This is a genomic window from Aquibacillus kalidii, from assembly GCF_014280935.1.
Lineage (GTDB): Bacteria > Bacillota > Bacilli > Bacillales > Amphibacillaceae > Aquibacillus_D > Aquibacillus_D kalidii.
In genome coordinates, this window is record NZ_JACLZI010000016.1 from 1 (window position 1) to 57,671 (window position 57,671).

51 protein-coding genes, 2 tRNA genes and 2 other annotated features (1 of these 55 running past the window's edge) are annotated in these 57,671 nt (G+C 36.7%); of the genes, 46 read left to right on the forward strand and 7 right to left on the reverse strand.

Annotated features, from left to right (window positions below):
- Nucleotides 1-484 precede the first annotated feature (484 nt).
- Entirely contained in the window at nucleotides 485-1,570 is a 1,086-nt protein-coding gene (locus H7K77_RS02830; RefSeq protein ID WP_186576203.1) for a M42 family metallopeptidase, read from the forward strand.
- A gap of 34 nt (nucleotides 1,571-1,604) precedes the next feature.
- On the opposite strand, the gene H7K77_RS02835 is transcribed toward H7K77_RS02830, so the two are convergent.
- Both H7K77_RS02835 and sspI read right to left on the reverse strand, forming a co-directional pair.
- Nucleotides 1,605-2,228, reverse strand: coding sequence for a lytic transglycosylase domain-containing protein (locus H7K77_RS02835; RefSeq protein ID WP_186576204.1), 624 nt, complete (start codon nucleotides 2,226-2,228; stop codon nucleotides 1,605-1,607).
- Between the two features lie 129 nt (nucleotides 2,229-2,357).
- The gene (sspI, locus tag H7K77_RS02840) at nucleotides 2,358-2,573 is read right to left on the reverse strand and encodes a small acid-soluble spore protein SspI (RefSeq protein ID WP_186576205.1); all 216 of its coding nucleotides are present in this window, start codon (nucleotides 2,571-2,573) and stop codon (nucleotides 2,358-2,360) included.
- Between the two features lie 128 nt (nucleotides 2,574-2,701).
- Here sspI and H7K77_RS02845 point away from each other — a divergent pair, with 128 nt between their 5' ends.
- The 5 genes from H7K77_RS02845 (at nucleotide 2,702) to H7K77_RS02865 (ending at nucleotide 9,463) form a co-directional block, all read left to right on the forward strand.
- Nucleotides 2,702-3,451: a TrmH family RNA methyltransferase gene (locus tag H7K77_RS02845; RefSeq protein ID WP_186576206.1), complete on the forward strand. Its 750-nt coding sequence runs from the start codon at nucleotides 2,702-2,704 to the stop codon at nucleotides 3,449-3,451.
- A 78-nt stretch (nucleotides 3,452-3,529) separates the two neighbouring features.
- Nucleotides 3,530-3,767 (forward strand) — a binding site (T-box leader).
- Nucleotides 3,768-3,839: 72 nt separating this feature from the next.
- Nucleotides 3,840-4,874: a phenylalanine--tRNA ligase subunit alpha gene (pheS, locus tag H7K77_RS02850; protein WP_186576207.1), complete on the forward strand. Its 1,035-nt coding sequence runs from the start codon at nucleotides 3,840-3,842 to the stop codon at nucleotides 4,872-4,874.
- 15 nt (nucleotides 4,875-4,889) lie between these two features.
- Nucleotides 4,890-7,316: a phenylalanine--tRNA ligase subunit beta gene (gene pheT, locus H7K77_RS02855; RefSeq protein WP_186576208.1), complete on the forward strand. Its 2,427-nt coding sequence runs from the start codon at nucleotides 4,890-4,892 to the stop codon at nucleotides 7,314-7,316.
- Nucleotides 7,317-7,614: 298 nt separating this feature from the next.
- Entirely contained in the window at nucleotides 7,615-8,880 is a 1,266-nt protein-coding gene (locus H7K77_RS02860) for an MFS transporter (RefSeq protein WP_186576209.1), read from the forward strand.
- The gene (locus H7K77_RS02865) at nucleotides 8,834-9,463 is read left to right on the forward strand and encodes a TetR/AcrR family transcriptional regulator (RefSeq protein WP_186576210.1); all 630 of its coding nucleotides are present in this window, start codon (nucleotides 8,834-8,836) and stop codon (nucleotides 9,461-9,463) included. Before H7K77_RS02860 ends, H7K77_RS02865 begins: the two co-directional genes overlap by 47 nt.
- Before the next feature lie 320 nt (nucleotides 9,464-9,783).
- On the opposite strand, the gene rnhC is transcribed toward H7K77_RS02865, so the two are convergent.
- Nucleotides 9,784-10,734: a ribonuclease HIII gene (gene rnhC, locus H7K77_RS02870; protein ID WP_186576211.1), complete on the reverse strand. Its 951-nt coding sequence runs from the start codon at nucleotides 10,732-10,734 to the stop codon at nucleotides 9,784-9,786.
- A 126-nt stretch (nucleotides 10,735-10,860) separates the two neighbouring features.
- Between rnhC and zapA the strand changes: the two genes are divergently transcribed.
- The 11 genes from zapA (at nucleotide 10,861) to uvrC (ending at nucleotide 23,543) form a co-directional block, all read left to right on the forward strand.
- Nucleotides 10,861-11,136 carry a cell division protein ZapA gene (gene zapA / locus H7K77_RS02875; RefSeq protein ID WP_186576212.1) on the forward strand — a complete coding sequence of 92 codons (276 nt, stop codon included), beginning with the start codon at nucleotides 10,861-10,863 and terminating at the stop codon, nucleotides 11,134-11,136.
- Nucleotides 11,129-11,671, forward strand: a complete 543-nt coding sequence (locus tag H7K77_RS02880) for a CvpA family protein (RefSeq protein WP_186576213.1) — start codon at nucleotides 11,129-11,131, stop codon at nucleotides 11,669-11,671. The genes zapA and H7K77_RS02880 overlap by 8 nt, the downstream gene beginning before the upstream one ends.
- Before the next feature lie 127 nt (nucleotides 11,672-11,798).
- Complete coding sequence (gene polX / locus H7K77_RS02885) at nucleotides 11,799-13,526, forward strand: DNA polymerase/3'-5' exonuclease PolX (protein ID WP_186576214.1); 1,728 nt, start codon at nucleotides 11,799-11,801, stop codon at nucleotides 13,524-13,526.
- Between the two features lie 5 nt (nucleotides 13,527-13,531).
- Nucleotides 13,532-15,874: an endonuclease MutS2 gene (locus H7K77_RS02890; protein WP_186576215.1), complete on the forward strand. Its 2,343-nt coding sequence runs from the start codon at nucleotides 13,532-13,534 to the stop codon at nucleotides 15,872-15,874.
- A 72-nt stretch (nucleotides 15,875-15,946) separates the two neighbouring features.
- The gene (locus H7K77_RS02895) at nucleotides 15,947-16,357 is read left to right on the forward strand and encodes a DUF350 domain-containing protein (protein ID WP_186576216.1); all 411 of its coding nucleotides are present in this window, start codon (nucleotides 15,947-15,949) and stop codon (nucleotides 16,355-16,357) included.
- A 254-nt stretch (nucleotides 16,358-16,611) separates the two neighbouring features.
- On the forward strand, nucleotides 16,612-18,318 hold the full coding sequence (locus tag H7K77_RS02900; RefSeq protein WP_186576217.1) for an AMP-binding protein: 1,707 nt from the start codon (nucleotides 16,612-16,614) through the stop codon (nucleotides 18,316-18,318).
- 111 nt (nucleotides 18,319-18,429) lie between these two features.
- Nucleotides 18,430-19,014, forward strand: coding sequence for a TetR/AcrR family transcriptional regulator (locus H7K77_RS02905; RefSeq protein ID WP_186576218.1), 585 nt, complete (start codon nucleotides 18,430-18,432; stop codon nucleotides 19,012-19,014).
- Nucleotides 19,015-19,102: 88 nt separating this feature from the next.
- Nucleotides 19,103-19,876 (forward strand): electron transfer flavoprotein subunit beta/FixA family protein, encoded by a 774-nt coding sequence (locus H7K77_RS02910; protein WP_186576219.1) that lies wholly within the window; start codon nucleotides 19,103-19,105, stop codon nucleotides 19,874-19,876.
- A gap of 14 nt (nucleotides 19,877-19,890) precedes the next feature.
- A complete protein-coding gene (locus tag H7K77_RS02915; protein ID WP_186576220.1) occupies nucleotides 19,891-20,871 on the forward strand; it encodes an electron transfer flavoprotein subunit alpha/FixB family protein in 981 nt (326 codons plus the stop codon).
- A gap of 164 nt (nucleotides 20,872-21,035) precedes the next feature.
- Nucleotides 21,036-21,350: a thioredoxin gene (trxA, locus tag H7K77_RS02920; protein ID WP_186576221.1), complete on the forward strand. Its 315-nt coding sequence runs from the start codon at nucleotides 21,036-21,038 to the stop codon at nucleotides 21,348-21,350.
- Between the two features lie 378 nt (nucleotides 21,351-21,728).
- Nucleotides 21,729-23,543, forward strand: a complete 1,815-nt coding sequence (gene uvrC / locus H7K77_RS02925) for an excinuclease ABC subunit UvrC (protein WP_186576222.1) — start codon at nucleotides 21,729-21,731, stop codon at nucleotides 23,541-23,543.
- Between the two features lie 31 nt (nucleotides 23,544-23,574).
- On the opposite strand, the gene H7K77_RS02930 is transcribed toward uvrC, so the two are convergent.
- Entirely contained in the window at nucleotides 23,575-24,012 is a 438-nt protein-coding gene (locus tag H7K77_RS02930; RefSeq protein WP_186576223.1) for a YslB family protein, read from the reverse strand.
- 318 nt (nucleotides 24,013-24,330) lie between these two features.
- Between H7K77_RS02930 and H7K77_RS02935 the strand changes: the two genes are divergently transcribed.
- From H7K77_RS02935 to yihA, 19 genes are all read left to right on the forward strand, one after another.
- The gene (locus H7K77_RS02935; RefSeq protein ID WP_186576224.1) at nucleotides 24,331-24,951 is read left to right on the forward strand and encodes a succinate dehydrogenase cytochrome b558 subunit; all 621 of its coding nucleotides are present in this window, start codon (nucleotides 24,331-24,333) and stop codon (nucleotides 24,949-24,951) included.
- 53 nt (nucleotides 24,952-25,004) lie between these two features.
- A complete protein-coding gene (gene sdhA, locus H7K77_RS02940; protein ID WP_186576225.1) occupies nucleotides 25,005-26,756 on the forward strand; it encodes a succinate dehydrogenase flavoprotein subunit in 1,752 nt (583 codons plus the stop codon).
- A gap of 18 nt (nucleotides 26,757-26,774) precedes the next feature.
- Entirely contained in the window at nucleotides 26,775-27,536 is a 762-nt protein-coding gene (gene sdhB, locus H7K77_RS02945; protein WP_186576226.1) for a succinate dehydrogenase iron-sulfur subunit, read from the forward strand.
- 110 nt (nucleotides 27,537-27,646) lie between these two features.
- Complete coding sequence (locus H7K77_RS02950; protein WP_186576227.1) at nucleotides 27,647-28,111, forward strand: acyl-CoA thioesterase; 465 nt, start codon at nucleotides 27,647-27,649, stop codon at nucleotides 28,109-28,111.
- Between the two features lie 188 nt (nucleotides 28,112-28,299).
- Nucleotides 28,300-28,524 (forward strand): helix-turn-helix domain-containing protein, encoded by a 225-nt coding sequence (locus tag H7K77_RS02955; RefSeq protein ID WP_077621319.1) that lies wholly within the window; start codon nucleotides 28,300-28,302, stop codon nucleotides 28,522-28,524.
- Nucleotides 28,525-28,818: 294 nt separating this feature from the next.
- Entirely contained in the window at nucleotides 28,819-29,271 is a 453-nt protein-coding gene (locus H7K77_RS02960) for a MarR family winged helix-turn-helix transcriptional regulator (RefSeq protein ID WP_186576228.1), read from the forward strand.
- A gap of 26 nt (nucleotides 29,272-29,297) precedes the next feature.
- On the forward strand, nucleotides 29,298-30,110 hold the full coding sequence (gene racE / locus H7K77_RS02965) for a glutamate racemase (RefSeq protein ID WP_186576229.1): 813 nt from the start codon (nucleotides 29,298-29,300) through the stop codon (nucleotides 30,108-30,110).
- Between the two features lie 607 nt (nucleotides 30,111-30,717).
- Complete coding sequence (locus tag H7K77_RS02970; RefSeq protein ID WP_186576230.1) at nucleotides 30,718-31,836, forward strand: GerMN domain-containing protein; 1,119 nt, start codon at nucleotides 30,718-30,720, stop codon at nucleotides 31,834-31,836.
- Between the two features lie 174 nt (nucleotides 31,837-32,010).
- The gene (gene rph, locus H7K77_RS02975) at nucleotides 32,011-32,751 is read left to right on the forward strand and encodes a ribonuclease PH (RefSeq protein WP_186576231.1); all 741 of its coding nucleotides are present in this window, start codon (nucleotides 32,011-32,013) and stop codon (nucleotides 32,749-32,751) included.
- A 20-nt stretch (nucleotides 32,752-32,771) separates the two neighbouring features.
- Nucleotides 32,772-33,368 (forward strand): XTP/dITP diphosphatase, encoded by a 597-nt coding sequence (locus H7K77_RS02980; protein WP_186576232.1) that lies wholly within the window; start codon nucleotides 32,772-32,774, stop codon nucleotides 33,366-33,368.
- Nucleotides 33,369-33,386: 18 nt separating this feature from the next.
- Nucleotides 33,387-33,902: a metallophosphoesterase gene (locus tag H7K77_RS02985; protein WP_186576233.1), complete on the forward strand. Its 516-nt coding sequence runs from the start codon at nucleotides 33,387-33,389 to the stop codon at nucleotides 33,900-33,902.
- 129 nt (nucleotides 33,903-34,031) lie between these two features.
- Nucleotides 34,032-34,105, forward strand: a tRNA-Gly gene (locus tag H7K77_RS02990).
- A gap of 1 nt (nucleotide 34,106) precedes the next feature.
- Nucleotides 34,107-34,180 (forward strand) — tRNA-Arg (locus tag H7K77_RS02995).
- Nucleotides 34,181-34,362: 182 nt separating this feature from the next.
- Nucleotides 34,363-35,349, forward strand: a complete 987-nt coding sequence (locus H7K77_RS03000; protein WP_186576234.1) for a DUF3196 family protein — start codon at nucleotides 34,363-34,365, stop codon at nucleotides 35,347-35,349.
- Nucleotides 35,350-35,505: 156 nt separating this feature from the next.
- On the forward strand, nucleotides 35,506-36,792 hold the full coding sequence (gene tig / locus H7K77_RS03005) for a trigger factor (protein WP_186576235.1): 1,287 nt from the start codon (nucleotides 35,506-35,508) through the stop codon (nucleotides 36,790-36,792).
- Between the two features lie 369 nt (nucleotides 36,793-37,161).
- The gene (clpX, locus tag H7K77_RS03010; protein WP_186576236.1) at nucleotides 37,162-38,439 is read left to right on the forward strand and encodes an ATP-dependent protease ATP-binding subunit ClpX; all 1,278 of its coding nucleotides are present in this window, start codon (nucleotides 37,162-37,164) and stop codon (nucleotides 38,437-38,439) included.
- Between the two features lie 169 nt (nucleotides 38,440-38,608).
- On the forward strand, nucleotides 38,609-40,285 hold the full coding sequence (lonB, locus tag H7K77_RS03015; protein ID WP_186576237.1) for an ATP-dependent protease LonB: 1,677 nt from the start codon (nucleotides 38,609-38,611) through the stop codon (nucleotides 40,283-40,285).
- Between the two features lie 128 nt (nucleotides 40,286-40,413).
- Entirely contained in the window at nucleotides 40,414-42,747 is a 2,334-nt protein-coding gene (gene lon / locus H7K77_RS03020; RefSeq protein ID WP_186576238.1) for an endopeptidase La, read from the forward strand.
- Complete coding sequence (yihA, locus tag H7K77_RS03025; protein WP_186576239.1) at nucleotides 42,734-43,318, forward strand: ribosome biogenesis GTP-binding protein YihA/YsxC; 585 nt, start codon at nucleotides 42,734-42,736, stop codon at nucleotides 43,316-43,318. Before lon ends, yihA begins: the two co-directional genes overlap by 14 nt.
- Before the next feature lie 95 nt (nucleotides 43,319-43,413).
- On the opposite strand, the gene H7K77_RS03030 is transcribed toward yihA, so the two are convergent.
- Nucleotides 43,414-43,896 (reverse strand): LiaI-LiaF-like domain-containing protein, encoded by a 483-nt coding sequence (locus H7K77_RS03030; protein WP_186576240.1) that lies wholly within the window; start codon nucleotides 43,894-43,896, stop codon nucleotides 43,414-43,416.
- 287 nt (nucleotides 43,897-44,183) lie between these two features.
- On the opposite strand from H7K77_RS03030, the gene hemA reads away from it, so the two are divergent.
- The 8 genes from hemA (at nucleotide 44,184) to H7K77_RS03070 (ending at nucleotide 53,059) form a co-directional block, all read left to right on the forward strand.
- Nucleotides 44,184-45,551, forward strand: a complete 1,368-nt coding sequence (gene hemA / locus H7K77_RS03035) for a glutamyl-tRNA reductase (protein WP_186576241.1) — start codon at nucleotides 44,184-44,186, stop codon at nucleotides 45,549-45,551.
- An 18-nt stretch (nucleotides 45,552-45,569) separates the two neighbouring features.
- Nucleotides 45,570-46,388, forward strand: coding sequence for a cytochrome C assembly family protein (locus tag H7K77_RS03040; RefSeq protein ID WP_186576242.1), 819 nt, complete (start codon nucleotides 45,570-45,572; stop codon nucleotides 46,386-46,388).
- A gap of 24 nt (nucleotides 46,389-46,412) precedes the next feature.
- Nucleotides 46,413-47,342: a hydroxymethylbilane synthase gene (hemC, locus tag H7K77_RS03045; protein WP_186576243.1), complete on the forward strand. Its 930-nt coding sequence runs from the start codon at nucleotides 46,413-46,415 to the stop codon at nucleotides 47,340-47,342.
- A complete protein-coding gene (locus tag H7K77_RS03050) occupies nucleotides 47,342-48,121 on the forward strand; it encodes a uroporphyrinogen-III synthase (RefSeq protein WP_186576244.1) in 780 nt (259 codons plus the stop codon). Before hemC ends, H7K77_RS03050 begins: the two co-directional genes overlap by 1 nt.
- 19 nt (nucleotides 48,122-48,140) lie before the next feature.
- Complete coding sequence (gene hemB / locus H7K77_RS03055) at nucleotides 48,141-49,118, forward strand: porphobilinogen synthase (RefSeq protein WP_186576245.1); 978 nt, start codon at nucleotides 48,141-48,143, stop codon at nucleotides 49,116-49,118.
- 19 nt (nucleotides 49,119-49,137) lie between these two features.
- Nucleotides 49,138-50,427, forward strand: a complete 1,290-nt coding sequence (gene hemL, locus H7K77_RS03060; RefSeq protein WP_186576246.1) for a glutamate-1-semialdehyde 2,1-aminomutase — start codon at nucleotides 49,138-49,140, stop codon at nucleotides 50,425-50,427.
- 266 nt (nucleotides 50,428-50,693) lie between these two features.
- Complete coding sequence (spoVID, locus tag H7K77_RS03065; RefSeq protein ID WP_186576247.1) at nucleotides 50,694-51,890, forward strand: stage VI sporulation protein D; 1,197 nt, start codon at nucleotides 50,694-50,696, stop codon at nucleotides 51,888-51,890.
- A gap of 134 nt (nucleotides 51,891-52,024) precedes the next feature.
- Complete coding sequence (locus tag H7K77_RS03070) at nucleotides 52,025-53,059, forward strand: protein kinase family protein (protein ID WP_186576248.1); 1,035 nt, start codon at nucleotides 52,025-52,027, stop codon at nucleotides 53,057-53,059.
- Nucleotides 53,060-53,077: 18 nt separating this feature from the next.
- Here H7K77_RS03070 and H7K77_RS03075 read toward each other — a convergent pair whose 3' ends face one another.
- Complete coding sequence (locus H7K77_RS03075) at nucleotides 53,078-53,266, reverse strand: hypothetical protein (protein ID WP_186576249.1); 189 nt, start codon at nucleotides 53,264-53,266, stop codon at nucleotides 53,078-53,080.
- A 174-nt stretch (nucleotides 53,267-53,440) separates the two neighbouring features.
- Nucleotides 53,441-53,687 (forward strand) — a binding site (T-box leader).
- Nucleotides 53,688-53,742: 55 nt separating this feature from the next.
- Between H7K77_RS03075 and H7K77_RS03080 the strand changes: the two genes are divergently transcribed.
- Nucleotides 53,743-56,394 (forward strand): valine--tRNA ligase, encoded by a 2,652-nt coding sequence (locus H7K77_RS03080; protein ID WP_186576250.1) that lies wholly within the window; start codon nucleotides 53,743-53,745, stop codon nucleotides 56,392-56,394.
- A 113-nt stretch (nucleotides 56,395-56,507) separates the two neighbouring features.
- Here H7K77_RS03080 and H7K77_RS03085 read toward each other — a convergent pair whose 3' ends face one another.
- Nucleotides 56,508-57,392: an ATP-grasp domain-containing protein gene (locus H7K77_RS03085; RefSeq protein ID WP_186576251.1), complete on the reverse strand. Its 885-nt coding sequence runs from the start codon at nucleotides 57,390-57,392 to the stop codon at nucleotides 56,508-56,510.
- Between the two features lie 124 nt (nucleotides 57,393-57,516).
- Between H7K77_RS03085 and H7K77_RS03090 the strand changes: the two genes are divergently transcribed.
- Nucleotides 57,517-57,671, forward strand: the 5' end (the start) of a protein-coding gene (locus H7K77_RS03090; RefSeq protein WP_186576252.1) for a bifunctional folylpolyglutamate synthase/dihydrofolate synthase. 1,144 nt of this gene lie beyond the right edge of the window; 155 of the gene's 1,299 nt are visible here — the first part of the coding sequence; it begins with the start codon at nucleotides 57,517-57,519; its stop codon lies beyond the right edge, outside the window.

Consider the following 57,671-nt stretch of genomic DNA (forward strand, 5'->3'; position numbering starts at 1 on the left):
GTTAGGAGCCCTCTAACATAGCGAATTCTTTTGGGTTCTCTAATTTCGCGACGTTAGGAGCCCTCTAACATAGCGAATTCTTTTGGGTTCTCTAATTTCGCGACGTTAGAATCCCTCTAACATAGCGAATTCTTTTGAGTTCTCTAACTTCGCAACTTAAGAAGCTCTTTAACATAGCGAATTCTTATCGCTTCTCTAACTTCGCAACGTAAGAAGCTCTTTAACATAGCGAATTCTTATCGCTTCTCTAATTTCACGACGTTTAGAATCATTAATCCCCAGCGGCTCACTTAATGCCTTATAAGTTACTGCAGATTTTATCTCAAAGCTGTCATTTGGAAAGTGATAAGAGTTTGTGAAAAATACTAAATAAAAGCTACTAATGAAACGAACAGTTCTTTGGCTATATTATCTCAAACTTTTGTGAAAAGTTTATAAAAGAGATATAATTTTAGTTGAAGTAACTATTGGGAGGTTCATACATATGGCAAAGACAGATGAGACATTGACAATGCTTAAAGAATTAACAGATGCTCGAGCAATCTCAGGAAATGAGAAAGAAGCAAGAGATGTCATGAGCAAGTATATTACGCCTTATTCAGACGAAGTATACACTGATAACTTAGGTAGCTTAATAGCAAAAAAAGTAGGAAATGAAAACGGACCTAAGATTATGGTGGCTGGTCACTTAGATGAAGTAGGTTTTATGGTTACACGTATTGATGATAAAGGATTTGTATATTTTCAAACAATTGGCGGTTGGTGGAGTCAAGTAATGCTTGCTCAACGAGTGACTATATTAACAAGTAAGGGCGACGTAACAGGTGTAATTGGATCAAAACCACCACATATCTTACCTCCAGAAGCTCGAAAAAAACCTGTAGAGATTAAAGATATGTTTGTAGATATTGGTGCTTCTAGTAAAGAAGAGGCAGCTGAATTTGGTGTACGTCCTGGTGATTCAATTGTTCCTTACTTTGAATTTACCCAGTTAAAGAATGAGAAATTATTACTAGCAAAAGCTTGGGATAATAGAATAGGGTGTGCCATTGCGATCGAGGTTTTAAAGCAATTACAAGGTGAAAGTCATCCAAACGTTGTGTATGGTGTTGGTACAGTGCAAGAAGAAGTTGGATTAAGAGGTGCGAAAACGTCTACTAACGCGATTGAACCAGATATTGGATTTGGAGTAGATGTTGGGATAGCTGGGGATACGCCAGGAATTTCTGACAAAGACGCAGATAGTAAACTTGGTGAAGGTCCTCAAATTGTTCTTTATGATGCGTCCATGATCTCTCACAAAGGTTTACGTGACTTTGTACTTGATACGGCAGATAAACATGATCTACCTTATCAATATACATCTATGCCTGGTGGCGGAACAGATTCAGGGTCCATCCATTTAACTGCTAATGGTGTACCAGCATTGTCGATTACGATTGCGACACGTTATATCCATACACATGCTGCCATTTTACACCGTGATGATTTTGAGAATACAGTTAAGTTAATTGTAGAAGTAATCAAGGGACTAGATGCAGATACAGTAAAAGAAATTACGTATAGCTAAAAAAAATCAGCTTCCAAATTGGGAGCTGGTTTTTTTAAGCTAGATAAGAACCCATTACTTTTTGTACATAATTTTGTGTTTCACGGAATGGTGGGATTCCATTGTATTTGTCCACATTACCTGGACCAGCATTATAAGCAGCAAGTGCCAGTGACTTATTTCCATCGTATTTATTAAGCATTTGCTTTAAATAACTTGTTCCGCCAAATATATTTTGCTTTGCATCAAATGAGTCGGTTACACCTAAACTTCGAGCAGTACCAGGCATTAATTGCATCAGACCTTGTGCACCAGCGTGACTTTGTGCAGTTACATTAAAATTGGATTCCGTTTTTATTACAGATCTAATTAAATTTGCGTCAACTCCATATTTGACTGATGCTTCATTGATAATGGAATCAATCTCTCCACTTGATTGTAAAGCAGTAGTGGATTTAATTGGTGATTGAATGGATGGTACATAGTTATTGAAATAACTGGATAATCTATTAGGACTAATGGTTGTAGAATTTGTAGTTGATAGTTCAGAAAGTTTATTATCTAGAATAGTTTGAAAAGCCTGCTCAACTAGTGGACTACTAGATGACATGGAAGAACTATTGCTGAATAAAGACATGGCTTGGACTTGCATTAAACTCTGTAAATATTTAATATCCATAGAAGCTTCCCCTTTTTAATGCATAGTATAAATACATTTTACAGGATTTGTCGAATAATGCGCAACGTTTTTTTAAAAACAAAAAAAGGTTGCTCTGGAAAGAACAACCTTTTTAATCTTAGCTAGCTCTTAATGTACGTTTCTTACACCTTTTTCTAAATTCGCGAGCATCTCTTGTTTTACGGATTGATCAGATTCTTTCCAGATCATTTCGAATAAAACACCCAAGCCTGGAAGCATTTTCTCTTCCCCACTTTGAATGGCATCAACGATAGTAGACTGTAATTGATCCGTATTGTTGTCTGATACATTTTCTAGAATTGCTTTTCTTAAATTAAGATCCATGTTTTCACCTCATTGTAAAAGTAGTAAATTAAAGAAACCTGAAATTTGTCATCTTTTCCTAATTTAGTTTGACCACAACGATTGGAAATATGTATGATAGTAAGGAAATTAGCTAAGAGGATGATTAAATGATTACATCTGTACAAAATGCAAAAGTTAAGCATTGGAACAAACTAAAGAAACGTAAGGAAAGAGAAGCGAGTCAACAATTTTTTATAGAAGGGCATCATTTAGTGCAAGAGGCTTTCCAAAGCGATTGGCATGTTCAAGAAGTTATCTTAGAAGAAGGTACCGATAGACCTGATTGGTTGCATTCATCGGCGACCATTACTTATGTATCAGATAACGTTTTTAAATCGATTACAGATACTAGAACTCCTCAAGGAATCGCCGCTATTGTGGGAATGCAAAAGCCAACGTGGGTAGACTTTAAGAAAATCTTGTTGATTGATGCAATTCAGGACCCAGGGAATCTAGGAACCATAATCCGGACAGCAGATGCAGCGGGATTTGAAGGTGTTGTTTTAGGTGAAGGTACGGTTGATTTATATAATGATAAAGTGATTCGAGCAACACAAGGCTCTATTTTTCACATTGCTATTTTCCATAACAATTTGTTAGACTTTGTGCCAACTTTGAAGACAGAAGGGTATCAAGTTTGGGCATCAACATTAGAAGGGGCAGTTCCATTTCATCAGGTTGCGATTCCAGAAAAAGTTGCACTTATTTTAGGGAATGAAGGTTCTGGAATAGAGGAGTCTTTAGTCGAGTATTCATCCGAACGTGTAAACATCCCTATTTATGGACAAGCTGAGTCATTAAATGTAAGTGTTGCTGCTGGAGTTCTAATTTATTATGTAGCAAATGGGTCTAGGTAAGCGACCATTTTCCATTAATAGAAATTTGAAGGTTGCAACTTATCGTTAGTTTTTCTATAATAAGTAAATAATGAATATCGACAGGCAACGAAAGAGTTAGTAAATATAACAGTTTCGATTTTAGGGATGAAGTGCCATGGACTGCGAGCATTTCAATCGAAGTTATGTTGAACCTTCACTCTGGAGCCGACACCAGGACCTTATCAATAAAGTAAAGGTGTTCCGGAATTGTTCCGTTATCAAGCTCAAGGTGGGCAGTGTACATAGTAGCTGTCAACAAGGGTGGTACCGCGATTTAGTAAACCTCGTCCCTTTTTATGGGAGGAGGTTTTTTTGTTTCCATTAAAATTCGATATTCCAGTTTTATGATTATGAGGAGGTTGTTAGAATGAAGGAACGGTTACAAGAGTTACAAACGGAAGCTTTAGCAAAAGTAACTGAGAGTTCAACATTATCTGATTTGCAAGATATTCGTGTTGCTTATTTAGGTAAAAAAGGACCGATTACAGAGGTTCTCCGTGGAATGGGGAAACTTTCACCAGAAGAACGTCCAGTAATTGGAGAGCTTGCAAATAAGGTAAGAGAAGCTATTGCTAATGAATTAGATAGTAAGAAAGCGAAATTAGAAGCAGAGGAACTAGAAAAGAAATTAGAGAAAGAAACGATTGATGTTACACTTCCGGGCAGACCTGTTCAGGTTGGAGGACCCCATTTATTAACGAGTATTGTTGAAGAAATTGAGGATTTATTTATCGGGATGGGTTTTGAGATTAGAGAAGGTCCTGAAGTGGAGACAGACTATTATAATTTTGAAGCATTAAATCTACCTAAAGGACACCCAGCTCGTGATATGCAGGATTCTTTTTACATTACAGAAGAGTTATTAATGCGTACGCATACTTCTCCAGTGCAAGCAAGAACCATGGGTCAATTCAATGGCAGTCAGCCAGTTAAGATGATTTGCCCTGGTAAGGTATATCGTCGTGACACTGATGACGCAACGCATTCCCACCAATTTACACAAGTAGAGGGTCTTTATGTTGATAAGGATGTGCGCATGAGTGATTTAAAAGGTGTACTAAACCGTTTCGCAAAGCAAATGTTCGGTGAGGATCGAGAAATCCGTTTACGCCCAAGCTTTTTCCCATTTACTGAGCCATCTGTTGAGATGGATATTTCTTGTAAAGTGTGTAACGGGGAAGGTTGTTCTGTGTGTAAAGGAACTGGTTGGATTGAAATTCTAGGTGGCGGAATGGTTCACCCACGTGTTTTAGAAATGGCAGGCTATGATCCAAAAGAATATAGTGGTTTTGCATTCGGAATGGGTCCAGAACGTATCGCAATGTTGAAATATGGTGTCGATGATATCCGTCATTTCTATACAAATGATGTCCGGTTCTTAAAGCAATACCATAAGGCGTAAAAAGGAGGATGAACAATGTTTGTTTCATTGAATTGGTTAAAGAATTATGTGGATATAGGTAACATAACTCCAGAAGAACTAGCGGAGAAAATTACAAAAACCGGAATCGAAGTTGAGGGAATTGAATATGTTGCCGATAAAAGTTCCAATGTAGTTGTCGGTTACGTAAAAGAATGTGAAAAGCATCCTAATGCGGATAAACTGAACCTTTGTCAGGTAGATGTAGGAGAAGAAGTGTTACAAATTATTTGTGGCGCTCCCAACATAGCTCAAGGTCAGAAGGTTGCTGTTGCCAAACCAGGTGCCGTATTACCAGGTAATTTTAAAATAAAAAAGGCGAAGCTACGAGGCGTTGAATCAAACGGAATGATCTGTTCCTTGCAAGAACTAGGAATTGAAGAAAAGTTTGTTCCAAAAGAAGTAGCAGATGGCATCTTTGTTTTTCCTAACGATGTAGAAATTGGTTCTGATGCACTATCATTGTTAAATTTAGATGATGCAATACTAGAATTGGGTTTAACACCTAACCGTTCGGATGCACTAAGTATGTTAGGAGTTGCCTATGAGGTAGCAGCTATACTTGACGTACCGATTAACTTACCAGATGAAAATGTGGAGCAAGTTGCAGATAAAGCAGATCAATTTGTTGATGTAAAAGTAGAAGCAACAGGTTTAAACCCTTATTATGGTGCCTTTGTAGTGCAAGATATAAAAGTAGGACCATCACCTTTATGGATGAGAAATTACTTAATTGCTGCAGGAATTCGTCCGATTAACAATGTAGTAGATATTACGAACTATGTATTACTTGAATATGGTCAGCCATTACATGCATTTGATTATGACAAATTTGGATCCAAAGAAATTGTTGTACGTAGAGCACAAGATGGTGAAACGATGACTACACTTGATGATCAAGAAAGAACATTGAAGTCAGATCACCTTGTTATTACTAACGGACATGAAGTAACTGCATTAGCAGGTGTAATGGGTGGAGCGAACTCTGAAGTGTCAGAGACAACCACAACTGTTTTATTAGAAGCTGCTTATTTTAATCCAGCAGCTGTTAGAACAGCTTCGAAAGATCACGGTTTAAGAAGTGAATCTAGTACGAGATTTGAAAAGGGTGTTGATCCTGACAGGGTTAAACGTGCTGGATTAAGAGCTTGTCACTTATTAAGCAAATATGCTAACGGTAAGGTTCTTACTGGTGTAGTTGAGCTTGACGAACTAGATCGATCGGAAAAACAAGTTTCGATCACTACAAGTAGAATTAATGATCGTTTAGGTACTGACATTTCCAACGATGAGATAGTTGATATTTTAAGAAAGTTAAACTTTACATTTACTCAAGAAGAAGAAAGTTTCACTATTAGTGTCCCAACCCGTCGTCAAGATATCACTATTTTTGAAGATATGGTTGAGGAGGTGGCTAGAATTTATGGCTATGATAATTTGCCGTTTACTTTGCCTCAAGGTGCATCTCAAGCAGGTGGATTAACTAAATTACAACAATTAAAGAGAGACATAAAGCAGTTTTTCGAAAGTGTTGGTTTAATGGAAACGATCACGTATTCACTAACGACAAAGGAAAGAGCGGAACTCTTGGTGAGTCCAGAAGTAAAACAAGACGCCGTAACACCAGTATCACTTTCCATGCCGATGAGTGAGGAACATAGCACATTACGATTAAGCATTTTACCTGAATTGCTTTCTTCAGTAGCCTATAACGTTGCTAGAAAACAAGCTGATTTGGGATATTATGAAGTTGGTACGGTATTTATTTCGGATGAAGAGCAAGTAACGAAGCAACCGAAAGAAAAGTTAAGAGCATCTGGTGCCATTACTGGAGACTGGTTAGTGCATCCATGGCAGCAAGAGAAAAAGCAAGTTGATTTCTATGTTGTAAAAGGTATTGTGGAAGCACTATTTGACACATTAAACCTTAGTGTAATATATAAACAAGCTAAAGTGGATGGCATGCATCCAGGCAGAACTGCGCAAGTGCTTATTGGTGAAAAACTAATTGGCTTTATTGGTCAACTACACCCATCTGTTCAAAAGGACTTTGATTTAAAGGATACTTATGTATTTGATCTTGATCTTGATTACATTTTCCATGTCCATGAAAATGAGCCAAGTTTTGAGAAAATTGCTAGATTCCCGTCCACTTCACGAGACATTGCACTAGTAGTTAACGAGCAAGTTAATGCTGGGGAAGTGCAGGCTACTATTCAGCAAGCTGGAGGAGATCTCATTAAAGAAATTATGGTGTTTGATGTCTATCAAGGCGAACATCTGGAAGCAGGTAAGAAATCTCTAGCCTTCAGTTTACTCTATTTAGACCCTACACGAACACTTACAGATGAAGAAGTGGAAGAATCTTACCAAAAAATATTAGAAGCTGTAAAAGAGAGACACCAAGCAGTTTTACGTGGTTAAGTTATAAAGTGGCGTGGGTTTTGAACCCACGCTTTTTACATAAGAACGTGGACTAATTAGAACTATGAAAACGACTATACATCACTTTAAGTGAAGGAACACAAATGAATAATAATGGTTGTCGAAAAGCCTATTCAAAGCAAATCTGTATTACAAAATCTATTAGAATTCTATACGAAAAAAATAATAGCAGACACTAAAAACGTCTGCTATTTTTTATTCACACTTGTAAAAAGACACCAGTGTCGTTATAATGAAATAAAATAAACGACACTGGTATCTTTTTTGGAGGCGTAGAATGAAAACTATACTCGGAAACAAAGGTTACATGACGTTAATGGCTGCTCAGACAATTTCAAGTGTTGGGGATTGGTTAAGTATGGTTGCGGTTATTACGATGGTAGGGATGAAGTGGAATGCTTCACCGATGGAAGTCTCATTAGTAATTTTGTGTCTTGCTTTACCAATGGCATTATTTGGTCCACTCGCCGGAACAGTTGCTGATCGATTGGATAGAAGAAAACTGATGCTTTTTTCTGATATTATCAGAGCAATACTCATTCTAGTATTAGCTGTAGCTAATTCCATTTGGATTGTTTATATTACCTTATTCTCTGTAGGTGTTTTCTCTGCTGTGTTTATTCCGGCTAAAAATGGTAAACTGAAAGAGCTAGTTGGCGAAAGTGATATGAAACAGGCAATGTCGATTACATCGATGATTGATTCATCTACTAAAATCGTTGGACCTCTGTTAAGTGGAATATTAGTAACAGCATTCGGAGCACAGGTAGTCTTTTATATCGACTCTTCCACATTTCTATTATCAGCTATCTTACTATTTTTCCTGCCGAAGACTTTACACAATACGGCTGAGCAAAAGGATAGGGAGTCTCGCTACTCCTTTAAAGCTGAATTTTTAGTAGGGATTTCCTTTGTGAAATCTAACTACTTTATATTGGTTGGTCTGTTTTTATTAGGAACTAGCTTGCTAATTTTACAGCTATCAGATTCTCAGATCATTGTATTAATTAGAGAGTTATCTCAAGCTTCCCCAGATCTATTTGGATATGTAGTTACTGCTGCAGGAATAGGTACATTTTTGTCTGGAGCATATTTAATAAAAAAGACAGATTATAATTCTTTGCCCTATATGCTAATAGGTGTACTGGGTATTGGATTGAGTTTTGGTGCAATGGGTATTTTAACCTACTATGATGTTGCTCTTTCAACGCTTTGGTCTACAATTACCGGTTTATTGGCGGGTTTCTCAGCAGGGTTGATATTTGTTCCGTTTCAGGCTGCTGTTCAAGTTGATACCCCTGTAGACATGACAGGAAGAGTGTTTGGGGTAGTCAATAGTGTTACAACAACGGCGACAATAGTTGGCCCTTTACTTGGGGGATGGTTGTCTACCATAATAGGGGTAATCCCAACATTCATTATCACAGCATCACTATTAATTGTTATTTCATTAATTGGATTTTTGACTAGAAGTACGACAGAGAGGAGTAGGAAAGATGTCTCCGAAAGTCAGCAAGGAGCACATAGAGCAACGTCGAAATAAAATTGTTGACGCTGCTAAACACGTATTTGCAGAGCAAGGATTTGAAAACACGACGATGAAGCATGTTATGGAAAAAGCCAGTGTAAGTAGGGGTGGCTTATATCAATATTTTGCTAATAAAGAAGACTTATTTGAAACCATATTGAAAGAAGATTTGGATTCCATTGTCGAAGAGAACAATAATTTATTAAAAAGAGATATAAATTCCTATTGGGATTTACTGTTACTCCGTATGTTCGGAGACAGTAAACAACCTTCGGAAGAAATGGACGATCTGGCTCCAAGTAAACTTGAATTTTTCATTACAGGAAGAAACGATAGACGAAGAAGAGAGTATGGGGAAGAACGTTATCGGAATGGATTAAGAATTTATACCGATGTGATAAAAGCAGGTCAAGCTTGTGGGGAGTTTAGTGAAAAATATGATAGTGAAATTGTAGCGCGATCAATAGTGGCTCATATAGATGGTTTGGCCCTCGAACATGCCATTTTACCTAAACACGAGGTTAAACTAAAGCAACAGTCTGACATGTTTTTAGAATATTTGAAAATGGCGTTGGAAATAAAGAAAGATAAAGAATAATAGTTTGGTAAGACTCTATGTTTAGTAATAGTTCTGGGCTCTAACGAAGCTGATGCAGTTTCCGTGGAAAGTGGAGTATCCTTATGGAACGATTTATAGCACTAACCTGGAAGTCTCAAAAGTAACGTCATAAATTATTAACCACCTGGATTTCGCTAAGAATTCCAAGTGGTTTTTTTGTATCTTTTACATTTTAAAATGACTGGTTAGGGAACCTTTTTATTGTTCCGCGCGTTATAAGAGAAGAGTATATCTGAATAAAGGGTCAAATCTTACTTGATTTGGGCGGAAACATAATAATTTAAACAAAATTATCAGGTCTATTTTAAATAGGCTTCTGCTTTTAGTGTATTTGCAAAATGTATTTTTGCATATTTATAAAGTTCTTCTTTTCCGATTTTTTTAAGCAACGATGCTGCCGCTTGATCTACCTTTTGGGAAGCCCCTTTAGGAATGGTTATCCCTGCTGCATTAGAAAGTTTATCCATCTCTTTAACAAAGCTTGATCTTGCAATAATTGATCCTGTTGCTACTGCAATAGAGTAACTTTCTGCCTTTGTCATAAAATAAACGTTTTCTTGCAGCGTTGCTTTCTCTGATTTTAAATGGTTTTGATAGACATTCGGTTGTGAGAATTGATCAACTAGAATTCCCTCTGGTTTCTCAGGTGCAATTTTTTCTAGTAAGTTTGTAATAGCATGGTGATGAAGCATTGTTTTCATCTTGCCTTGTGTCCAACCTTTGGCTTGTAGCTTATTGTATTTTTCATTTCGCAAAACAACTAATGAATAAGGGATCTGAAGTTCTACTATTTTTTTAGCGATCGATTTTATCATGTCATCCGTCAGGTTTTTCGAATCTTTTACACCTATTTCTTTTAAAATAGGGATTTGATCCGCTGTCACATAAGCAGCTGCAACTGTAATAGGACCAAAATAGTCTCCGGTTCCAGCTTCATCAGAGCCAATATGTGAACTTGTAAATAATTGATTCGGAGGGGCAAATCCATATCCGTTTGTATTGTTATTTTTTTTATGAACTGAATTCCCTACTGCTTGATTATTAACTGGAGTAGTCCCCCATTTATTAGCCTCGTTTTCAGGTGCCTTTCCTTGAAATAACACTTTACCTGATTTGTAGGCTGTAATGGATGCATTACTCGTTTTCGCTGCAAAGATAGCTCCTGGTGGTGCAGATTTTAGACTATGCTTATAGTATGCTTCCATCTCCTTAATTTTTCCTTGTGGTAGCTTTAAAACAACTTGTGGCATATTATCTCTCCATTTCTGTTATCACAATTAGTATATCAGACATTAATGGCTACAGAACAGTTCCCTTATTATGGTCTTCATGTTAATATTAAATTTAGGATTTGATAGAAACGAGGGGGTATGATCGTGTCCCAATCAGATAAAACACGCACGACTGTTGATATATATGGTAGATCTTATACGATAGTAGGAGAAGAGAAGGCACATCATGTAAGAATGGTCGCAAGTCTTGTAGATCAAAAAATGAGAGAAATTCATGAATCAAATAAAAGTTTAGATACGAATAAACTCGCTGTTCTAACGGCGGTTAATACTATGAACGATTATTTAAAGTTAAGAGATGATTATGCAGAACTTCTGAGTTCAATAAAACAGAAAGAGGAACAAGAAAAACATGATTGATTTTATATTATTGGGGATATTAGTATTAGGAGTACTAATTGGATTAAAACGAGGCTTTATTTTACAGTTATTTCACTTAATTGGTTTTATTGTAGCTTTTATTGTAGCCTCTATGTATTATGACACCATTGCCTCTAAATTAGATTTATGGATTCCGTATCCAAAGTTACCAGAGGATGCAGCTTGGGCAGTCTTTCTTGACACACTTCCGTTAGAGAATGCATTTTACAATGCGATAGCTTTCGTAGCTCTTTTTTTTGTTGCTAAGATAGTGTTACAAATTATTGCCTCTATGCTTGATTTTGTAGCTGACTTACCAGTTTTAAATTCTATCAATGGATTGTTAGGTGCTATTCTAGGATTTATTGAAACTTATTTTATCGTTTTTATCCTTTTATACATAGCAGCGCTAGTGCCTGTAGCATTCGTTCAAGATTTATTAGACCAGTCGTCTGTTGCAAATTATATTATTGAACATACTCCAATTGTTGCAGAACAAATTAAAACATTGTGGTTTGATCATGTGGCTAATTAATGAAATGGCTACATAGAACCTTTAAATGAAAGACAGAACAAAACCCTTGCAAGCAATAATGGCAAGGGTTTTTGACCGCTTTTTGAAAATATTCGGTTATAAATCTAGAAAGAAGGAGTTAAAGACGATGGCAGTTGATAAGAAAGATGTCATAAAATTATTAGAGAATATCGCAGTTTATTTAGAGTTGAAGGGAGAAAACCCTTTTAAAATTTCTGCTTATAGAAAAGCTGCCCAAGCCTTGGAAACGGATGATCGCTCTCTTTCTGAAATTGATGATTTCACCAAAATGAACGGGGTGGGTAAAGGTACTTCTGCAGTTATCGAGGAATTTATTAGAGATGAACAGTCTGATACTTTACGTCAATTACAAGAAGAAGTTCCAGAAGGACTTGTTCCATTACTACGTTTACCAGGACTTGGCGGAAAAAAACTTTCCAAGCTATATCAAGAATTAGGTGTCGTGGATGCTGCAACCTTGAAAGAAGCATGTGAAGACGGAAAGGTGGAAGCCTTAAAAGGATTCGGAAAGAAATCAGCAGAAAAAATTATGAAAGCGTTAGAAGAATCTTCAAGTAAACCTGATCGTCTTCCCGTTGCATTTATGCTTCCTATTGTGGAAAAAATAGAAAAATACTTAGCAGATTTTACGGCAGTTGAACAATACTCTAGGGCTGGTAGTATTCGTCGTATGAGAGAAACAGTTAAAGACCTAGATTTTATTATAGCGTCTGCATCACCAGATAAAGTCCGAGATCAACTATTAGAGCTAGAAAACATAAAAGAAGTCATAGCTTCTGGAGATACAAAAGTATCAGTTGTTCTAGCGGAAGGGTATGATGTAAGTATCGACTTTAGGATTGTTGCTCCACATGAGTTTGCAACGACCCTCCATCATTTTACGGGTTCAAAGGATCACAATGTAGCGATGAGGCAGCTTGCAAAAGCAAAAGGATTAAAAATAAGTGAATATGGTGTCGAAAATAGTGAAACAGGTCATGTAGAGACGTTTACAAGTGAACAAGATTTCTTTCAGTATTTTGGCTTAAATTATATTCCACCTGAAATAAGAGAAAATGATGGGGAAATAGAGGCAGCTCGATCTGAGTTATCACTCGTGAAGTACGAGGATATACGAGGGGATCTCCATATGCACACTTCTTGGAGTGATGGTGCACAATCAGTTGAGGAAATGGTTAAACAAGCCATGGATAGGGGATATGAATATATCGCTATCACAGATCATTCTAAGTATTTACGAGTTGCCAATGGACTAGATGAAGATAGGTTGCGTAAACAACGGGAAGAAATTAATCGTCTCAATGAAAAGTATTCGGATTTTCATATTTTTGCTGGCGTTGAGATGGACATCCTGCCAGATGGTTCACTAGACTTTTCCAATGACTTTTTAAAGGAAATGGATTATGTGATTGGTGCTATCCATTCTAGCTTTACACAATCTGAGGAACAAATTATGAATAGATTAAATACAGCGCTTGAGAATCCTTATGTAAATGTGATTGCGCATCCGACAGGCCGGATAATTGGACGTAGGGACGGCTATGCTGCAAATGTGGAACAACTAATTTTAAAGGCTAAAGAAACAGGGACAGTTCTAGAGTTGAATGCTAATCCTAACCGTTTCGATCTCTCCTCGCAGTGGGTAAGGCTAGCACAAGAGCATGGAGTCAATATTGCCGTAAATACAGATGCACATAGCTTTAGAACGTTAGAATTTATGGAAGTCGGTATTGGAGTGGCTCGAAAAGGATGGTTACGACCAGAAACAGTTATTAATACTTGGACTAAAGAACAACTAATAGACTTGTTTCGTAGTAAACGGAAAAAGGAGTAACAGCAATGAATAAACGAATTTTTCACGTACTTGAATATAACAAAATAATAGAACGATTAAATAGTCAAGCTTCGTCTTCACTTGGAAAAGAAAAGACTATTGCTATTAAGCCATCTACTAACCTTGCTGAAGTAGTTAAATGGCAAGAGGAAACAGATGAGGCTGCTAATGTGCTACGTTTAAAAGGAAATGTACCTCTTGGGGGCATCTTTGATATAAAGCCAAGTATCAAGAGAACCATAATTGGCGGAATTTTAAATGCTAATGAGTGCTTAGATATTGCAAGCACAATCTATGGAGGAAAACAGATAAAGTCCTTTATAGAAGGGATGGATGAGCCTGAACTACCAATTCTGAGGGGATTGGTAGAACAAATTGTTCCACTAAATGAACTGGAACGGCAAATAAAAAGTTGTATCGATGACAACGGCCATGTAATGGATGGTGCTTCGGATAAACTAAGATCTATTAGAACAAAAATAAGAACAAATGAAAGCAGAGTTAGAGACAAGTTAGATTCTTATACACGTACAAAAACAAAGATGCTGTCCGACGCGATTGTAACTATTCGAAATGATCGCTATGTTCTCCCAGTTAAACAAGAGTATAGAGGAGCTATAGGAGGAATCGTGCATGATCAATCCTCCTCCGGTGCAACTCTATTTATAGAACCACAGGCTGTTGTTGATTTAAATAACCAGCTACAAGAGGCTAGAGTACAGGAAAAAAATGAGATTGAACGTATATTAAAAGAGTTATCGATGAAAATTGCCGAAGACCAATCATATTTGTATCAGAATGTAGAAGCACTTGGTACGGTTGACTTTATGTTTGCCCGTGCAAAGCTTGGGCAATCTATGCGCGCATCGATGCCAAAAATGAATGATAAAGGAATCATCAAGATGAAGCAAGCTCGCCATCCTTTAATTACGGACGATGAGGTTGTACCGAATGATGTAGAACTAGGTGAATCCTTTACTTCTATTGTCATAACTGGACCAAATACTGGTGGAAAAACAGTAACGTTGAAGATGGTAGGCTTGTGTACGTTAATGGCTCAATCTGGCTTGCAGATTCCAGCGCTTGATGGTTGTGAAATGGCTGTATTTTCGAATGTGTATGCGGATATAGGTGATGAACAATCTATCGAACAAAGCTTGAGTACCTTTTCTTCTCATATGACGAATATTGTGAACATATTAGATAATGTTGATCACGAAACATTAGTCCTATTTGATGAACTTGGGGCTGGTACCGACCCACAGGAAGGTGCAGCACTTGCGATGGCAATTTTAGATGATGTTGTTAGCCGTGGAGCACGTATTATAGCAACAACACATTACCCGGAATTAAAGGCGTATGGCTATAATCGAGACGGGGTAATAAATGCCTCGGTAGAATTTGATGTACAAACATTAAAACCGACGTATCGTCTATTAATTGGTGTACCAGGTCGAAGTAATGCTTTTGAGATTTCGAGAAGGCTTGGACTAAATGAATTTATTATTGAGACGGCCAAAAGTCATATCGGCACAGACTCAAAAAGTGTCGAAAATATGATTGCCTCGTTAGAAGAGTCCCGCAGAGGTGCAGAAAGTGATTATGAGCAAGCAGAAGTGATCTTAGAACAAGCACAACAATTAAAGCAAGAAATCGAGCAACAATGGGACCAATTTGAACAAAAGCGAGAAGAACTTTATAAGAAAGCGGAAGAGAAGGCAGAAAGAGCTGTTGAGAAAGCTAGAGAAGAAGCAGAACTTATTGTCACAGAACTTCGGAACATGAAAAATGAAGCAAGCTTGAAAGAACATGAATGGATCGAAGCTAGAAAGCTGTTAGATGAAGCTCAACCTAAATTGACTAAAAATAAACCAGGGAAAACGAATCGAAATGATGAAAATAAAGAAATTCAGCCAGGTGATGAAGTCAAATTACTTACACTTGATCAAAAAGGTACAGTTATAGAAAAAATAAGTAACAAAGAATATCAAGTACAAGTTGGAATAATGAAGGTAAAAGTGAAACGAAAAGATCTTCAATTCGTAAAGAGAGAAGAACCTTTAATTGAAAAACCAATGGCAATGGTAAAAGGTTCCACCTATCATGTCAAAACAGAGCTTGACCTCCGTGGAGAACGATTTGAGGATGCCCTTCACAGGCTTGAGAAATATGTAGATGATGCAATTTTAGCTGGATATCCTAGTGTTTCCATCATTCATGGAAAAGGAACTGGAGCACTACGTAAGGGTGTACAAGAGTTTGCGAAAAAACATCGTCATATAAAGGACTTCCGTGCCGGTAGTATGAATGAAGGTGGCTCTGGCGTAACCGTACTAGAGTTTAAATAGGTGTCAACAGAGGCTTTAACATGTATGATAAATAGAGATATCATGTCGGCCAAAAACAATGAGGTGTAAAAGATGAGTCTTTTTTGGGAAAACATTTTCGTGGAGACTGCTGCAAGATATAGTGTTGCAGTCTTATGTCTAATTGTGTTTCTAGCTATCTTTGAAATTGTAACAAAATACAAAAACTGGGAAGAAATTAAAAAAGGAAATTTTTCTGTTGCAATGGCCACTGGCGGTAAAATATTTGGTATTGCCAATATTTTCAGGTACTCTATTGAACATAATGATACAATTATTGAAAGTATCAGTTGGGGAACTTTCGGTTTTGTCATGTTGTTAATTGGTTATTTTATCTTTGAATTTTTAACACCTAGCTATAAAATCGATGAGGAGATTGAAAGAGACAATCGTGCAGTAGGGTTTATTTCAATGGTAATATCAATAGGACTATCTTATGTCATTGGTGCGAGTATTGGACAATAAAGGGGTAAACAATAGGTGAAGACGCTAGCAAAAGTATTAATTGGGGTTGCAATTTTATTTCTTATCGTGGGAATCATTTTTATGTTTAATAATTAAATGGCGATTCATTCGCCATTTTTTATTTTGTTTATCAACGAAGATAGAATGCTTGTATTTCGTGTTTCGAAAAAAATAGTATACTTTTCCGTAAAAAATATTTAAAAATGTAAATACACTCGTTATAATAGATGTATTAAACAAAAGGAGGTCTTTAGATGAAGGATAAAGTGGAACGGCCTTGGTTAGCTCATTATCCAGCAAATATTCCTTGGAATATGGAATATGAGCAAAAATCCTTACATGCTATTTTAAAAGAAACGGCATTAAAATCCCCAAGAATGAAAGCGCTTCACTTCAAGGGTAAAGAATTAACCTACGAGCAGGTTTATTTTCAATCTAATCAACTAGCAGCACACCTGCAGGCTAATGGTTTGCAAAAAGGTGATCGTGTTTCTGTTATGCTTCCAAACACTCCTCAAGCTGTAATAAGTTATTACGCTGTATTAATGGCAGGTGGGATTGTAGTACAGACTAATCCTCTTTATAAAGAGAGAGAATTAGAATACCAACTTAAGGACTCCGGTTCAACTATGATTATTTGTCTTGATTTACTCTATCCTTTAGTGGAGAAGGTAAAGTCGAAAACATCTATCAGCCATGTCATTGTTACACAAATAAAAGATTATTTACCATTTCCAAAGAACCTAATTCACTCCTACATTCAAAAAAAGCAACAAGGTTCTGTAGTTACTGTTAAGGAATCTGATACTACCTACCTTTGGACTTCTATTATGAAACAACATCACCCAGATCTAGTACATCCTTTAATAAACCCAACAGAAGATTTAGCTCTATTACAATATACAGGTGGGACAACTGGTTACCCGAAAGGAGTTATGTTAACCCATTATAACTTGGTGGCCAATGTCCAAATGTGTGAGGTGTGGATTCATAAAAAAAGTGACAAACAAAATATTGTATTAGGCGTTTTACCTTTCTTTCATGTTTATGGCATGACAACTGTGATGAACTATGCAGTATTAACGGGATCTAAAATAGTTTTGTTACCGAAATTTGAGGTGGAAGATGTTTTACGAACCATCGAAAAGCAACGTCCTAATGTATTCCCTGGAGCGCCAACCATTTATATTGGATTGTTAAATCATCCTAAATTAAACCAATATGATCTTACTTCAATTGAAACATGCATAAGTGGATCAGCTCCCTTACCTTTAGAAATTCAGGAACAATTTGAAAAAGTAACGGGTGGTAGGTTGATCGAGGGCTACGGGCTATCAGAATCTTCACCTGTAACTCATGCTAACCTAATTGCCCCTGATGCCATCCAAGGTGGAATTGGATTGCCTTGGCCAGATACAATTGCTAAAATAGTGAGTTTGGAAACATTAGAAGAGGCCGATGTTGGTGAAGTGGGAGAAATTGCGGTTCAGGGACCTCAAGTAATGAAAGGATACTGGAATCGAGAAGAGGAAACCGAACAGGTATTAAGGGATGGATGGCTCTATACTGGTGATATCGGTTATATGGACGAAGCTGGCAGATTTTATGTGATTGACAGAAAGAAGGATGTCATCATTGCGGGAGGATATAATATATACCCTAGAGAAGTAGAAGATGTATTATATGAGCATGAGGGTATTCAAGAATTAGTAGTAGTAGGAATTCCTGACATGTACCGTGGTGAGACGGTTAAAGCATTTGTTGTCTTAAAGGATGGCGTTAATATAGATGAAAAGACATTAGATGCCTTTTGTAGAAAACGGATGGCCTCATATAAAGTGCCAAGGATTTATGAATTTAGAAGCGAACTTCCAAAAACAGCAGTGGGTAAAATTCTACGTAGAAAATTAATAGATGAAGAAAGACAAAAAATAAATAGTAGAGAAGATCAATCAGTATAATCACTGAAACTTTCTAAACAGATAGTTACAGGTTGACACTACTAATTGATCGATGTACAATATGAATGAATAGTCATTCATAAAAATTAAGTTGAGGTAGGGGACTCTATTTTGAATAATAATAATAAACCAAAATATAAACAAATAATTGATGCTGCGGTAACGGTCATAGCAGAAAATGGATATCATGCATCCCAAGTATCAAAGATAGCCAAGCAAGCTAGCGTGGCAGACGGAACGATCTATTTATACTTTAAAAATAAGGAGGACATATTAGTATCTTTGTTTCAGGAAAAAATGGGACAGTTCATTGTTAAAATAGAAAAAGAGATAAGTGAACTCTCCAATGCTGAGGATAAACTACGACGTTTAATTACCATGCATTTCAATCAGCTGGTTGATGACCATGACCTTGCTGTTGTTACTCAGTTAGAACTAAGGCAGTCGAATAAAGACCTACGATATAAAATTAATGAAGTATTAAAAGGCTACCTTCAAATTATTGATCAGATTGTTGAAATTGGTATGGAACAAGGTATATTCCGAGAAGAATTGAACAAGAAGCTAGTTAGGCAAATGATATTTGGAACCATTGATGAAACGGTAACAAATTGGGTTATGAAAGACCAAAAGTATGATTTACTTGCTCAGGTTGATGGTATTCATCGTTTAATTGTACACGGTTTAGCGAAGTAATCAGTGAAACAGAAATATAGAATTGTATCAGGCTTTGAAGGGGCAAAACTAAATATAGATATTCACAATGAAAGGGTGAAACGAGTACATGAATATATTTGTTTTAATGAAAAGTACATTTGATACAGAAGAAAAAATTATTATTTCAGATGGAAGAATTGAAGATGACGGAGTAGATTTGATCATTAATCCTTATGATGAATACGCAATAGAAGAAGCAATCAAACAAAGGGATGAGCATGGTGGTGAGGTTACAGTTGTGTCTGTCGGGACAGATAGTGCCGTAAAGCAACTTAGAACAGCGCTAGCAATGGGGGCAGATCAGGCGTTTTTAATTAATACCGAAGAAGATCTTGATGAAGGGGATCAATATACGACTGCCAGGATATTAGAAGCTTTCTTTGAGGAAAGAGAGGTAGATCTTATTTTAGCTGGTAATGTTGCGATTGACGAAGCGAGTGGGCAGGTCGGTCCAAGACTTGCCGATAAATTAGGTTTTACCTGTGTGACAACTATTACTAGTTTAGAGATTAAGGAAGAAAAGGCAATAATTGAGAGAGATGTAGAAGGTGATACTGAAATACTTGAAACAATGCTGCCATTATTAGTGACCTGCCAACAAGGTCTAAACGAACCGCGCTATCCTTCTTTGCCAGGAATTATGAAAGCTAAGAAAAAACCACTCGAGGAAATAGAATTAGATGACCTTGAATTAGAAGAGGCTGATGTTGAACCAAAATCTAAAACAATTGAAGTGTTTTCACCTCCAAAACGATCTACGGGTCAAGTGTTACAGGGGGAGTTGAGCGACCAAGTTAAGCAACTAGTCTCTTTACTAAAACAAGAGTCTAAAGTGCTGTGAAAGGGGATCATATGATGAGCGATAAAATATTGGTGATTGGGGAAATCCGGGATGGCGCGATAAGGAATGTTACGTTTGAGGCGATAGCTGCTGCTAAAAAAATAAAGGAAGATGCAGAAATTATTGGGGTACTTTGTGGCAGTGAAAAGGTCGAAGAATTAGCTCAAGAACTAGTACATTATGGTGTCCATAAAGTGGTGGTTATAGAAAATGATAAAATGAAAGCGTATACTTCAGAGGCTTTTGTACCCGCGATCGAAGAGGTTGTAAGAGCAGAAGAAGTTGGAAGTGTTGTCATGGGTCATACGGCTATCGGGAAAGATTTAACACCGAAACTCGCCAGTCGACTTGATGCTGGTCTTATCTCTGACGTTGTAGAAATAGATCATATTGGAGGTAATGTAGTTTTTACTAGGCCGATCTACTCTGGAAAAGCATTTGAGAGGAAAATAGTGACAGAAGGATTGCTTTTAGCCACCGTCAGACCAAATAACCTTAAAGCACTTGAAAAGGATACTTCTCGACAAGGCGCTGTCATAAAGCTTGAAGTTGAACTACCAGATTTAAGGACTATTATCAAAGATGTCATCCGAAAATCAACGGAAGGGATTGATTTATCAGAGGCAAAAGTTGTGGTAGCCGGAGGAAGAGGTGTAAAAAGTAAAGACGGATTTGCCCCACTTTATCAACTTGCACAATTATTAGGTGGAGCAGTTGGCGCTTCAAGAGGTGCTTGTGATGCTGATTATTGTGATTATTCTCTCCAAATAGGCCAAACGGGGAAAGTAGTCACTCCAGACTTGTACATTGCTTGTGGTATTTCAGGTGCAATACAGCACTTAGCGGGTATGTCGAATTCCAAAGTTATCGTAGCTATTAACAAGGATCCGGAGGCAAATATTTTTAACATTGCTGACTACGGAATCGTGGGTGATTTGTTCGAGGTATTGCCATTGTTAATAGAAGAAGTGAAGCAGTTAAAAGTAGAAGCGTAATAATAAGAGTTACAAAAAGGAATAATACTTTTTGTAACTCTTATTTTAGTACATCTAACCAGATTTTTAGGGTAAACTAACATTAGAGCAAAGTAGTGGTCAACGTATGGTCTTGAGTGATATACTCTAAAAGAAATCGGTTTGGATTAGAGGAGGATTTACAAATGGCAATAGTAAAAGCTACTGATCAAAGTTTTAATACAGAAACTAGTGAAGGATTGGTATTAGCAGACTTTTGGGCACCTTGGTGTGGACCATGTAAGATGATCGCGCCAGTACTAGAAGAAATTGATGGTGAGATGAGCGAAAAAGTTAAAATCGTCAAATTAGATGTGGATGATAATCAAGAAACTGCTGGTAAATTTGGTGTAATGAGTATCCCAACTCTTCTTCTTTTTAAAGATGGAGAAGTTGTTGATCAAGTTGTAGGTTTCCAACCAAAAGAAGCTTTAGTTGACTTGATTGAAAAACACGCATAATAGTTCACTTCAAATATAAAAGCTAATACTAATATAAATCCCTTGCCAAGATGGCAAGGGATTCTTATTTATAGGATAGGATCTTTCATGCATACTGTAGTGGCATTTTTAGTGGCGTCATGAAATGCGAAGTAATATATACATCTAGATGTGGCTATAAACTAGCTTGGGCAGATTCTATTTTTTAAATCCGATCGTGAGTAATACATCGAAATATGTTAATAAGGCATTTTTCCAGAACGGTTGGTCAGCCTTTACTTAATAAGCAATGTATAAAGTTAGTTACTGCAGATTAGATATTGTGACAAAAGTAACAATAGTTAGGAAAAGAGACATATGGTAAAATGAAAGGGAAATTGTCTTTTTGGGGGAGATTTGATGAATAATACAATTAAAGAAAAACTTGCTGTCCTCCCTGCACAACCAGGCTGTTACCTGATGAAGGATAAAAATAACACAGTTATCTACGTTGGGAAGTCGAAATTATTAAAGAATCGTGTACGCTCGTATTTTTCAGGGGCAAACGATCAAAAAACACAACGATTAGTCCAAGAAATTGTAGACTTTGAATATATTGTTACATCTTCTGAAATTGAAGCACTGATTTTAGAAATGAATTTAATTAAAAAGTATGATCCAAAGTATAATATTTTGCTGAAGGATGATAAGACGTATCCATATTTAAAAATAACTTCCGAAGAGCATCCTCGATTAATTGTTACAAGGAAGGTAAAAAAAGATAAGGGGAAATATTTTGGGCCTTATCCGAACGTAATTGCTGCAAGAGAAACAAAGAAGTTATTAGACCGCTTATATCCCCTTAGAAAATGTGATAGAATGCCTGATCGGGTTTGTTTGTATTACCATATGAATCAATGTCTTGGTCCGTGTGTATATCCAGTGTCAGAGGAAACGAACAAACAAATCGTGCAGAGTATTTCCTCGTTTTTGGGTGGAGGTCATCGGGAGATTAAGAATGATCTAAAGGATAAAATGTTTAAAGCTTCAGAAGAGCTCGACTTTGAACGGGCGAAAGAATTACGGGATCAAATCCAACATATTGAATCGGTTATGGAACAGCAAAAAATGACATTGAATGATAAAGTCGATCGAGATGTATTTGGTTTTGCTTATGATAAAGGTTGGATGTGTGTCCAGGTATTTTTTATTAGACAAGGTAAATTAATAGAAAGAGACGTTTCTATTTTTCCGTTTTTTGATGACCCGGAGGATACGTTCGTAAGTTATATTGGACGTTTTTATCTACATCAAAACCATCCAAAACCTAAGCAAGTACTTGTACCTGCACCAACTGATAATGAACTGCTTGAAAAATTATTGGAGATAGATGTTCATATTCCTTATCGTGGTCGAAAGAAAGAATTGGTCAAACTTGCTGCTAAAAATGCACAAATTGCTCTCGAAGAAAAGTTTTCCCTTATCGAACGAGATGAAGAGAGAACAGTTAAAGCGGTAGAAGATTTAGGAGCCAGATTAAACATAGAGATTCCGCACAGAATTGAGGCATTTGATAATTCTAATATACAAGGAACAGACCCTGTTTCTGCAATGGTTGTATTCATGGATGGGCGCCCATTAAAAAAAGAATATCGAAAATATAAAGTTAGAGATGTAGTTGGCCCTGATGATTATGAAACAATGCGTGAGGTGGTAAGGAGAAGGTACACTCGTGTGTTAAAAGAAAACCTTCCATTACCAGATTTGATTGTAATAGATGGTGGTAAAGGTCAAATGAATGCTGCTCTTGATGTATTAGAAAATGAGTTAGGTTTAGATATTCCATTATGTGGACTAGCCAAAGATGATAAGCATAAAACAAGCGAGTTATTATATGGTAATCCACCAACCATAGTGCCGCTTGATAGACAGTCCCAGGAATTTTATTTAATTCAACGTATTCAGGATGAAGTGCACCGCTTTGCTATTACGTTTCACCGACAGCTTAGAGGGAAGAGTGCGTTCAAATCTGAGTTGGATTCGATTCCAGGTGTAGGAGAAAAACGAAGACGCCTTTTGCTTACGCATTTTAAAAATATTAATGAAATAAGAATGGCTTCATTGGAAGAATTAAAGAAACTAGGTATCCCTCAGCCAACTGCTGAAACCATTCTTAACCATCTAAAGGGTGAAAAAGTAAATAAAGAAATAGACGAAAGCCCTCTAGATAACTAGAGGGCTTTCATTTGCACTGTCATCTTATTTCCTAATCCTTTGAATAAATGACATTGAATTGTACGAAACCTTTTTTATTTTTTAATTCTTCTATACATTCACAGGGGATCGATTTTAATTGTTGGATCGCTTCTGCTAGGAAACCTGATTCGATTCGATAATCCTGTTCGATTTTACTTTCTATTCGATTCGTTATCGCTTCTCCTGTTAACTCGAAAATAAATTCTCTTCGCTTTTCTTTTATAAGTGTTAAATGCCCCCAACCCGTTTTTAAGAAAAAGTCATATATTTCTTCAATCGAAGTGAAAGTCATCTTTCTTGCTATATTTTTCCCTAGCACGTAGAGAATGGATTGGGTATCTTTGCCTAACAAGTCGGGAAGGCATACATACCGTAATAAGTCGTAACCTGATCCTGATGTGTGTAGTTGGTCGACTATGCTATTTAAATTATCACTATTTTTGTGCACAAAATTGAACCCCTTTCAAAATCGTCAGCAAGGTGATGTAGTTTTTTATTAAACAGTAAAAAACATGAGATATCTAATTTTATTATGGCTTGAAACTCTAGACAATGCAACCTAATTAGATGGTGAACATAGTTATCTAAAAGAATTCGTTTTCTTGACGCTTTACTAGGATAGAAGTACAATAGTTGTGTCACAAAATATCCATTTTTCTAATTATTGTTTTAATTGCGTTAATAGAAAATAAAGCGCTTTTATTGGTTAGAAATGGTATATTTTATAGGTCTAATAGAATAAGAATATTTGTTGAGGGGGGTAAATATGGCGGAGAATAGGGAGTTTTTTTATCGTAGGCTACATTCTTTACTAGGGGTAATACCGATTGGGATCTTTTTGATTCAACACTTAGTTGTCAATCATTTCGCTGTATATGGAGAGGAAAGCTTTAACAAGGCGGCGTCATTTATGGAACATTTACCGTTCCGTTATGTGCTAGAAACATTTGTTATCTTTCTTCCCATTCTGTTCCACGCGGTTTTAGGGGTTTACATTGTATTTGTTGCTAAAAATAATGTGAGACGATTCAGTTTCTTTCGTAATTGGATGTTCTACATCCAAAGAATAACTGGAATTATTACGCTAATCTTTATTGTTTGGCACTTATGGGAAACTAGAATTGCAATTGGAATGGGAAATGCAGAGCTAGATTATAGTTTGATGGAAGATATACTATCAACACCATTTATGTTCTGGTTTTATATTATCGGTGTTGTGTCTACTACTTTCCACTTTGCAAATGGATTATGGAGTTTCCTAGTTTCATGGGGAATAACAATTACTCCAAGGTCACAAAAGATTGCTACCTATGCAACCTTACTAGTGTTCCTTGCTGTTACGTATATCGGTGTTCGATCAATTATAAAATTTGCATACGGAATCTAATCTAATATAAATATTCAAAATAGAAGAAAGTTAAACTAGGGGAGTGAGTAAGAATGAGTAATCGTAACATAGTAGTTGTAGGGGGCGGTCTTGCTGGCCTTATGGCAACTATAAAAGCGGCAGAAGCAGGCGTACATGTTGATTTACTTTCAATTGTTCCTGTTAAACGTTCTCACTCTGTTTGTGCGCAAGGTGGAATTAATGGAGCTGTAAACACAAAAGGGGAAGGGGATTCTCCGTGGGAACATTTTGATGATACAGTTTATGGTGGAGATTTCTTAGCAAATCAACCGCCAGTTAAGGCAATGTGCGATGCAGCACCTGGTATTATCCATATGCTAGATCGTATGGGTGTTATGTTCAACCGAACACCTGAAGGATTGCTAGATTTCCGCCGTTTTGGTGGTACGCAACACCATCGTACCGCATATGCAGGTGCAACAACAGGCCAACAATTGCTATATGCTTTGGATGAACAAGTAAGACGTGCAGAGGTTCAAGGGTTGGTAACTAAATATGAAGGATGGGAGTTTATTTCGTCGATCATTGATGATGAAGGTGTTGGGCGCGGAATTATCGCACAAGACATTAGATCGCATGAAATAAAAGCGTTTAAAGCAGATGCTGTTATTCTAGCAACTGGTGGTCCTGGAATTATTTTTGGTAAATCTACTAATTCCGTCATCAACACTGGTTCAGCCGCAGCTACTTTGTATCAACAAGGTGGTATTTATGCGAACGGCGAGTTTATCCAAATACACCCTACTGCTATACCAGGGGATGACAAACTAAGGTTAATGAGTGAATCTGCTCGTGGTGAAGGTGGTCGTGTTTGGACCTATAAAGATGGGGAACCTTGGTACTTCTTGGAAGAAAAATATCCTGCCTATGGTAATCTAGTGCCTCGTGACATTGCAACTAGAGAAATATTTGATGTTTGTGTTAACCAAAAACTTGGTATTAATGGGGAAAACATGGTTTACTTAGACCTTTCCCATAAAGATCCAAAAGAACTTGATGTAAAACTTGGTGGAATAATAGAAATCTATGAAAAGTTTGTAGGAGAAGATCCACGTAAAGTTCCGATGAAAATCTTCCCTGCTGTACACTACTCTATGGGCGGTATTTGGGTAGATTATGATCAAATGACAAACATTCCTGGTATATTTGCTGCAGGTGAATGTGATTATACGCAACATGGTGCTAACCGTTTAGGAGCTAACTCATTACTATCCTCTATTTATGGTGGAATGGTAGCTGGTCCTAATGCTATTAAATACATTGATAATTTAGAGAAAACGGTTGACGATATTCCTTCTTCCCTATTTGATTCAAAACTAAAAGAGCAAGAAGATTATTTTGAACAATTAATGAGTATGGATGGCGATGAAAATGCTTATCAAATTCATAAAGAACTAGGGGAATGGATGACAGACAATGTTACCGTTGTGCGTGACAATGCCAAACTATTAAAAACGGATGATAAAATACAGGAGTTGTTAGAGCGATGGGAAAATATCAATATTAATGATACCTCTCGTTGGAGCAATCAGGGTGTTATGTTTACACGTCAATTGAAGAATATGCTTCACCTTGCAAGAGTAGTTACCATTGGAGCATATAACAGAAATGAAAGTCGTGGAGCACATTATAAGCCTGAATTTCCTGAACGTAATGATGAAGAATGGTTGAAAACGACAAAAGCTCAATTTAATCAAGAGACAAAGTCTCCAACATTCAGTTACGAAGATGTTGATGTATCTTTAATTGAACCAAGGAAGCGTGACTATAGTAAGAAAAAGTAAAGGGGGTAAGGAAGTACTATGGCAAACAAAACGATTAAGTTAATCATTACACGTCAAGATAGTCCTAATTCTTCTCCCTATAAGGAAACGTTTGAAATTCCATATAGAGAGAATATGAATATTATCTCTGCTTTAATGGAAACACAAAAAAATCCGATTAACGCTAACGGAGAGAAAACAACCCCAGTTAACTGGGAGTCTAACTGCTTAGAGGAAGTTTGTGGAGCTTGTTCCATGGTAATAAATGGGGTTCCAAGGCAAGCATGCTCTACATTAGTGGATAAACTAGGAACACCAATCTACCTAGAACCTATGGCTACATTCCCGGTGATGCGTGATTTGGCAGTGGATAGAAGTCGTATGTTTGATTCTTTGAAAAAAGTGAAAGCGTGGATTCCAATAGATGGAACACATGACCTAGGACCAGGACCACGTATGCCAGAAAAGAAGCGACAATGGGCTTATGAACTATCTAAATGTATGACTTGTGGCGTTTGTTTAGAGGCATGTCCAAATGTAAATAGTAAATCAGAATTTATTGGACCTGCACCATTATCACAAGTTCGTCTATTCAATGCACATCCAACTGGCGAGATGAACAGAGGAGAGCGTTTAGATACTTTAATGGAAGATGGAGGCCTCGCAGGATGTGGGAACTCACAAAACTGTGTACAGGTTTGTCCGAAAGGCATTCCGCTTACAACATCTATTGCTGCATTGAATCGTGATACAAACATTCAGTCCTTCAAGAATTTCTTTGGAAGTGACTATGCGTACTAATAAGTAGAATTGTCTAATCAACAAGAAGCCTTTGCCTATGGTAAGGGCTTTTTTCATATCTAGAATACTAGGTGAAATTGGTGTTCTAACTTAGTTCAGGGGGGATCGTAGTGAAGTCTATTGATTATATAACAGATGTTTCACAATGGAAGGATGAATTTACTTTTCATATTCCAATTAAGATAAGGTTTGCTGAAACAGATATGTTTGGACATGTAAACAATGTATTTGTATTTATGTATTTAGAGGAAGCACGTGTTGATTATTTAAAACAAATTGGTCTCTTTCAGGACTTTTCTAATGATATGGTTCCGATCGTAGTTGCTGACCTTCAATGTAATTATTTAAAACAGATTTACTTTACTGATCACTTATCTGTTTTTGTGAAAATGGCTAGTGTTGGAGAAACATCCTTTGACCTGCATTATATGGGTGAAAATGCGAAAGGAGAAGTCTGCTTTACTGCCAGAGGTAGAATGGTCCAAATTGATCCAATTACTGGTAAATCCAAACGGTTTTCAAGCGAGGTCAAAAGACAATTATTAGAAATGATTAACCCTTTTAATGAAGCCTGACATAATGTATAGAGAGCCTCTTTTTGAATTATGTTATTTGGTAATAAAGGCTCTCAAGTACTTGTTCAAAGAAAACCAGAAAAATGGGCGTTTTCAAGCACGGAATTGCTTTGTTGTACATAGAATACATTGACTAAATAAATACCCTTCAAATTGTAGCTCTAAAGACAGCAAGGAGGGGTTAAGACTTGAAGGATAATGACTACAAGCCGAAGCAATTATTGACTAAACGTGAAAAAGAAGTATTTGAACTTTTAGTACAGGATAAAACAACAAAGGAAATAGCCCAGGAATTGTTTATTTCACAAAAAACAGTTAGAAACCATATTTCAAATGCTATGCAAAAGCTAGGTGTCAAGGGGCGTTCGCAAGCTGTAGTTGAACTCTTACGTATGGGAGAACTAAAGCTTTAGTAAAAACCGACTTTCTATAAAGAAAGTCGGTTTTTTAATGTAAGGAAAGAAATATAGAATCAATTATCTAGAGAAAAGTGTACAACATTAAGCCAAATAGTTATATAGCGACCAAGTAATTGATTTTTTACTAGCCAAAGTGCTGCTACCAATGTAATATTTATATAGTATGTGTTAAAATACATGGCATCTAATTTGAATGTTTAATAAGTACTGAAAAAAGGAATCTTTTTATTATATACCCTTAACCAGGAATATCTTGTTAGGTAGTGATTTTGAGGAGGACAATAAAAATTGCATAATAGGAATTCAAGTAATACCATTGCAGAAATCGAGAAAGAGTTAAGATATATATCAGGCATTATAAAACAAAGAGGTAGAGAAATTTTAAATAACTATCCGATAACGGCTCCACAATTTATTGCCTTACAGTGGTTGTTAGAAGAAGGGGATTTAACACTTGGTGAATTATCGAATAAGATAAACTTAGCCTTTAGTACCACAACGGATTTAGTGGATCGAATGGAGAAAAATGAAGTAGTAGAGAGAATCCGGGATACAAAAGATCGTAGGGTAGTCCGAATCCATTTATTAGAGAAAGGCAAGTCTATTATTAATGAAGTGATTCAGAAACGTCAGGAATATTTAGGACAGGTTTTAGAGAATGTGTCAGATACAGATGTAGACCATCTTTCATCAATCCTAAATTTATTGCATCAACATATGAAGAAAGTAGAAGAAAAGTAAACATCTAAGACAAAGAGGGGATTGTAATGGATAAACCTATTGGGGTCATCGACTCAGGTGTAGGGGGATTGACTGTAGCGAGCGAACTAATGAGGCAGCTACCAAAAGAACAGCTTATTTATTTAGGTGATACCCTGAGATGCCCTTATGGCCCGAGACCGAAAGAAGAAGTAATTCAGTACACTTGGGAGATGGTTGATTTTCTTTTGAAGAGAGATATTAAAATGCTAGTTGTTGCGTGTAATACGGCGACTGCCTACACATTAGACCAGCTTCGAGCGGAATTAGATATTCCAGTAATTGGAGTTATTCAACCAGGGGCGAGAACGGCAATTAAGATGTCCCAGAACTTACGTATTGGTGTAATTGGAACAGAAGGAACTATCAATAGTAAAGCTTACCAAAAGGCACTAAAAAATATTAATAATAAGATTAGGATTAATGACTTAGCATGCCCTAGATTTGTACCAATGGTTGAAGATGGGATTCTTACGGGTGAAGATGCTTACCATGTCGTATATGAAACATTAAAACCTTTAAAGGATAAAAATCATATTGATACACTTATTTTAGGGTGTACGCATTATCCGTTGCTAAAAGATTTGATCCAAGACGTAATGGGTACCCATGTTCATATTATATCGTCTGGGGAAGAAACAGCGCGTGAGGTTAGTACTATCATGGGATATCATAAAAAGCTTTATAATGGGGAAAGAATTCCAGAGCACAAATTTTATACAACAGGTCGGCTTCATGTGTTTGATCAAATAGCAAGGAACTGGCTAGAGCAACCTGACATTTCTGCAGAAAATGTTCACATTGGTCAGTTATCTTTTTAGTCACAAGTGAGTATAGTATACTCACTTGTTTTTTTATCCTCTTGATCTAACGAAGTGAATACTAAAGATTGCTCAAAACTCGCGGCGTAATGAACTCTTTAAGGAAGCGAATTTTAAAGGTTACTCAAAATTCGCGATGTAAGAACCTCTTTAACGAAGCGAATTTTAAAGATTACTCAAAATTCGCGATGTAAGAACATCTTTAAGGAAGCGAATTTTAAAAATTACTCAAAACTCGCGATGTAAGGAACTCTTTAACGAAGCGAATTTTTAAAGATTTCTCTAATATCGTGGCGATCAAGATCCCTTTGGGTGAAAATACCACAGTGTCGCACTATACGCTCATTTAATTAAAGTCTGATAAGTTACTGCAGATTTTTCCCCTAGTACGCCTGTCTGAAAGTAGCAAAGTATGTTAGAAGAAATTTATTCAAAGATATGGTTGCTTCTATTGTTAGCCATTCACATAACTTTGTAATATTTTAGCTTTTCCTAATTGGTATAGCAGTAATCTAGAAAAAAGAATATAAAAAATTTCTTCAGCTTGGTCTATTTTAGATTTGTGCTCGTATATATAGTAGTACAAACCATCGTAGGAGGGAAAAGCATGAAGAAACGCTCATTATTAATTAATACTAGCGCAATAGGGTTAACTATTATATTACTGTCAGGTTGTGGTGTGTTTAAAGGGGAACAGACATTAGAAGAAATTGACGCTCCACCAGATCAAGCGAGCTATACGGAAGATCTAGCTAAAGCTGGAGAGGGCGACTCTGCAAAAGATACAAAAGCAGAAGAGGGAAAAGAAGCTGATAAAACAGAAGATTCATCTAAAAAAGAAGAATCAACAGAGACAGTTGAAAGACAGTTATATTTACTAGATTCAAATGGCATGGTTGTTCCACAAACTCTTGAATTACCGAAAGATGGCTCTAAGGAAGTTGCGAGGCAGGTACTAGAATACTTAGTTAAGGATGGACCTGTAACATCTGTTTTACCGGATGGTTTCCAGGCTGTATTACCATCTGGTACAGAAATACTAGGACTAAACTTAAAAGATGGAACATTGACTGTAGATGTATCAAAGGAATTTGCGGAGTATCGTGCTGAAGATGAACAGGAAATTATTCAGGCTATGACTTATACATTAACTCAATTCGAAAACGTAGAAAAAGTAAACCTTTGGATCAATGGCTATGAACAAAAGGAAATGCCAGTGAATGGAACACCAATAAATGATGGATATTCTCGTGCAAATGGAATTAACATTTATGAAGGCGACTCTGTCGACCTAATGGATAGTAAAGCTGTTACGCTTTACTATCCGACACAGTACAATGATAATTTCTACCATGTACCTATCACACAACACGTGGAAACAGAAGATAACAATTATCAATCAATTGTACAAGCTTTAGTAGAAGGTCCATCATTCGATCTAAACCTATTGAATGTGTTTAACAGTGGTGTTGCACTAACAGAGGAGCCGACTTATCAAGATGGTGTACTTACACTAAGTTTTAACGAAAACATTCTATCTAACTCAGAAAATGGTGCTATATCTGACGATGTAATGGAAACATTGGTACTGACATTAACAGATCAACCAGGGGTAGAGGCTGTTAATGTAAAAGTAGACAATATGGAGCAAGTGTTTAATGAAGAAGGCGTTCCATACTCAGACCCTGTTACAAGAGATATGTTCGTTCCAACTGGTAGTTTATAAAGCGTACATTATGGGAAGAGCTAGTAAATCTACTAGCTCTTTTTGTTTTGAAAATTGCTAGTAATTATAAACTATATTTTTGCATTGGAAATTTTTATGAGAATGATGGTATTGATGTTCTATATCTAGGCTAAAATATGTTACGATTATAGAGAAATAAAAGGAGGAACAACTATGAGAAGTAATGAAAGAAAGATAAATGATTTGCGACCAATAACGATACAAACTAATTTTACAAAACACCCTGAAGGTTCCGTTCTAATATCTGTAGGAGATACAAAAGTAATTTGTAATGCAAGTGTGGAAGATCGTGTTCCCCCATTTATGCGTGGAGAGGGTAAAGGATGGATCACTGCAGAATATGCGATGCTACCACGAGCTACAGAACAGCGTAACATTCGGGAATCTTCCAAAGGGAAAGTGACCGGGAGAACGATGGAGATTCAACGTTTAATAGGACGTGCACTACGCGCTGTAGTTGACCTAGAGAAAATAGGGGAACGTACGGTTTGGGTTGATTGTGATGTTATCCAAGCAGATGGAGGAACTAGAACCGCATCAATAACTGGAGCCTTTGTGGCAGTTGTTCTAGCTTTCGGTTCTTTGTTGGAAAAAAAGGCAATTAAACAAATGCCGATAACAGACTATTTAGCAGCTACATCAGTCGGTGTCTTACCTGATGGTACAGAAATATTAGATTTACAATATGAAGAAGATTCCCAAGCGCATGTGGATATGAATATTGTGATGACAGGTTCAGGTGAATTTGTAGAAATTCAAGGAACTGGTGAAGAAGCGACGTTTTCTGTAGATCAACTTCAGAAAATGCTAGGGTTAGCGCAAGAAGGGTTAACAGAGATTTTTGAATTACAAAAAGAGGCAATAGGAAAATGGGCAACGGAAATAAATAAATAGGTAGTGAATAGAGGCTAATCATGGAGAAATTAATCATTGCAACAAAAAACAAAGGTAAGATGAAAGATTTTAAGGAATTATTTTCAAAATATAATATAGAAGTAATATCGTTGTTAGATTTAGAGACAACGATTCCTGATATAGAGGAAACAGGGGCTACTTTTGAAGAAAATGCCGCTCTTAAAGCCAAAGAGATATCAGAGATGTTTCAACTACCTGTCCTTGCAGACGATTCAGGACTAGAAGTGGATGCTTTAGATGGGGAACCAGGCATTTACTCTGCACGTTATGCTGGGGAAGAGAAGAATGATCAAGCAAATTTACATAAAGTATTGGATAAACTAGCAAATGTCTCAAAAGAAGATCGAAAAGCAAGGTTTATTTGTGTATTAGCAATTGCTGTACCTGGCAAAGAAATGATCTATAAAAAGGGTTATTGTGAAGGAACAATAGGTTATCAACCAGTAGGAGAAAATGGATTTGGATATGATCCGATCTTTTTCCCGGAAGGTAGTGAAAAATCAATGGCGCAATTGTCACCTAGTGAGAAGAACCAAATTAGTCATAGAGGTAATGCACTTGTTCAATTAGAGGAATGGTTGCAACAGAATAGCTAGAGTGGAGGGATTTCTCTAATGCCAAAAGTTTTGATTATGAGTGATAGTCACGGTTTATCAGAAGAAGTGTCCCAAATAAAACAAAGACATCAGGATGAAGTGGATCAACTAATTCACTGCGGAGACTCTGAATTGGAAATGGATGCAACTGAATTAGAAGGATTTGAAAAAGTAGCAGGGAATTGTGATATGGATTCACGTTTTCCTGATGAATCTAACTTTTCTGTGGGGAATTTAACATTTTTTGTGACACATGGACATTTATTTCAGGTGAAATCAACACTAATGCCCATATCCTATCGTGCTGACGAGTTGGGAGCAAAAGTTGTTTGCTTTGGTCATTCGCATATTGCTGGTGCAGAAAAAGTAAATGATAAACTATTTATTAACCCAGGCAGTATCAGATTACCGAGAGCGCGTAAGGAAAGAACGTATGCTATTTTGTCCTGGGAAACCAATAAGGATGTAAAAGTTGAATTTTATGACGTTAATGGAGAGCAAGTAATTGACTTAACCTACCATACTACGTTATAAATATATAAGTGGGCTTTGGTTGGCATAACCTTCCAAAGCTCATATCTAAAAAAAATCATCAAACTATTGACAAAATGTATTATGAGTTATATAATTTTATTTGTCTCTTGAAAAAATATAAAATATTGTGCGGGTGTAGTTTAGTGGTAAAACCTCAGCCTTCCAAGCTGATGTCGAGGGTTCGATTCCCTTCACCCGCTCCATGTCCCAGTAGCTCAGCTGGATAGAGCAACAGCCTTCTAAGCTGTGGGTCGGGAGTTCGAATCTCTCCTGGGACGCTCATTATAAACACCTGTAAATTGGTTATTCCAATATTTACAGGTGTATTTTTTTTTGAGACATAGGTAACTCTGTTTGAAAAAGAGTTCTTCCTTCTAGGAACTCAAAGTAACCCTTTGATTGGCTCCTATATTAATGGTAAGCTAGCATCAATATATAAGTAATAGTTAGGAATGGTGATATGAACATTGAAGAGGAAAATGTCGTTTTATTCCCTAAGTGGAAGGATCAACTAGAACAGAAAAGCCAAGAAGCAATAAAGTCTGGTAACTATAAAGAAGCCTTAAATTATCTAGATCAATTAACAAAGCACGATGTCCATTCACACGAGGTGTTGACTGCTAAACTCATCTGTTTGATGGAATTGGGTGAGCAAGAAGAAGCAGAAGAACTTTGTGAAGAATTACTTGCTAAGCGTGATGAGTTTTACTATGACTACTTACATATTTATTCTACATTGTTGTTTCAAGCAAGTCGATATGAGGATCTGTTAGAATTATTAAGGGATGAGCTAGCTGAGGGGAAAATTCCTGAACCGATAAAAACACAATTAGAACAGATCTATGAAATAAGTGAGAAGTTAGATTGGGATTTAAAACAAGAACAAGGTACAAGATATTTTAAAGACCTACAACGTGCTGTACAAAATCAGGATAGTAGGAAGCAATGGCTACTCATTAAAAAGTTTGAAAAGATAAATGTACTCCCATACATATCTTATTTAGAAAAACTATTGAAGGATAAAATGATTCACCCAGTAGTGAAGACTGTAATTATTGATTGTTTACGGATACAGAAAGTAGATCATCCGCTCGAAATAGAAAAATGGAGCCAATATAAACAAATAAACCCTGTTCTAATTCCAAGTTTAAAAGATCAAGCCTTTGTTGGTAGGGTGTACGATCTATTAGAGGAAATGGAGCAAGATAACCCATCATTATTTGAATTAATTGATCAGATGTTGTACCGTTATCTGTATGTCACATATCCAATAGCACCAGAAGATGAGCAGATACCTGTAATCGCAAAAGCGTTATCCTTGATGGGGAGACAGTTTCTTGAGGTTGGTAAACAAGGGCTCGGCGACAAATTTTCAGAAGAGGTACAGCAATACATAACAGAGTTTTATGAATACGAAAAACTATATTTTTCTATATTGGATGAATAGATTTAAAACCATCAATATATGGGTCTATTACTAATTGTTGAAAGCATGTCCGATTATGTTATAATAAGATGGTTGCAAATTGCGTTCGGCCTAGTATAGGATTATATAATAATGAACGTCAAACATAATGAATATAGATTGTGGAGGGAAACAATTATGACAGCAAAATGGGAAAAACAAGAAGGCAATGAAGGCCTTTTAACTGTCGAAGTAGAATCAGAGAAATTTGATAAGGCATTAGACCAAGCCTTCAAAAAAGTAGTAAAGCAAGTACAAGTTCCTGGATTCCGTAAAGGTAAAATGCCACGTGGTCTATTTGAACAACGCTTTGGTGTTGAGTCACTTTACCAAGATGCAGTAGATATTATTCTACCAGAAGCATATTCTGGTGCTATTGACGAAACTGGTATCGAACCAGTTGATCAACCAGAAGTAGACATCACGCAAATTGAAAAAGGCAAAAACTTAATTTTTACTGCAAAAGTAACAGTGAAGCCTGAAGTGAAGCTTGGTGAATACAAAGGCCTTGAAGTTGAAGAAGAAAACACAGAAGTATCAGATGAAGATGTAGAGCACGAATTAAAGCATCAACAAGAACATCATGCTGAACTAGTAGTGAAAGAAGAAGGTACGGTTGAGAATGGTGACACAGTAGTAATGGATTTTGAAGGATTTGTAGATGGTGAAGCTTTCGAAGGTGGAAAAGCTGAAAACCATTCACTAGAAATTGGATCTGGATCTTTCATTCCTGGATTTGAAGAGCAACTTGTTGGTAAAGAAGCTGGTGTTGATGCAGAAGTAGAAGTAACATTCCCAGAAGAGTATCATGCCGAAGAACTAGCTGGTAAAGCTGCTACTTTTAAAGTGAAAATTCATGAAATCAAAGCGAAAGAATTGCCAGAACTTGATGATGAATTCGCAAAAGATGTCGATGAAGAAGTGGAAACACTTGATGAATTAAAGAAAAAAATCAGAGAGCGTTTAGAAAATCAAAAAGCTACTGATGCTGACAACAAAAAACGTGAATCACTAGTTGAACAAGCTTCTGATAATGCTGAAGTAGAGGTTCCGGAAGCAATGGTATCTACTGAACTTGATCGTATGCTTAACGAATTTGAACAAAGATTACAAATGCAAGGTATGACGTTAGATATGTACTACCAATTCTCTGGTCAAGATGCTGATGCATTAAAAGAGCAAATGAAAGAGGATGCAGGTAAGCGCGTTAAAACAAATCTAACTTTAGAAGCAATTGCTAACACAGAAAATGTGGAAGCTACTGAAGAAGATATCAATAAAGAGTTAGAAACAATGGCGTCTATGTATCAAGTAGATACAGAACAGTTAACTCAAATGCTTGGTGGAAACACGGATGCAATTAAGGAAGACCTTAAATTCAAAAAAGCTATTGATTTCCTAGTTGAACATAGTAAAACGAAATAATAATAGAATAATGACAAGGCGCGAAATATTCGTGCCTTGTTTTCTCTAATATTGAAAGTATTTTTTACAATTTGAGAATCTTTGCATTACTTGATGATTTACTTACATATACTAGTATTAATGTTTGATTAATTTTTTGTAACATACATATATTAAAAGAAATCTTATTACGGTAAGTGATGAAAAGAAGTAAATCCGCGTTTACGAGATACAATACTTGTTCATACTGTTTAGGAGCGGATTTACATAAGTGTAAGGTATATTACTTTTTAATCAGTACCTAATCTGATATTATGAGCTAAAGAAACAAATCATTGTTGTATGATTTCTTCCTATCATATAGAACTTTTAACTTGAGGGGTGAAATGGATGTATAAATTTAACGAAGAAAAAGGACAATTAAAGTGTTCGTTTTGTGGTAAAAGCCAAGACCAAGTACGAAAGTTAGTTGCTGGTCCAGGAGTTTATATATGTGATGAGTGTATTGAACTTTGTACAGAAATAGTTGAGGAAGAGCTTGGAAATGAAGAAGAAGTTGAGTTTAAAGATATTCCTAAACCAAAAGAAATTTGTGAAATCTTAAACGATTACGTTATCGGTCAGGAAAAAGCTAAAAAGAACTTATCTGTTGCAGTGTACAATCACTATAAGCGTATCAACTCTACAAAGGGATCGGACGACGTAGAATTGTCAAAAAGTAATATTGCAATGATTGGGCCGACAGGTAGTGGTAAAACCTTACTTGCTCAAACACTAGCTAGAATATTAAACGTTCCTTTCGCTATTGCAGATGCCACTTCTTTAACAGAAGCCGGTTACGTTGGGGAGGATGTAGAAAATATCCTTCTTAAATTAATTCAATCAGCAGATTATGATGTGGAAAAGGCAGAAAAAGGTATCATTTATATCGATGAAATTGATAAAGTCGCTCGTAAATCAGAGAACCCATCGATAACACGAGATGTGTCTGGTGAAGGTGTACAACAAGCTTTGCTTAAGATCTTAGAGGGAACAGTAGCAAGTGTTCCTCCTCAAGGTGGACGTAAGCACCCACATCAAGAATTCATTCAAATCGATACTACAAATGTGTTGTTCATCTGTGGTGGAGCATTTGATGGCATTGAGCAAATTGTTAAACGCCGTCTTGGTAAGAAGGTTATTGGCTTCGGAGCAGATGAAGCAAACCAAGATATGGATAAAGGAGAACTATTACAAAAGGTTCTACCTGAAGACTTGTTACGTTTCGGCTTAATTCCTGAGTTCATTGGACGATTACCAGTAATTGGTAGTCTAGAGCCATTAGATGAAAAAGCTCTAATCGAAATACTTACAAAACCAAAGAACGCGCTAGTTAAACAATATCAAAAGTTATTCCAAATCGATAATGTTGAATTAGAGTTTGAAGAAGATGCACTTCGTGAAATTGCTAAAAAAGCTATTGAAAGAAAAACTGGTGCACGTGGACTTCGTTCTATTATCGAGGGAATTATGCTTGATGTTATGTTCGAACTTCCTTCTCGTGATGATATTGATAAATGTATTATTACAGAGGAAACCGTTACGCTTGAAAATGGCCGTCCGAAGCTTGTATTAAGTGATGGAACAGTTAAAGATGGAAATAAAGAAACACCTAAAGAAAGTGCATAAAGAAATACAATGACGAAACCCCTTGCTACATAGAGAGCAAGGGGTTTTTTCTAGTATAGCCATTTGGTTAGGTGGTTAAGTTATTTTTTAATTTCTATAGCAAGTTTCAACGTTTAGTCTGGTTAAACAAGGAAATACTAACAAATATCACGTTTAATGGAGGTACATCATGGATCTTGTTAGCATTGTTGTCATTATCCAGCTTTTCTTCGGTATAGTTATTGGACTATACTTTTGGAACTTGTTAAAAAGCCAGCGAACAAGTAAAAACACTATAGAAAAAGAGTCAGAAAAAGAGTTAGAAAAATTACGTAATATGAAGAAAGTGAAACTATCAGAACCTTTATCAGAGCGAATCCGACCAAAACAATTGAATGAGATAATAGGGCAAGAGGATGGAATAGAAGCTTTAAAAGCAGCTATTTGTAGTAGTAATCCACAACACGTTATTATATATGGACCGCCTGGGATTGGGAAAACTGCAGCTGCAAGACTCGTACTAGAGGAAGCGAAGCGTAATGCAAACTCCCCATTTAAAACTGTTGCACCCTTTGTTGAATTAGATGCAACCACTGCCCGTTTTGATGAACGTGGAGTAGCTGATCCACTAATTGGCTCCGTCCATGATCCTATTTATCAAGGAGCCGGTGCTATGGGACAAGCAGGTATACCTCAGCCCAAACGAGGGGCCGTATCTAATGCTCACGGTGGGGTGTTATTTATTGATGAAATAGGGGAATTACATCCTATTCAAATGAATAAGTTGTTAAAAGTTTTAGAAGACAGGAAAGTTCACTATGAGAGCGCCTATTACAGTGAGAGTAATAAAAATATTCCTACACACATACATCAAATATTTACGAATGGGTTACCTGCTGATTTCAGACTAATTGGAGCTACAACTAGAATGCCAGAGGAAATCCCCCCTGCGATTCGGTCTAGGTGCTTAGAAATTTATTTTAGAGAACTGGAACCAGAAGAAATTACATCTGTTGCATCAAGAGCTAGTGAAAAGGTTAATTGTAAGATTGCTCCCGAAGCACTTCAAGTATTATCGATGTATGCTCGTAATGGTCGAGAATCTGTAAATATGATCCAAATTGCAGCAAGTATTGCAAAGAAAGACCATCGGGCAGAGATATCACAATCGGACATGGAATGGGTTGTGGAATCTAGCCGGCTTTCTCCGAGGATTAAACCGTTCATTTTCTCTAAAAGTAGAATAGGTAAAGTAAATGGATTAGCAGTACAGGGCCCGAGTACTGGTCATTTACTGGAAATAGAGTTTATGGTTTTACCGACACTGGATAAAGGGAATATTACAATAACGGGGATTGCCGAAGACGAAACAATTGGCAATCAATCTAAGTCCATCAGAAGGAAAAGCATGGCTCGAGGATCGATAGAGAATGTAACGACATTACTTCGCTCAATTGGACTTCCAGCACATGAATATGATATCCACGTCAATTTTCCAGGAGGAATTCCAGTTGATGGGCCATCTGCTGGTTTAGCAATGGCGGTAGGGATTTATTCCAGTATTCAAAAGCTTCCTGTTTGCCATGATGTGGCCATGACAGGTGAAATTAGCATACATGGTGAAATAAAGCCTATTGGTGGTGTTTTGACCAAAATAAGAGCTGCTAAACAAGCAGGTGCCAAAAGGGTGATCATTCCAAAAGAAAATTACCAAGCAATATGTGATAAAATAACAGGGATAGAAATCATACCTGTTGAGAAATTTAGTGAAGCTCTTCCGCTAGTGTTAGAAGGAGAAGAAAATAATTTCTCACTAAATAAAGGGATGAATCGTGATCAATCACCCCCCTCAAGACAATCTATCTAATTTAGAATTACGCTTATAGTTTTACAAAGGATTAACTTTTCTTTAAACTTTAATCAATGGATAGCTTCAAAGTGTATAAGGAACTATCTTTTGTAGTATTATAGTTCGTGTAACTATGGAGGTGCGAAATGACTGAATCAAATAAAATTACAATTCCACTTCTTCCATTAAGGGGATTACTTGTATTTCCTACAATGGTTCTCCATTTAGATGTTGGAAGAGATAAATCTGTAAATGCGTTAGAGAGAGCAATGATGGATGACCATAATATCTTTCTAGCTGCTCAAAAAGAAAGTGCCTTAGACGAACCCGATGAAAAAGATATTTATCGAATTGGAACACTTGCCAAGGTAAAGCAAATGCTCAAATTACCAAACGGTACGATTCGTGTTTTAGTAGAAGGGATTCATCGTGGGGAAATCGTTCGATTTATAGAAGATGAGGATCAATTCTTAGTTGAAGTAACAGAATTTAAAGATGTTCATAGTAATAAAAATGAAGAGGCTGCTTTAATGCGATCTTTATTGGATCAATTTGAACAATACATAAAAATATCCAAAAAGATTAGCCAGGAAACTTTGGCAACTGTTGCGGATATTGATGAACCAGGTAGATTAGCTGATATTGTGGCATCTCATTTAAGTTTGAAGATTAAGGATAAACAAGAGCTTTTAGAAGTGGATGATGTTAAAAAACGTTTGAAGCGTTTAATTGATATCATCACAAACGAAAGAGAAGTTCTTAATCTAGAAAAGAAAATTGGCCAGCGCGTCAAAAAATCGATGGAAAAAACCCAAAAAGAATATTACTTAAGAGAACAAATGAAGGCTATTCAAAAAGAGCTGGGTGATAAAGACGGTAAAACTGGTGAAGTCGCTAAAGTAAAAGATAAAATTGAAAAATCGGACATGCCTGAGCGCATCCGAGATGTCGCACTAAAAGAACTAGACCGTTTTGAAAAAGTCCCACAGAGCTCTGCTGAAAGCTCCGTAATCAGAAATTATCTAGAATGGTTAATTGCATTGCCTTGGACAAAGGAAACAGAAGATAACTTAGATATTAACCACGCTGAAGAAACACTTGATGAGGATCATTATGGTCTAGAAAAGGTAAAGGAGCGTGTCCTTGAGTATCTTGCTGTCCAGCACCTTACGAAATCACTTAAAGGACCTATCCTTTGTTTAGTTGGTCCTCCAGGTGTTGGGAAAACATCGTTAGCTAGATCCATAGCACGGGCAATTAACCGCAACTTTGTGCGTATTTCATTAGGTGGGGTCCGTGATGAAGCTGAAATTCGTGGACATAGAAGAACCTATGTCGGTGCGATGCCTGGACGAATCATCCAGGGAATGAAAAAAGCAGATACGATTAATCCGGTCTTTTTGCTAGATGAAATTGATAAAATGGCGAGTGACTTTAGAGGGGATCCTTCTTCTGCGATGCTAGAAGTCTTAGACCCTGAACAAAACAGTACATTCAGTGATCATTTTATTGAGGAGACGTATGACTTGTCTCAAGTTATGTTTATCGCAACAGCCAATAATCTAGGCTCTATCCCTGGACCGCTATTAGATCGAATGGAAGTTATTTCGATTGCTGGTTATACAGAATTAGAAAAGCTTCACATTTGTAAAGATCATTTACTACCTAAACAAATAAAGCAAAATGGTTTAAATAAAGGTCAAGTTCAATTTAGAGACGAAGCTTTAATTAAACTCATTCGAACTTATACTAGAGAAGCTGGTGTTAGAGGATTAGAAAGAGAGTTAGCATCGGTATGCAGAAAGGCCGCAAAGATCATTGTATCGGAAGGAAAGAAGCGAGTTGTTATCACAGAGAAGCAATTGGAAACAATGCTAGGAAAACCCCGCTTCCGTTATGGTATGATGGAAGAGGAAAATCAAGTTGGTGCTGTTACAGGACTAGCTTATACAGCGGCTGGTGGCGATACGTTATCGATTGAAGTTAGTTTAGCGCCTGGTAAAGGTAAATTGACACTTACAGGTAAGCTTGGAGATGTTATGCAGGAATCAGCACAAGCAGCGTTTAGTTATATTCGTTCGCGTGCGGATGAGCTTAATATTGATCCAAATTTTCATGAAAAAAATGATATTCATATCCATGTGCCTGAGGGAGCAACACCGAAAGATGGTCCTTCAGCAGGTATTACGATTGCAACAGCCTTAGTATCTGCTTTAACTGGCAGGCCAGTAAAAAAAGAAGTAGGTATGACAGGTGAAATTACGTTAAGAGGTAGAGTTTTGCCTATCGGAGGTCTTAAGGAAAAATCGTTAAGCGCCCACCGTGCAGGTATTACAACAATTATCATGCCGTACGATAATGAAAAGGATTTAGAGGATATACCAGAGAGTGTTCGAAATGATTTAACCTTTATACCGGTGAAACATTTAGATACAGTTTTGGAACATGCCTTATTGGGGGAGAAACATGAAAGTAACTGATGCTGAGATAGTAATTAGTGCTGTTTCTAAGAAACAGTATCCTGGAGAATTATTACCAGAGATTGCCCTTGCCGGTCGATCTAATGTGGGGAAATCTTCGTTTATTAACAAAATGATCAATCGAAAAAGTTTAGCACGAACTTCTTCTAAGCCAGGAAAGACACAAACATTAAACTTCTATAAAATTAATAATGCTTTTCATTTTGTAGATGTGCCTGGTTACGGTTACGCTAAAGTTTCTAAGAAAGAAAGAGAAGCATGGGGAAAAATGATCGAGGAGTATTTTGTTGAGCGTGAAAACTTAAGACTTGCTGTCCTTGTTGTGGATATTCGTCATGAGCCAACAAGAGATGACATTGCGATGTATGAATTTCTAAAGCATCATGAATTACCTGTGGTGGTCATCGCAACTAAATTAGATAAAATATCAAAAAGTAAGCGCGCAAGCCACATTAAACGAACAATTCAAACGTTAAATTTAGATCCTAATGATATTATTATTCCTTTCTCATCTGAAACAGCAGAAGGAAAAGATGATGCATGGAGAATTGTTCAACAGTACATTTCGTAAGCCAAATTAGAAAAGAGGAGCATTTACAAGATGCTCCTCTTTTCTTGTTCTAACGTTAGAATTGTTTTATTAGTCTTTTTTATTTATTTTTTGGATCACTTTTTCTTATACAGTAGATATATACCTAATCCGATTAGAATGAGAGGCCAATAATTTTCTAGTACATTTACTAACTCATTTATCCCATTGAACCAACCTGGTTTATTTGAGGCGAAGATGGCAAATAATGCTATTAGAAAAAGTATTAAGCCAGGTAACAATCCTTTTTTTGTTTTTTGAAATTTTACTAGAAATGCAATCGAAAGGATAAGTGGATAAACGCCCCAATGGTCTATCCAAAAAGGATAATGGTTAAGTCCGTGAGAATGTATTCCTAACCCAAGTAACACAATACCGGGGAATAAATTTTTATAATCATTGGAAATATAACTATACAAGGTAAAGGCCGCACCGATTAAAAGAAGAAGTGTTGGCCATGAATAGAAATCTGTTAAAATAGGTAGCCTTAGCTGCTTTAGTAAGAAATAAATTCCTATACCAATTAGTAAGAAAGCAGGAAGGGCTTGTTGTTTTTTCATTTTTAATCCTCCAGATTATAATTATTATTAATTAGTATTCATTTCTTGATTATATACATTAAATATGATAAAGTACATATTGTTTAATATAATGAAATTAGCAATTATTGCTTAATTTTTAATGATTCGGTATAGAACTATATTAATAAAAGAACGTAATCATATTGATTATCTTAACACAATTGTTTCATAGTCTGTTCATATTTCATCAAGAAATTAGGGTTGCTTCATGTTATAATAGGACAGGTATGGAAGTAAGGCTACATGTTTTTTGGGGGTAGATAAAAGTGCATATATTAGTGGTGGGTATAAATTATAGAACCGCCCCTGTTGAAGTTAGAGAGAAGCTTACTTTCCAAGAAGATAAGCTTCAAGAAGCAATGATTGCATTGAATAAACGCAAAAGTATTCTTGAAAATGTGATTATCTCAACATGCAATCGTACAGAGATATATGCGGTTGTGGATCAACTTCATACAGGAAGGTATTACATCAAGCAATTTCTAGCGGACTGGTTTGAAGTAGACAAAAATAGCTTTACTCCACATCTTGCTATTTATGAAAATGATGGTGCCATCGAACATTTATTTAAAGTGACTAGTGGACTAGATTCAATGGTGGTTGGGGAAACACAAATTCTAGGACAGATGAAGCAATCCTTCATGGTAGCACAACAATCTTGCACAACTGGCACTATATATAATGAATTATTTAAACAAGCCGTTACACTTGCGAAGCGCGCCCATAATGAAACGGAAATTGGTGATAGTGCTGTTTCCGTGAGCTATGCAGCTGTTGAATTAGCTAAAAAGATTTTTGGTGAATTAAGCGGCAAGCATGTCGTGATCTTAGGTGCTGGAAAAATGGGAGAGCTAGCTGCAAAGAACCTACAAGGATCTGGTGTTAGTAAAATTACTGTTATTAACCGCACCTTAGCTAAAGCAGAATTACTTGCTAAGCAATTTAATGGAGAAGCCAAGCATCAAGAAGAGTTATCTAATACCCTACTCGATGCAGATATATTAATAAGCTCTACAGGATCTGATAATTATGTGCTTACTAAAGAAACACTAGAACCAGTGCACAAGAAACGTAGGGGGAGACCTTTATTTCTTGTTGATATTGCAGTTCCAAGAGACCTTAATCCTAATTTAGCAGATATGGAAAGTGTCTTTCTTTATGACATCGATGATCTACAAGGTATTGTTGATGCTAACCTTGCAGCGCGTAAAGCAGCTTCAGAAGAGATTGAATTAATGATAGAACAAGAAATTGTTAACTTTAAAGAATGGCTGCAAACACTAGGTGTTGTACCAGTTATTTCTGCATTGCGTGATCATGCTTTGTCAATCCAGGCAGAGACTATGCAAAGCATTGAACGCAAAATGCCAAACCTAACTGATCGTGAACGCAAGGTGTTAAGTAAGCATACCAAAAGTATTATTAATCAATTGTTAAAGCAGCCAATCTTACAAGCTAAAGAATTAGCCGCTCAACCTAATGCAGACGAGTCATTAGATATGTTTATGAAGATTTTTGGGATCGAGGATATGGTGCGTGAGGAAGTAAGCAAACAGGAATCGAATAAAGTAATTTCTTTCGAGAAGAACGGTAAAATTTCTTTCTCATCCTTAAAAAATGTATCCACGCGTTAGAGGAAGGATTTTTAATACATGCTGGAATTAAAAGGTCTACATGAAATTATTCTAATTATATACGGCATTAGTGTTATGGGATATTTTATCGATTTTATTCAAAGAAACCAGAAGGCTAATAGATTAGCCTTCTGGTCACTTACTATGGTTTGGATTTTACAAACCATTTTTTTATTATATCAAGTAATTTCCAGACTAGAATTTCCAGTTTTTAGTTTCTATGACGGATTATTCTTTTATGCATGGATCCTAGTAACATTTTCTTTGCTCATTAATCGGTTTTTTAAGGTAGATTTTCTTGTGTTTTTCACAAATGTATTAGGTTTTTTTATCATGTTGATGCACATTGTAACAAAGGTCGGAATGAACGGAAGTAACAAAGGTGTTGAGTTAGTAAATGAGTTATTAATTGCTCATATTACACTTGCGCTTGTGTCCTATGGTTTCTTTACGCTATCTTTCGTATTTTCTATTATGTTTTTATTACAATATAGACTATTAAAAGTAAAAAAAGGTTATAAGTGGATAAAACGATTAGGAGATTTGGAAGGGATGGATCGTCTTTCTTTTCGAACGATAACGTTTGGAGTGCCAATGCTCTTAATTTCTATGATCCTTGGAATCGTATGGGCATACTCATCAGGTGCAGAATTCTATTGGTATGATATTAAGACGATTGGATCTATCATAGTCTTATTCGTGTACACTGCCTATTTATATATGAGAATAGGAAAAGGGTATCGTGGTAAGTCTATATCTATTATTAATTCTGGTGCATTTTTGTTTTTGTTAACCAATTTCTTTTTGTTTAGTACACTATCAAATTTCCATTTATAAAGGAAGTAGTAGGAGGATTTCTGTATGAGAAAAGTTGTAATTGGATCTAGAAAAAGTAATCTAGCTCTAACCCAAACAAATTGGGTGATAGATCAATTGAAACAGGCTGGGGCTCCATTTGAGTTCGAGGTAAAGAAAATTGTAACGAAAGGAGATCAAATCCTTGATGTTACACTTTCTAAAGTTGGTGGAAAAGGCTTATTCGTTAAGGAAATTGAACAGGCAATGTACGACCATGAAATTGATATGGCCGTTCATAGTATGAAGGATATGCCAGCCGAAATCCCAACAGGCTTAACGATTGGAACAATCCCTGTTAGAGAAGATCATCGCGATGCATTTATTTCAAATGGAAATGTACGATTAAAAGATCTACCTGCTGGTTCAATAGTGGGAACTAGTAGTCTGCGAAGAGGTTCGCAAATTTTAGTGGAACGTCCAGACTTAGAAATCAAATGGATACGTGGGAATATTGATACACGATTAAAAAAATTAAAAGAGGAAAATTTTGATGCGATTATCCTAGCTGCAGCTGGACTGATTCGTATGGGATGGGGAAATGAAGTTGTAACGGAATACCTGGAACCAGAAATCTGCGTTCCAGCTGTTGGTCAAGGTGCATTGGCAATTGAGTGTCGAGATGATGATCATGAATTAAGAGAATGGTTGAACAGGATCAACGATGCAGACACTGAGCGTACCGTTACAGCAGAAAGAACTTTCTTGCACCTATTAAACGGTGGCTGTCAAATTCCGATAGGTGGTTATGCTTATTTAGATGGTCAAGATGTTATCTTGACAGCATTAGTTGCTACACCTGATGGGAAAACAGTATTGAAGGAAGTAGTTCGTGGAAACGATCCTCTTAAAGTTGGTCAAGAAGCTGCTGAGCGTATGAAAGCGCAAGGTGCAGATAAAATAGTAGAAGATGCAAAAGAGGAGCTCGACAAGTAATGGAGAATACTCTTGCTGGTAAAAAAATTCTAGTTACACGTGAAAAGAGTCAAGCAAAAGTTTTTGCGGAGAAACTAGAAGAAGTGGGTGCTATTCCATTAATAGCTCCACTTCTTACCTTTGAGGCCAATTACTCAGAAGAAAATCAGGCATTGTTACAGGAACTTCACGAGTTTACATGGGTATTTTTTACAAGTGCCAATGGCGTGAAGTTCTTTTTCGAACTAATGGAATTATATAAAGTGGATCGCTCAGCCCTTCAGTCGATTCATATTGCTGTTGTGGGAAAAAAAACAGCGCAACAGCTACATGATTTCGGATTAGAAGCTGATTTTTGTCCAAGTGTATTTAATGGGGAAGAAATGGCAAGTGAATTTCTCGATAAATATTCCAATAAAGAACGAATCTTACTTGCTTGTGGAATGAAATCAAGAAAAGAAATTCCAAATCTATTGAAGAAGCACCAAGTTGCTTTTCGAAAATTGAAATTGTATGATACTCTATTAAATGAGAAAGCTCAACAGACTTTGGTTGAGTACATAAGCAATCATGAAATTGATGCGTTAACATTTACAAGTCCTTCTACTATTCATGCTTTTGTAAAGCTAACAAAAGATTATCCTGAGGTACAAGACTTCGTTATGAAAAATAATCTATGCTTATGTATTGGTGCAACAACGGAGAGAAAAGCTAAGCGTGTTGGTTTTTCAAATATTCGAGTGCCAAGTGTTTATTCGATCGATGGTATGATTCAAGAGCTCATTCATTATTTTAAATAGAAAGGTTTCGGTGAGATTGATGCAAGATATTACTTTTAATAGACATCGTAGATTACGTTCTTCTAACAATATGAGGGCGTTGGTACGTGAAACACAATTAACAACGGATGACTTTATTTATCCTATTTTTGTGGTAGAAGGTGCAAATGAAAAACGAGAAGTTCCATCGATGCCTGGTGTGTTTCAAGTTTCATTAGACCATCTAACAGAAGAAATGAACGAGTTAATTGGTTTAGGAATCAAATCTGTGCTGTTATTTGGTATTCCTAAAGAAAAAGACGAAGTAGGGACACAGGCTTATTGTGAAACAGGGATTGTTCAACAAGCATTACGTCAAATTAAGCGTGATGTACCAGAAATGGTAACAATTGCTGATACATGTTTGTGTGAATATACCTCTCATGGCCATTGTGGAATTATCCATGATGGAGATGTACATAATGATGAATCACTGGAATTAATCGTGCAAACAGCTGTATCGCAGGCTAAAGCGGGTGCAGATATTATTGCGCCGTCTAACATGATGGACGGATTCGTTGCAGCTATTCGTAAAGGATTAGATGAGGCAGGATTTGTCAATACACCTATCATGTCCTATGCAGCCAAATATGCTTCTGCCTTTTATGGACCGTTCCGTGATGCTGCTGGTAGTGCACCGCAATTCGGTGATCGCAAAACCTATCAGATGGACCCAGCTAATCGTCTGGAAGCTTTAAGAGAAGTGCAATCAGATATGGATGAGGGTGCAGACTTTATTATCGTTAAACCAGCTCTTTCTTATCTAGATATTATGCGTGAAGTGAAAGACCGCTTTAATGCCCCAGTAGTTGCTTATAATGTAAGTGGAGAATACGCCATGGTAAAAGCAGCTGCGTTAAATGGATGGATTGATGAAAAGGCAATTGTTCTAGAAAAATTAACATCGATGAAACGTGCTGGAGCAGACCTAATCATTACGTACGCTGCTAAAGATGCAGCCAAGTGGCTAAATAACTAAACCATGTAGAGGTGAAAAGATGAGAAACTTTGATAAATCAATTGATGCATACAAAGAGGCTGTCGATTTAATGCCTGGTGGGGTTAACTCACCAGTAAGAGCGTTTAAATCAGTTGGTATGAATCCTGTTTTTATGGAACGTGGAAAAGGTTCCAAAATTTACGATATTGATGGAAATGAGTATATTGATTATGTACTAAGCTGGGGTCCACTTATTTTGGGACATGCCGATGATCGAGTTGTAGAAAAATTAAAAGCTGTTGCAGAAAATGGAACGAGCTTTGGAGCACCAACACTGTTAGAAAATCAGCTTGCTAAATTAGTAATAGAACGTGTTCCATCCATTGAAATGGTGCGGATGGTTAACTCTGGTACGGAAGCAACAATGAGTGCGCTCAGACTTGCTCGTGGTTATACTGGACGCGACAAAATTTTAAAATTCGAAGGAAACTACCACGGACATGGGGATTCTCTATTAATTAAAGCAGGTTCTGGCGTTGCTACACTAGGTTTACCTGATAGCCCGGGTGTACCGGAATCTATTGCTAAAAACACGATAACAGTACCATATAATGATCTAGAAAGTGTTCGTTATGCTTTTGAACAATTTGGAGATGACTTGGCAGCTGTCATTGTCGAACCTGTTTCAGGGAACATGGGTGTCGTTCCTCCTAAAAGTGACTTTTTACAAGAATTGCGTAAGATTACTGAGGACAACGGCACAGTATTAATATTTGACGAAGTAATGACTGGCTTCCGTGTTGGTTATCAATGCGCTCAAGGACATTTTGAGGTGACCCCTGATTTAACTTGTCTTGGAAAAGTTATTGGCGGAGGCTTACCGGTAGGTGCGTATGGTGGAAAACGCGAAATAATGGAAAAGGTTGCACCAACTGGTGACATTTATCAGGCTGGTACATTGTCAGGTAATCCACTGGCTATGACCGCAGGATTAGAGACTTTAAAGGCAATGGATGAAGATGCCTTTCAGCAGATAAATAAAAAAGTGGATCGTCTTGTGGAAGGGTATGTACAAGCAGCACAAGAATACGGTGTAGCCCTACAAGTAAATCGTGCTGGTTCTATGGTTGGATTCTTCTTTAATGACAATGAAGTGTACAATTATGAAACAGCAAGTAGCTCTAATTTGGACTATTTTGCTAGCTACTACCGTACGATGATACAGGAAGGTGTGTTTTTACCGCCATCTCAATATGAAGGTCTCTTTTTATCGACTGCACATACGGATGAAGATATTGAAAACACAATTGCTGCAGCTCGCACGGCTTTTTCGAAATTAAAAGGTTAATATAAGGGGGCTCCACTCGGTGGGGCCCTAAATTTATTATAAGGATTTTTCAAATATCCCCTATTTATAGTTTATATCCCCCAATCCGGCAGTTATCTACCAAGAAATTACATAAAGCCTCCCAAATCTAAAATATTTAGTCCCATGCTAATTTGCTAAACTTTTTTACTACAATGTTTTATCATGCATAATTCTTTTCCTTATTCATATATCTGAAGAGAGGGCAATGTACGAATAGGCTTTGATTTTGAGGGGAGGAAATTGTGTTGTCTTACGAAAATAATTCAGTTTTTACATTTAATTTAAATGAGTCGTTGTCGTTTAAAAGAGGACAGGAAGTGGATGAGATAATGGGAATCTCACTAGAACCAGAGATTTCTATTCAAGAATTTGATGATTATATATCAGTTAGAGGAGTTATTGAATTAAAAGGGGAGTATTTCCAAGTCAAAGAGCCAATAGAAAATCCGGATGAGCCATTATCGTTAAGAGATCATCCTGCACAACGTTTTATGGATCGCGTAGAAAGCTATGAAGACGGAGTCAATGAATTCTTTCATAACTTTCCGGTTGAAGTATCTGTACCGAAATATAGGGTAGATGACCTTGACGAGGTTATGGTTGGAATTGAATCTTTCGATTATGAAATTCCTGAGAATAGTCAGCTTAAGCTTCGTGCTACTGTGGCCATTCATGGGGTAAGTAATGAGGAAAGACGTGCAGAGCATAATCCAGTTCAAGAAGATGCTAATGAAGGTTTAATTGGACTAGAGGAAGAAACTGTCGAGGAACCGCCACAGCTTGCCGTTGATGAGACTTTCGAATTTGATGTAAAGGAACCTGTAGAAGAAGAAAGTAATGAATCTAGAAATGAGCAAACAGATGAGCTTGATACTCCGCAGCTAGAAATGGAACCACCAGTTGACGAGTACGTAGAACCTGAGTTGGAACCGGAACCCGAATTAGAACCAGAGCCTGAGCCTTATGCGGAACCTGAATTGGAACCCGAACCCGATCCAGAACCCGAGCCAGAAACGGAACCTGTTGTGGAGAAGAAAGTTAAGGAGAAAAAGAACAAGAAAACACAATCCCTTGCTGAATTCTTTGCAAATGTAGAAGATAAAAAAGCCAAACCTGAAGTAGAAGCGGTAATGGAATCTAGTGAATCCGAATCTAGCATCGTTCACTTTTCTGCAAGTGGAAGGAATGCTACGGATGAAGATATAGAAGAGTCCTCTCGAGAAGAAGGGGTAGAGAAAGATACATCATACTTATTGAATATATTTGCGGATAAGGAAGAAGAAACGTATTCAAGATTAAAAATGTGTATTGTACAAGATGAAGACACCTTAGAATCGCTAGCTGATAAATATGAGATTTCTCCATTAAATATCTCCAAGATTAATAAGTTGGTTAGTGATGAACTATCACAAGGTCAAATTTTGTATATTCCAACGAACTAGAGTAGTGGAATCATCTGTTTTTATTTCATAATCCCTTGGCACAAATTAGTGACAAGGGATTATGTTTCATCATTGCAGAATGGAAGCATACATAAAAACTATATGTTTCACTTTATATTTTGGAGTGGATGCAAATGAAAAATGTTCGTTCAATTTTGAATGCTTATCAAATTAAACCTTCAGAGGTTTCAAAAGTAACCAACAATCTATATCGAATTCAAGCACAAGAATATTCATTCGCTTTAAAGAAGTCCAAACTAAACAGGAATCAGATAGACTCCTGGAAACAAGCCTATATATATGGAAATGAGTACCAACTAACGTCTATATTGCCTGTTTATATGACTGAAAAAGGTGATATTTTTCATCAGGATTACAATGATATATACTATCTTACGCCATGGAAAGAAACAAGAAGGAATGACGAGCCAGAGCATGAAGTAGAGTCCTTTTACAGAACTTTAGGTACCATCCATCACAAAACAAAGAAGAAACTTGATATTCAGGTCGATCAAGTTGAGCAACAAATCACACAAGAAAAGGAAAAGCTCTCTCGTTTCCGTCAGTCTATTTTAACCAACGTCGAGTTATATGAGAGTAAGCGGTATATGTCTCCATTTGAATTAAGAGTTTGTATGCAATACAGAGACATCGAGCAGGTATGTAATAGTCTAGATGATTGGTATGACTATTATTTAGAGGATTTAAAAGAAGATGGAGTGATGAATCATTCACTTTGCCATGGTAACTTACGTGCATCGCATCTCATCTATCAGAGCAGTAACACGTACTTTGTGAATTGGGAAAAGTCACACATCGGTAGTCCGATGTATGACTTAGCTGTCTATTATTATCACGAATTAAAATACCATGACTGTTATTTAAATCATTTAATGAGCTCTTTTTCTATCTATGAAAAAGAAAATCCATTATTGCTAAGCGAGAGAAGCTTGCTTGCCGTTTTATTATTAACTCCATCCTCTTATCTTCAAGTAATTGAAGCTTATAATAATAAACAGTTCTCTAAATCCCAACCATTTCAAATAAGGTATTTAGAACAAGCCTACCGAAGATTGGTCCATGGTCTATCTATGCAACAACATTTAAAACAAATTCGTGATGAGATTAAACAAAAACAACTGGAAGAAGAAGCTAATCAAGAAGAATAGTAAATTTAAATGAGTTGATTATATCCATTTTAGATAAAAGGCCAAAAAGATACCAATGCAAATAGCAAGCAAAAATATATCAAATGTTGTGGGAATAAAAATGGTCCGTAGAGCTTGGAATATCATAATTGGTAATGTACATCGTTCACAGACTAACAAGCAGTACCTTGCCCAAGGTGGTAAGCGGTAACGATAAAAACGTGCCATCTTAACACTCCTTATAACTCTTTTGGTGTATTGTATGCGATAGTCACCTAGGTTGGTGCAAATAATTATAAAAATATCTCCTTTTACATTTTTCGCCTATTTACGTAAACTTTCTCTTTAAACCTTGACTAATTTGTGTATAATTGGATAAAATAGCTACTATATTAGATAGTGAAAAATGCAATGAAGAGGAAGAGTACTGAGTAAATGCCTATAGAGAGGGAAATCATTTAGCTGGAAGATTTCCTAGGATTGTTTATTTGGGAATGTCGCCTCAGATGCAGCTCCTTTGAAATGGATTAGTAGTAGAAGGAGACGGTGCAGAGCCGTTAACGAAACGAAGTGTACGGATGTTATGAAAGGATATAGACATTCGTAAACAAAGGTGGTACCACGGAAATTTACCCTTTTCGTCCTTTTTTAAGGATGATAAGGGTTTTTATTTTGTATATGGAAGGTTTAAGGAGGAAGTTGAGATGGAAGAAAATAAAGAAATAGCGTTATCGCCTAAATATGATCCAACTGCGGTAGAGAAAGATCGCTATAAATATTGGGTGGACGGTAAGTTTTTTGAAGCAAAAGCCGACAAAAATAAAAAGCCATTTACGATTGTTATTCCACCACCAAATGTAACGGGCAAGCTTCACATTGGTCATGCTTGGGATACAACCTTACAAGATATTATTACACGAATTAAGCGAATGCAAGGGTATGATGTCTTGTACCTACCAGGGATGGATCATGCAGGCATTGCAACACAAGCCAAAGTAGAAGCTAAATTACGTGAACAAGGGCAAAGTAGATACGATTTAGGTCGTGAAAAGTTCTTAGAAAAGGCTTGGGAATGGAAACATGAGTACGCTGATTTTATCAGACAGCAATGGGAAAAAATTGGTTTAGGATTAGATTATTCTAGAGAAAGGTTTACACTAGACGAAGGGTTATCTGAGGCGGTTAAAGAGGTATTCGTCACTTTATATGAAAAAGGGCTTATTTATCGTGGTGAATATATTATTAACTGGGACCCCGCAACAAAGACAGCTCTTTCTGATATTGAAGTAATTCATGAAGAGATTCAAGGACATTTCTATCATATGAAATATCCATTAAAAGACGGTACTGGATCAATCGAAATAGCTACTACTCGTCCAGAAACAATGTTGGGTGATACAGCTGTTGCCGTACATCCAGAAGATGAGCGCTATCAACATTTAATAGGAAAAACAGTGATCCTACCAATCATAGGCCGTGAAATTGAAATTGTTGCGGATGAGTATGTTGATATGGAATTTGGTTCAGGTGCTGTTAAAATTACACCAGCACACGACCCAAATGACTTCGAAATTGGTAACCGTCATAACCTAGAACGCATTCTCGTTATGAATGAAGACGGTACAATGAATGATCGAGCAGGTAAATACAAAGGTATGGACCGATTTGAATGTAGAAAACAATTAGTAAAAGACCTTCAAGAAGAGGGCATTCTCTTTAAGATTGAAGAACATATGCACTCTGTTGGACACTCTGAACGAAGTGGAGCTGTAGTTGAACCTTATCTTTCTACCCAATGGTTTGTTAATATGCAGCCATTAGCAGACGAGGCTGTTAAGCTACAAAGACAATCTGATGACGAAAAGGTTCATTTTGTTCCTGAGCGATTTGAAAACAATTATCTACGTTGGATGGAAAATACGCGAGACTGGTGTATTTCACGTCAGCTATGGTGGGGACACCGCATACCAGCATGGTACCATAAAGAAACAGGTGAAGTTTATGTTGGGAAGGAAGCTCCAGCTGACATAGAAAATTGGGAGCAAGATAGTGATGTTTTAGATACTTGGTTCTCCTCTGCATTATGGCCGTTTTCTACTCTTAACTGGCCAGATACGGACAACGAAGAATTTAAACATTTCTTCCCAACAAATGTTCTAGTAACAGGTTATGACATTATTGGATTTTGGGTTTCACGTATGATTTTTCAATCATTAGAATTTAATGATATTCGACCATTTGAAGATGTACTCATACACGGTTTAGTACGTGATGCAGAAGGCCGTAAGATGAGTAAGTCATTGGGGAATGGTGTTGATCCGATGGAAGTAATTGAGAAATACGGCGCTGATTCCCTACGTTATTTCCTTTCAACTGGTTCTACTCCAGGGCAGGATCTACGTTTCCAATGGGAAAAAGTAGAATCTACTTGGAATTTTGTAAATAAAATTTGGAATGCTTCTCGATTTGTCATTATGAACCTTGGAGACATCCAATATGAAGACATTGATTTGTCAGGTGAGAAATCAGTTGCGGATAAGTGGATATTAACCCGACTTAATCAAACCATCGTACAAGTTGACAAAAATGTTGATAAATATGAGTTTGGGGAAGCTGGAAGACACTTATATAACTTCATCTGGGATGAATTCTGTGATTGGTATATCGAAATGGCGAAGCTGCCATTGTACGGAGAAGATGAAAAAGCGAAACAAACAACAAGATCTGTACTAGCTTATGTATTAGACCAAACGATGCGCATGCTACATCCATTCATGCCTTTCGTTACAGAAGAGATTTGGCAGCATCTTCCTCACGAAGGTGAATCAATCACACAAGCTAGTTGGCCTAAGGTTCGTCAAGACTTACATGATGAACAAGCGGCTGAAGAGATGAAACGTTTGGTAGATATCATTCGTGCTGTAAGAAATATTCGTGCAGAAGTTGATACACCAATGTCAAAACAAGTTCAACTACTTATCCAAGCAAAAGACGAATTCATTGTTAAACAACTAGAAACGAACCGTCAATATTTAGAAAAATTCTGTAATCCTAGTGAACTAACGATAGCAACAGAGGTTAGTGCCCCAGAAAAGGCAATGTCAGCTGTCATTACGGGTGCAGATATTTTCTTACCACTAGAAGGTCTAATTGACGTGGACAAAGAAATTGCTCGTTTAAATAATGAGTTGGATAAATGGAACAAAGAAGTAGAAAGAGTTGAAAAGAAACTAGCTAACGAAGGTTTTGTAAGTAAGGCACCTGAAAAAGTAGTAGAAGAAGAAAAACAAAAAGCAAAAGATTATGCTGAAAAGAAAGCTAAGGTAGAAGCAAGAATTAAAGAACTTCAATCATAAGCATTGCTTTTGGCATAAAGAGGAAAAGCGTGAATTCCCTTGGAGGGATATTCACGCTTTTTTACTGCAATAAAGGCTATTCGATTAGTTTGATACCACATGGAACTAGTTTACTATATTTTGCTAATTACATATTTAACAATATGATCCGCGACATCTACCCCTGTTGCAGCTAGTGTTTTTTTGATGTGTGCATTTGAATTAACTTCACAGATAATTGGTTGTTGATTAGGACCAAATAATAAATCGACTCCAGCAAAATCAACACCAATAGCTTTTGTAGCTTGAATTGCCAGTTCAACCTCTTTTTCAGTCGGAGTGTACATCTCAGATACACCTTCTGTTTGACTATTCGCTCGGAAATCATTGGCAGCACTTCTCAGCATGGAGGAAACTACTTTATTTCCAACGACATTAAGTCTTATATCTTTGCCATAACTACTTGAAATAAACTCCTGTATAACAAAAGGTCTATCCTTTATTTCTGTTATTATTTCATCAAGTTCTTTTCTATTATGAACAAGATAAACCTGTTCACCAAATGAGCCATATGCCTCTTTCACAACCATTGGATAATCCATTTGTTTTTCTATCGGATAAAAAGTTTCAAGATCAATGTCCTGGACGTTAGCGAAAATCTTTGGGGCTGCTACCGTTTTAGGAATTGGTAGACCATTTTCGGCTAACTTTTGGTAGGTTGTAATTTTGTTATCACAAATGTCTATTGCTGTAGCTGAATTAAAGACTGGAATCTGCATCGACTCTAGTTGCCATGCTAGTGTAATATCTTTATCACCAAAGATGACGAAATCAGGGAGTGGCTTATCAATTTGAAATAGTAAATTACTCCCCTTTTCTGATAGAAAGGATAGAAGCTGATTATTTTTCACAATATCTATTGTTACATTATTTTGTTTACCAGCTTTATGGATTGATTCTGCAAAATCTAGGAATTTACTTCCTTGTAGATGCCCATTATATATAACCCAACCGTACATGTTTAGATCTTTCCTTTCGGGATAAGTTTAAAGTTTTAAATAAATAGATTAACTGATATAATATTCTCATTGTTTTGCAAGCAAGTAATGTTATTTAATAAAAATTAAGGTAGGATTACCGACTATGTTAACTACTATAAACGAAGTGATAGATTTTTTAAAACAACGCAATTTACTTGGGATTAAGCCAGGATTATCTAGGATGAACATCATGTTAGCGTATTTTGGAAATCCAGAACAAAACCTCAACGTTATTCATATCGCAGGTACAAATGGTAA

Coding starts and splice junctions, on each gene's coding strand:
- H7K77_RS02910 (WP_186576219.1), top strand. CDS start 19,103: ATGAATATATTTGTTTTAATGAAAAGTACATTTGATACAGAAGAAAAA.
- H7K77_RS03080 (WP_186576250.1), top strand. CDS start 53,743: ATGGAAGAAAATAAAGAAATAGCGTTATCGCCTAAATATGATCCAACT.
- H7K77_RS03050 (WP_186576244.1), top strand. CDS start 47,342: ATGGAGAATACTCTTGCTGGTAAAAAAATTCTAGTTACACGTGAAAAG.
- H7K77_RS02915 (WP_186576220.1), top strand. CDS start 19,891: ATGAGCGATAAAATATTGGTGATTGGGGAAATCCGGGATGGCGCGATA.
- H7K77_RS03085 (WP_186576251.1), bottom strand. CDS start 57,392: ATGTACGGTTGGGTTATATATAATGGGCATCTACAAGGAAGTAAATTC.
- racE (WP_186576229.1), top strand. CDS start 29,298: ATGGATAAACCTATTGGGGTCATCGACTCAGGTGTAGGGGGATTGACT.
- H7K77_RS02845 (WP_186576206.1), top strand. CDS start 2,702: ATGATTACATCTGTACAAAATGCAAAAGTTAAGCATTGGAACAAACTA.
- H7K77_RS02835 (WP_186576204.1), bottom strand. CDS start 2,228: ATGGATATTAAATATTTACAGAGTTTAATGCAAGTCCAAGCCATGTCT.
- clpX (WP_186576236.1), top strand. CDS start 37,162: ATGTATAAATTTAACGAAGAAAAAGGACAATTAAAGTGTTCGTTTTGT.
- H7K77_RS03075 (WP_186576249.1), bottom strand. CDS start 53,266: ATGGCACGTTTTTATCGTTACCGCTTACCACCTTGGGCAAGGTACTGC.
- polX (WP_186576214.1), top strand. CDS start 11,799: ATGGCAGTTGATAAGAAAGATGTCATAAAATTATTAGAGAATATCGCA.
- H7K77_RS03040 (WP_186576242.1), top strand. CDS start 45,570: ATGCTGGAATTAAAAGGTCTACATGAAATTATTCTAATTATATACGGC.
- H7K77_RS02830 (WP_186576203.1), top strand. CDS start 485: ATGGCAAAGACAGATGAGACATTGACAATGCTTAAAGAATTAACAGAT.
- sdhB (WP_186576226.1), top strand. CDS start 26,775: ATGGCAAACAAAACGATTAAGTTAATCATTACACGTCAAGATAGTCCT.
- H7K77_RS03030 (WP_186576240.1), bottom strand. CDS start 43,896: ATGAAAAAACAACAAGCCCTTCCTGCTTTCTTACTAATTGGTATAGGA.
- sspI (WP_186576205.1), bottom strand. CDS start 2,573: ATGGATCTTAATTTAAGAAAAGCAATTCTAGAAAATGTATCAGACAAC.
- H7K77_RS02980 (WP_186576232.1), top strand. CDS start 32,772: ATGGAGAAATTAATCATTGCAACAAAAAACAAAGGTAAGATGAAAGAT.
- H7K77_RS03070 (WP_186576248.1), top strand. CDS start 52,025: ATGAAAAATGTTCGTTCAATTTTGAATGCTTATCAAATTAAACCTTCA.
- rnhC (WP_186576211.1), bottom strand. CDS start 10,734: ATGCCACAAGTTGTTTTAAAGCTACCACAAGGAAAAATTAAGGAGATG.
- hemL (WP_186576246.1), top strand. CDS start 49,138: ATGAGAAACTTTGATAAATCAATTGATGCATACAAAGAGGCTGTCGAT.
- tig (WP_186576235.1), top strand. CDS start 35,506: ATGACAGCAAAATGGGAAAAACAAGAAGGCAATGAAGGCCTTTTAACT.
- trxA (WP_186576221.1), top strand. CDS start 21,036: ATGGCAATAGTAAAAGCTACTGATCAAAGTTTTAATACAGAAACTAGT.
- H7K77_RS03000 (WP_186576234.1), top strand. CDS start 34,363: ATGAACATTGAAGAGGAAAATGTCGTTTTATTCCCTAAGTGGAAGGAT.
- H7K77_RS02985 (WP_186576233.1), top strand. CDS start 33,387: ATGCCAAAAGTTTTGATTATGAGTGATAGTCACGGTTTATCAGAAGAA.
- pheT (WP_186576208.1), top strand. CDS start 4,890: ATGTTTGTTTCATTGAATTGGTTAAAGAATTATGTGGATATAGGTAAC.
- lonB (WP_186576237.1), top strand. CDS start 38,609: ATGGATCTTGTTAGCATTGTTGTCATTATCCAGCTTTTCTTCGGTATA.
- rph (WP_186576231.1), top strand. CDS start 32,011: ATGAGAAGTAATGAAAGAAAGATAAATGATTTGCGACCAATAACGATA.
- yihA (WP_186576239.1), top strand. CDS start 42,734: ATGAAAGTAACTGATGCTGAGATAGTAATTAGTGCTGTTTCTAAGAAA.
- H7K77_RS02865 (WP_186576210.1), top strand. CDS start 8,834: ATGTCTCCGAAAGTCAGCAAGGAGCACATAGAGCAACGTCGAAATAAA.
- H7K77_RS02860 (WP_186576209.1), top strand. CDS start 7,615: ATGAAAACTATACTCGGAAACAAAGGTTACATGACGTTAATGGCTGCT.
- H7K77_RS02890 (WP_186576215.1), top strand. CDS start 13,532: ATGAATAAACGAATTTTTCACGTACTTGAATATAACAAAATAATAGAA.
- uvrC (WP_186576222.1), top strand. CDS start 21,729: ATGAATAATACAATTAAAGAAAAACTTGCTGTCCTCCCTGCACAACCA.
- hemC (WP_186576243.1), top strand. CDS start 46,413: ATGAGAAAAGTTGTAATTGGATCTAGAAAAAGTAATCTAGCTCTAACC.
- hemB (WP_186576245.1), top strand. CDS start 48,141: ATGCAAGATATTACTTTTAATAGACATCGTAGATTACGTTCTTCTAAC.
- H7K77_RS02880 (WP_186576213.1), top strand. CDS start 11,129: ATGATTGATTTTATATTATTGGGGATATTAGTATTAGGAGTACTAATT.
- sdhA (WP_186576225.1), top strand. CDS start 25,005: ATGAGTAATCGTAACATAGTAGTTGTAGGGGGCGGTCTTGCTGGCCTT.
- pheS (WP_186576207.1), top strand. CDS start 3,840: ATGAAGGAACGGTTACAAGAGTTACAAACGGAAGCTTTAGCAAAAGTA.
- H7K77_RS02970 (WP_186576230.1), top strand. CDS start 30,718: ATGAAGAAACGCTCATTATTAATTAATACTAGCGCAATAGGGTTAACT.
- lon (WP_186576238.1), top strand. CDS start 40,414: ATGACTGAATCAAATAAAATTACAATTCCACTTCTTCCATTAAGGGGA.
- H7K77_RS02900 (WP_186576217.1), top strand. CDS start 16,612: ATGAAGGATAAAGTGGAACGGCCTTGGTTAGCTCATTATCCAGCAAAT.
- H7K77_RS02895 (WP_186576216.1), top strand. CDS start 15,947: ATGAGTCTTTTTTGGGAAAACATTTTCGTGGAGACTGCTGCAAGATAT.
- H7K77_RS02935 (WP_186576224.1), top strand. CDS start 24,331: ATGGCGGAGAATAGGGAGTTTTTTTATCGTAGGCTACATTCTTTACTA.